This is a genomic window from Rhodococcus sp. 06-1474-1B, from assembly GCF_002258885.1.
GTDB lineage: Bacteria > Actinomycetota > Actinomycetes > Mycobacteriales > Mycobacteriaceae > Rhodococcoides > Rhodococcoides fascians.
Genome location: NZ_NOYR01000023.1, coordinates 288,357 through 345,268 on the forward strand (window position 1 = coordinate 288,357; position 56,912 = coordinate 345,268).

The 56,912-nt window shown below is 65.5% G+C and carries 57 protein-coding genes and 1 riboswitch (1 of these 58 only partly in view); of the genes, 37 read left to right on the forward strand and 20 right to left on the reverse strand.

Annotated features, from left to right (window positions below; genetic code table 11):
• The first annotated feature begins 5 nt into the window (after positions 1–5).
• From CH266_RS11600 to CH266_RS11640, 9 genes are all read left to right on the forward strand, one after another.
• Positions 6–482, forward strand: a complete 477-nt coding sequence (locus CH266_RS11600) for a GNAT family N-acetyltransferase (protein ID WP_027496727.1) — start codon at positions 6–8, stop codon at positions 480–482.
• An 85-nt stretch (positions 483–567) separates the two neighbouring features.
• Positions 568–660, forward strand: a riboswitch (adenosylcobalamin-variant (AdoCbl-variant) riboswitch).
• A gap of 54 nt (positions 661–714) precedes the next feature.
• The gene (locus CH266_RS11605) at positions 715–2,652 is read left to right on the forward strand and encodes a magnesium chelatase subunit D family protein (protein WP_441347049.1); all 1,938 of its coding nucleotides are present in this window, start codon (positions 715–717) and stop codon (positions 2,650–2,652) included.
• Between the two features lie 11 nt (positions 2,653–2,663).
• Entirely contained in the window at positions 2,664–3,284 is a 621-nt protein-coding gene (gene cobO, locus CH266_RS11610; protein ID WP_094715315.1) for a cob(I)yrinic acid a,c-diamide adenosyltransferase, read from the forward strand.
• The gene (locus CH266_RS11615; protein WP_176457071.1) at positions 3,278–4,672 is read left to right on the forward strand and encodes a cobyrinate a,c-diamide synthase; all 1,395 of its coding nucleotides are present in this window, start codon (positions 3,278–3,280) and stop codon (positions 4,670–4,672) included. The genes cobO and CH266_RS11615 overlap by 7 nt, the downstream gene beginning before the upstream one ends.
• Complete coding sequence (locus CH266_RS11620) at positions 4,663–5,052, forward strand: cobalamin biosynthesis protein (RefSeq protein ID WP_052068864.1); 390 nt, start codon at positions 4,663–4,665, stop codon at positions 5,050–5,052. Before CH266_RS11615 ends, CH266_RS11620 begins: the two co-directional genes overlap by 10 nt.
• A 37-nt stretch (positions 5,053–5,089) precedes the next feature.
• A complete protein-coding gene (locus CH266_RS11625) occupies positions 5,090–6,757 on the forward strand; it encodes a DUF7800 domain-containing protein (RefSeq protein ID WP_176457072.1) in 1,668 nt (555 codons plus the stop codon).
• Positions 6,758–6,829: 72 nt separating this feature from the next.
• Positions 6,830–8,512 carry an ATP-binding cassette domain-containing protein gene (locus tag CH266_RS11630; RefSeq protein ID WP_032366426.1) on the forward strand — a complete coding sequence of 561 codons (1,683 nt, stop codon included), beginning with the start codon at positions 6,830–6,832 and terminating at the stop codon, positions 8,510–8,512.
• Entirely contained in the window at positions 8,479–9,759 is a 1,281-nt protein-coding gene (cobA, locus tag CH266_RS11635) for a uroporphyrinogen-III C-methyltransferase (protein ID WP_094715317.1), read from the forward strand. Before CH266_RS11630 ends, cobA begins: the two co-directional genes overlap by 34 nt.
• Positions 9,760–9,766: 7 nt before the next feature.
• Positions 9,767–11,254, forward strand: coding sequence for an MFS transporter (locus CH266_RS11640; RefSeq protein WP_032383396.1), 1,488 nt, complete (start codon positions 9,767–9,769; stop codon positions 11,252–11,254).
• Between the two features lie 13 nt (positions 11,255–11,267).
• On the opposite strand, the gene mgtE is transcribed toward CH266_RS11640, so the two are convergent.
• The 4 genes from mgtE to yaaA form a co-directional block, all read right to left on the reverse strand.
• A complete protein-coding gene (gene mgtE, locus CH266_RS11645) occupies positions 11,268–12,614 on the reverse strand; it encodes a magnesium transporter (protein WP_052055003.1) in 1,347 nt (448 codons plus the stop codon).
• A 44-nt stretch (positions 12,615–12,658) separates the two neighbouring features.
• On the reverse strand, positions 12,659–13,558 hold the full coding sequence (locus tag CH266_RS11650; protein ID WP_032383395.1) for a nuclear transport factor 2 family protein: 900 nt from the start codon (positions 13,556–13,558) through the stop codon (positions 12,659–12,661).
• A gap of 64 nt (positions 13,559–13,622) precedes the next feature.
• Positions 13,623–14,834: a DUF2786 domain-containing protein gene (locus CH266_RS11655; RefSeq protein ID WP_032383394.1), complete on the reverse strand. Its 1,212-nt coding sequence runs from the start codon at positions 14,832–14,834 to the stop codon at positions 13,623–13,625.
• The gene (gene yaaA, locus CH266_RS11660) at positions 14,831–15,574 is read right to left on the reverse strand and encodes a peroxide stress protein YaaA (protein WP_032383393.1); all 744 of its coding nucleotides are present in this window, start codon (positions 15,572–15,574) and stop codon (positions 14,831–14,833) included. The genes CH266_RS11655 and yaaA overlap by 4 nt, the downstream gene beginning before the upstream one ends.
• 70 nt (positions 15,575–15,644) lie before the next feature.
• Between yaaA and CH266_RS11665 the strand changes: the two genes are divergently transcribed.
• On the forward strand, positions 15,645–17,396 hold the full coding sequence (locus CH266_RS11665; RefSeq protein ID WP_032391525.1) for a proline--tRNA ligase: 1,752 nt from the start codon (positions 15,645–15,647) through the stop codon (positions 17,394–17,396).
• A 91-nt stretch (positions 17,397–17,487) separates the two neighbouring features.
• Positions 17,488–19,209, forward strand: coding sequence for an acyl-CoA dehydrogenase family protein (locus tag CH266_RS11670; protein ID WP_094622442.1), 1,722 nt, complete (start codon positions 17,488–17,490; stop codon positions 19,207–19,209).
• 3 nt (positions 19,210–19,212) lie between these two features.
• Here the strand turns inward: CH266_RS11670 and CH266_RS11675 are convergent, their stop codons facing one another.
• A complete protein-coding gene (locus CH266_RS11675) occupies positions 19,213–19,827 on the reverse strand; it encodes a TetR/AcrR family transcriptional regulator (RefSeq protein ID WP_032366433.1) in 615 nt (204 codons plus the stop codon).
• Positions 19,828–19,910: 83 nt separating this feature from the next.
• Between CH266_RS11675 and CH266_RS11680 the strand changes: the two genes are divergently transcribed.
• Positions 19,911–21,368, forward strand: coding sequence for a DHA2 family efflux MFS transporter permease subunit (locus tag CH266_RS11680; RefSeq protein ID WP_094715318.1), 1,458 nt, complete (start codon positions 19,911–19,913; stop codon positions 21,366–21,368).
• On the opposite strand, the gene CH266_RS11685 is transcribed toward CH266_RS11680, so the two are convergent.
• Together CH266_RS11685 and CH266_RS11690 are read right to left on the reverse strand one after the other, a co-directional pair.
• The gene (locus CH266_RS11685) at positions 21,331–21,771 is read right to left on the reverse strand and encodes a ferritin-like domain-containing protein (protein WP_048318331.1); all 441 of its coding nucleotides are present in this window, start codon (positions 21,769–21,771) and stop codon (positions 21,331–21,333) included. The genes CH266_RS11680 and CH266_RS11685 overlap by 38 nt on opposite strands.
• Entirely contained in the window at positions 21,768–22,277 is a 510-nt protein-coding gene (locus CH266_RS11690) for a hypothetical protein (protein WP_217900999.1), read from the reverse strand. Before CH266_RS11690 ends, CH266_RS11685 begins: the two co-directional genes overlap by 4 nt.
• Positions 22,278–22,462: 185 nt before the next feature.
• Between CH266_RS11690 and rimP the strand changes: the two genes are divergently transcribed.
• From rimP to CH266_RS11730, 8 genes are all read left to right on the forward strand, one after another.
• Positions 22,463–23,038 carry a ribosome maturation factor RimP gene (rimP, locus tag CH266_RS11695; RefSeq protein WP_032370966.1) on the forward strand — a complete coding sequence of 192 codons (576 nt, stop codon included), beginning with the start codon at positions 22,463–22,465 and terminating at the stop codon, positions 23,036–23,038.
• Entirely contained in the window at positions 23,035–24,042 is a 1,008-nt protein-coding gene (gene nusA / locus CH266_RS11700; RefSeq protein WP_027496745.1) for a transcription termination factor NusA, read from the forward strand. Before rimP ends, nusA begins: the two co-directional genes overlap by 4 nt.
• 96 nt (positions 24,043–24,138) lie before the next feature.
• Positions 24,139–24,471, forward strand: a complete 333-nt coding sequence (locus CH266_RS11705; RefSeq protein ID WP_052053323.1) for a YlxR family protein — start codon at positions 24,139–24,141, stop codon at positions 24,469–24,471.
• A gap of 97 nt (positions 24,472–24,568) precedes the next feature.
• The gene (gene infB / locus CH266_RS11710) at positions 24,569–27,502 is read left to right on the forward strand and encodes a translation initiation factor IF-2 (RefSeq protein WP_094715319.1); all 2,934 of its coding nucleotides are present in this window, start codon (positions 24,569–24,571) and stop codon (positions 27,500–27,502) included.
• Positions 27,503–27,659: 157 nt separating this feature from the next.
• Positions 27,660–27,950: a DUF503 domain-containing protein gene (locus CH266_RS11715; RefSeq protein ID WP_027496748.1), complete on the forward strand. Its 291-nt coding sequence runs from the start codon at positions 27,660–27,662 to the stop codon at positions 27,948–27,950.
• A gap of 100 nt (positions 27,951–28,050) precedes the next feature.
• Complete coding sequence (gene rbfA, locus CH266_RS11720; protein ID WP_027496749.1) at positions 28,051–28,539, forward strand: 30S ribosome-binding factor RbfA; 489 nt, start codon at positions 28,051–28,053, stop codon at positions 28,537–28,539.
• Position 28,540: 1 nt separating this feature from the next.
• Positions 28,541–29,539: a DHH family phosphoesterase gene (locus tag CH266_RS11725; protein ID WP_032366435.1), complete on the forward strand. Its 999-nt coding sequence runs from the start codon at positions 28,541–28,543 to the stop codon at positions 29,537–29,539.
• Entirely contained in the window at positions 29,536–30,864 is a 1,329-nt protein-coding gene (locus CH266_RS11730) for an MATE family efflux transporter (protein ID WP_094715320.1), read from the forward strand. The genes CH266_RS11725 and CH266_RS11730 overlap by 4 nt, the downstream gene beginning before the upstream one ends.
• 15 nt (positions 30,865–30,879) lie before the next feature.
• Here the strand turns inward: CH266_RS11730 and CH266_RS11735 are convergent, their stop codons facing one another.
• From CH266_RS11735 to CH266_RS11750, 4 genes are read right to left on the reverse strand one after another with little or no spacing between them, the layout of a single operon-like run.
• Positions 30,880–31,974: a sulfate/molybdate ABC transporter ATP-binding protein gene (locus tag CH266_RS11735; RefSeq protein ID WP_094715321.1), complete on the reverse strand. Its 1,095-nt coding sequence runs from the start codon at positions 31,972–31,974 to the stop codon at positions 30,880–30,882.
• Positions 31,971–32,780, reverse strand: a complete 810-nt coding sequence (locus CH266_RS11740; protein ID WP_027496753.1) for an ABC transporter permease — start codon at positions 32,778–32,780, stop codon at positions 31,971–31,973. Before CH266_RS11740 ends, CH266_RS11735 begins: the two co-directional genes overlap by 4 nt.
• A complete protein-coding gene (gene modA / locus CH266_RS11745; protein WP_094715322.1) occupies positions 32,777–33,562 on the reverse strand; it encodes a molybdate ABC transporter substrate-binding protein in 786 nt (261 codons plus the stop codon). The genes CH266_RS11740 and modA overlap by 4 nt, the downstream gene beginning before the upstream one ends.
• Positions 33,563–33,574: 12 nt before the next feature.
• Positions 33,575–33,973, reverse strand: a complete 399-nt coding sequence (locus CH266_RS11750) for a TOBE domain-containing protein (RefSeq protein ID WP_027496755.1) — start codon at positions 33,971–33,973, stop codon at positions 33,575–33,577.
• Positions 33,974–34,205: 232 nt separating this feature from the next.
• Between CH266_RS11750 and CH266_RS11755 the strand changes: the two genes are divergently transcribed.
• Genes CH266_RS11755 through truB form a run of 3 tightly spaced genes read left to right on the forward strand, consistent with a single transcriptional unit; the run spans position 34,206 to position 36,759 of the window.
• Positions 34,206–35,129: a metallophosphoesterase family protein gene (locus CH266_RS11755; protein ID WP_027496756.1), complete on the forward strand. Its 924-nt coding sequence runs from the start codon at positions 34,206–34,208 to the stop codon at positions 35,127–35,129.
• On the forward strand, positions 35,126–35,791 hold the full coding sequence (gene npt / locus CH266_RS11760) for a 4'-phosphopantetheinyl transferase Npt (RefSeq protein WP_032366441.1): 666 nt from the start codon (positions 35,126–35,128) through the stop codon (positions 35,789–35,791). Before CH266_RS11755 ends, npt begins: the two co-directional genes overlap by 4 nt.
• Positions 35,792–35,826: 35 nt before the next feature.
• On the forward strand, positions 35,827–36,759 hold the full coding sequence (gene truB / locus CH266_RS11765) for a tRNA pseudouridine(55) synthase TruB (protein ID WP_027496758.1): 933 nt from the start codon (positions 35,827–35,829) through the stop codon (positions 36,757–36,759).
• Positions 36,760–36,802: 43 nt separating this feature from the next.
• Here the strand turns inward: truB and CH266_RS11770 are convergent, their stop codons facing one another.
• From CH266_RS11770 to CH266_RS11785, 4 genes are read right to left on the reverse strand one after another with little or no spacing between them, the layout of a single operon-like run.
• The gene (locus CH266_RS11770) at positions 36,803–37,555 is read right to left on the reverse strand and encodes a metal-dependent transcriptional regulator (RefSeq protein ID WP_441347050.1); all 753 of its coding nucleotides are present in this window, start codon (positions 37,553–37,555) and stop codon (positions 36,803–36,805) included.
• Between the two features lies 1 nt (position 37,556).
• The gene (locus CH266_RS11775; RefSeq protein ID WP_205912357.1) at positions 37,557–38,384 is read right to left on the reverse strand and encodes a metal ABC transporter permease; all 828 of its coding nucleotides are present in this window, start codon (positions 38,382–38,384) and stop codon (positions 37,557–37,559) included.
• Between the two features lie 48 nt (positions 38,385–38,432).
• Complete coding sequence (locus tag CH266_RS11780; RefSeq protein ID WP_094695416.1) at positions 38,433–39,230, reverse strand: metal ABC transporter ATP-binding protein; 798 nt, start codon at positions 39,228–39,230, stop codon at positions 38,433–38,435.
• Positions 39,227–40,189 (reverse strand): metal ABC transporter substrate-binding protein, encoded by a 963-nt coding sequence (locus CH266_RS11785; protein WP_441347051.1) that lies wholly within the window; start codon positions 40,187–40,189, stop codon positions 39,227–39,229. The genes CH266_RS11780 and CH266_RS11785 overlap by 4 nt, the downstream gene beginning before the upstream one ends.
• Before the next feature lie 103 nt (positions 40,190–40,292).
• Between CH266_RS11785 and CH266_RS11790 the strand changes: the two genes are divergently transcribed.
• From CH266_RS11790 to CH266_RS11805, 4 genes are all read left to right on the forward strand, one after another.
• Entirely contained in the window at positions 40,293–41,261 is a 969-nt protein-coding gene (locus tag CH266_RS11790) for a bifunctional riboflavin kinase/FAD synthetase (RefSeq protein WP_027496763.1), read from the forward strand.
• A gap of 136 nt (positions 41,262–41,397) precedes the next feature.
• The gene (gene rpsO, locus CH266_RS11795) at positions 41,398–41,667 is read left to right on the forward strand and encodes a 30S ribosomal protein S15 (protein ID WP_027496764.1); all 270 of its coding nucleotides are present in this window, start codon (positions 41,398–41,400) and stop codon (positions 41,665–41,667) included.
• Positions 41,668–42,060: 393 nt separating this feature from the next.
• Entirely contained in the window at positions 42,061–44,322 is a 2,262-nt protein-coding gene (locus CH266_RS11800; RefSeq protein WP_027496765.1) for a polyribonucleotide nucleotidyltransferase, read from the forward strand.
• Complete coding sequence (locus CH266_RS11805; RefSeq protein WP_179284663.1) at positions 44,267–45,676, forward strand: M16 family metallopeptidase; 1,410 nt, start codon at positions 44,267–44,269, stop codon at positions 45,674–45,676. The genes CH266_RS11800 and CH266_RS11805 overlap by 56 nt, the downstream gene beginning before the upstream one ends.
• Here the strand turns inward: CH266_RS11805 and CH266_RS11810 are convergent.
• Positions 45,657–46,229 carry a TetR/AcrR family transcriptional regulator gene (locus tag CH266_RS11810; protein ID WP_094715323.1) on the reverse strand — a complete coding sequence of 191 codons (573 nt, stop codon included), beginning with the start codon at positions 46,227–46,229 and terminating at the stop codon, positions 45,657–45,659. The genes CH266_RS11805 and CH266_RS11810 overlap by 20 nt on opposite strands.
• A 53-nt stretch (positions 46,230–46,282) precedes the next feature.
• Here CH266_RS11810 and CH266_RS11815 point away from each other — a divergent pair, with 53 nt between their 5' ends.
• Both CH266_RS11815 and CH266_RS11820 read left to right on the forward strand, forming a co-directional pair.
• Positions 46,283–46,957 carry a lysophospholipid acyltransferase family protein gene (locus CH266_RS11815; RefSeq protein WP_094715324.1) on the forward strand — a complete coding sequence of 225 codons (675 nt, stop codon included), beginning with the start codon at positions 46,283–46,285 and terminating at the stop codon, positions 46,955–46,957.
• On the forward strand, positions 46,954–47,751 hold the full coding sequence (locus CH266_RS11820) for an SDR family oxidoreductase (RefSeq protein ID WP_094715325.1): 798 nt from the start codon (positions 46,954–46,956) through the stop codon (positions 47,749–47,751). The genes CH266_RS11815 and CH266_RS11820 overlap by 4 nt, the downstream gene beginning before the upstream one ends.
• A gap of 19 nt (positions 47,752–47,770) precedes the next feature.
• Here CH266_RS11820 and CH266_RS11825 read toward each other — a convergent pair whose 3' ends face one another.
• Together CH266_RS11825 and CH266_RS11830 are read right to left on the reverse strand one after the other, a co-directional pair.
• On the reverse strand, positions 47,771–48,514 hold the full coding sequence (locus tag CH266_RS11825) for a polyprenol monophosphomannose synthase (RefSeq protein ID WP_094695480.1): 744 nt from the start codon (positions 48,512–48,514) through the stop codon (positions 47,771–47,773).
• Positions 48,515–48,600: 86 nt separating this feature from the next.
• Positions 48,601–49,368, reverse strand: a complete 768-nt coding sequence (locus tag CH266_RS11830; protein WP_094715326.1) for a 2-phosphosulfolactate phosphatase — start codon at positions 49,366–49,368, stop codon at positions 48,601–48,603.
• 71 nt (positions 49,369–49,439) lie between these two features.
• Here CH266_RS11830 and CH266_RS11835 point away from each other — a divergent pair, with 71 nt between their 5' ends.
• Together CH266_RS11835 and CH266_RS11840 are read left to right on the forward strand one after the other, a co-directional pair.
• Complete coding sequence (locus CH266_RS11835) at positions 49,440–49,874, forward strand: hypothetical protein (RefSeq protein ID WP_032366446.1); 435 nt, start codon at positions 49,440–49,442, stop codon at positions 49,872–49,874.
• Positions 49,875–49,999: 125 nt separating this feature from the next.
• Positions 50,000–51,457 carry an APC family permease gene (locus CH266_RS11840; protein WP_032372590.1) on the forward strand — a complete coding sequence of 486 codons (1,458 nt, stop codon included), beginning with the start codon at positions 50,000–50,002 and terminating at the stop codon, positions 51,455–51,457.
• 2 nt (positions 51,458–51,459) lie between these two features.
• On the opposite strand, the gene CH266_RS11845 is transcribed toward CH266_RS11840, so the two are convergent.
• Complete coding sequence (locus CH266_RS11845; protein WP_094715327.1) at positions 51,460–51,735, reverse strand: hypothetical protein; 276 nt, start codon at positions 51,733–51,735, stop codon at positions 51,460–51,462.
• Between the two features lie 100 nt (positions 51,736–51,835).
• On the opposite strand from CH266_RS11845, the gene CH266_RS11850 reads away from it, so the two are divergent.
• Positions 51,836–52,471 (forward strand): AMIN-like domain-containing (lipo)protein, encoded by a 636-nt coding sequence (locus tag CH266_RS11850; RefSeq protein WP_141214521.1) that lies wholly within the window; start codon positions 51,836–51,838, stop codon positions 52,469–52,471.
• An 89-nt stretch (positions 52,472–52,560) separates the two neighbouring features.
• Positions 52,561–53,010: a chemotaxis protein CheY gene (locus CH266_RS11855; protein WP_051365375.1), complete on the forward strand. Its 450-nt coding sequence runs from the start codon at positions 52,561–52,563 to the stop codon at positions 53,008–53,010.
• 1 nt (position 53,011) lies between these two features.
• Here the strand turns inward: CH266_RS11855 and CH266_RS11860 are convergent, their stop codons facing one another.
• Positions 53,012–53,725, reverse strand: coding sequence for an aquaporin (locus CH266_RS11860; RefSeq protein WP_094715329.1), 714 nt, complete (start codon positions 53,723–53,725; stop codon positions 53,012–53,014).
• A 290-nt stretch (positions 53,726–54,015) separates the two neighbouring features.
• On the opposite strand from CH266_RS11860, the gene CH266_RS11865 reads away from it, so the two are divergent.
• The 4 genes from CH266_RS11865 to nuoD all read left to right on the forward strand — a co-directional run.
• A complete protein-coding gene (locus CH266_RS11865; protein ID WP_027496775.1) occupies positions 54,016–54,375 on the forward strand; it encodes an NADH-quinone oxidoreductase subunit A in 360 nt (119 codons plus the stop codon).
• 71 nt (positions 54,376–54,446) lie between these two features.
• Positions 54,447–55,001, forward strand: a complete 555-nt coding sequence (locus CH266_RS11870; RefSeq protein WP_027496776.1) for a NuoB/complex I 20 kDa subunit family protein — start codon at positions 54,447–54,449, stop codon at positions 54,999–55,001.
• On the forward strand, positions 54,998–55,702 hold the full coding sequence (locus CH266_RS11875; RefSeq protein ID WP_174557255.1) for an NADH-quinone oxidoreductase subunit C: 705 nt from the start codon (positions 54,998–55,000) through the stop codon (positions 55,700–55,702). The genes CH266_RS11870 and CH266_RS11875 overlap by 4 nt, the downstream gene beginning before the upstream one ends.
• Positions 55,702–56,912, forward strand: partial view of an NADH dehydrogenase (quinone) subunit D gene (gene nuoD / locus CH266_RS11880; RefSeq protein WP_094715330.1) — the 5' portion only. 88 nt of this gene lie beyond the right edge of the window; only the first 1,211 of its 1,299 coding nucleotides appear in the window; the start codon lies at positions 55,702–55,704; its stop codon lies off the right edge, out of view. The genes CH266_RS11875 and nuoD overlap by 1 nt, the downstream gene beginning before the upstream one ends.

Sequence of the window (56,912 nt, forward strand, 5' to 3'; positions counted from 1 at the left end):
AAGGTATGAATACGCAAGCAGCAGCTCTCAAACGATCGTGGGCACTAGACCTGTCCAACAGCACGTTGTACGACCTGTTGAAGCTGCGTGTCGAGGTGTTCGTGGTCGAGCAGGCCTGCGCCTATCCGGAGTTGGACGGACGTGACCTGCTGACCGAGACGCGGCACTTCTGGCTCGAACGAGACGGCGAAGTGGTGTGCACTCTGCGTCTGCTCGAGGAGCACGACGACGGCGAGAAGGCGTTCCGTATCGGCCGCTTGTGCACCCAGCGTTCGGCCAGGGGACAGGGACACACCACGCGAATTCTGCGGGCCGCCCTGGCCGAGGTCGGTTCGGCACCGTGCCGGATCAACGCGCAGAGCTACCTCGTCGACATGTACGCCAAGCACGGCTTCCTGCCCGACGGCGAGGAAGTGCTCGAGGACGGTATTCCGCATACTCCGATGCGTCGCGGTGGCGGCACCGCCTGGAGCGAGGCGTAACAGCCCGTTCGGATCCGAGGCTACGAATGCCACACACGTCCAGGCGTGTGTGGCATTCGTTCGTTCGGCGGTAGTGTTCCGTTCGAAGTCGAGTGCGGAGAAGTCCTGTGAGAATCAGGCGCGGTCCCGCCACTGTGATCAGGAGTGTTCTCCTGTCAGCCAGATCGCCGCCCGGCTTCGTGTAGTCCACCGAACGCTCGGCGCGGAACTCCGAGCACGAAGGGAATTGGTTGTGCAGCGAGAGAGCAGTGTCCCCGAACCGGGGTATCCGTTCAGTGCGATCGTCGGTCAGGATCAGCTGCGGTTGTCGTTGATCCTGTGCGCGGTGCACCCCGGTATCGGCGGTGTGCTGGTGCGCGGCGAGAAGGGGACCGCGAAATCGACGGTGGTTCGCGCGCTCGCAACTCTGCTGCCGGCCGTCGAGGACGAGGACGGTGCCCGCCCGGCCAAGCTGGTCGAGCTTCCGGTGGGAGCGACCGAGGACCGCGTGGTGGGGTCCATCGATCTCGAGAAGGTACTGCGCGACGGGGAACGAGCATTCCAACCCGGCCTGCTCGCAGCAGCACACCGCGGCGTGCTCTACGTCGACGAAGTGAACCTGTTGCACGACCATCTTGTGGACGTCCTGCTCGACGCGGCGGCGATGGGTCGCGTACATGTCGAACGAGACGGCGTATCGCATTCTCACCCAGCACAATTCGTCCTCGTGGGCACGATGAATCCCGAGGAGGGAGAGCTCCGGCCACAGTTGCTCGACCGATTCGGTCTGGCGGTCGAGGTCACCGCGTCGCGTGATGTGGACGTGCGCATGAACGTCGTGCGCAGGCGTATGAACTACGAGCGTGATCCCCACGCGTTCGCGGCCGCGTACGTCGACGAGGACGCCGCCGTTGCAGCGCAGATCGTGGCCGCACGCACGATCCTCGACGATGTGGTGTTGAGCGACAAGGAACTTCGGCGCATCGCCGCGCTGTGCGCATCGTTCGACGTCGACGGTATGCGCGCAGACCTGGTGGTCGCGCGTACGGCCTCGGCCCACGCTGCGTGGCGAGGTGCGAGCGAGGTGACCGAGGAGGACGTGCGCGTCGCGGCCGAATTGGCGCTACCGCACAGGCGTCGACGCGACCCCTTCGACGAGCCGGGTATAGACGACAAGCAGCTCGACGACGCCATGCGCGACGCCGCCGAACAGGCCGAGCAGCAACCCGATCCCGAGCCGGAACCGGATCCCGACGGTGACGGCGGAGCACCGAAGCCCGACGCGGCGGAAAATTCCGACGCGCCGTCGAGTACGGAATCCGACGCGCCGCAGGAACCGGCCGACAGCCAGGACAAGGCCCCGACCGGTGCGGGCAGCGATCGGCAGGCGGGAACGCCGGGCGCGCAGTTCAAGGCGCGGCTCATCGAACTCCCGGGGGTCGGTGAAGGTGCTCCGGGTAGGCGCTCGCGGTCGAGGTCCTCGTACGGACGGTCGGTTCGTCCCACCGTCGAACCGGGCCGGGGTCTGCATCTGATCGGTACGTTGTTCGCGGCAGCCGAGCAGCAGGTGGTGCGTGGGCGCACGTCCGGGCGGCTGCGACTGGCACCCGAGGACCTGCGCGGAGCCGTCAAGGAGGGACGCGAGGGCAATCTCATCGTCTTCGTCGTCGACGCGTCGGGATCCATGGCTGCGCGAGATCGACTGTCGGCGGTGACGGGTGCGGTGCTCTCACTGCTCCGTGACGCCTATCAACGGCGCGACAAGGTCGCGGTCATCACCGTGCGCGGCACCGAGGCCGAGACAGTACTGCCGCCGACGTCCTCGGTCGATGTCGCCGTGACGCGGCTGCGAAAGATGAAGACCGGGGGCAAGTCTCCGTTGGCGCAGGGATTCCTGACCGCACGAGAGTTGGTGCTGCGCGAGAAGGTTCGAGACCCGCTGCGGCGCGCGTTGGTGGTCGCTCTGACGGATGGGCGTGCCACGGGCGGCACCGATCCCGTCGGTCGGGCGCGAATCGCCGCCGGCCGCATCGCGGCGGACAAGATCGCGTCGGTCGTCGTCGACTGCGAGTCGGGCATGGTGCGGCTGGGATTGGCCGCGGACTTCGCCGGCTGTCTCGGAGGCGGATACGTGGCGCTCGCGGACCTGTCGGCCGAGCAGGTCACCGCCGTCGTTCGCGCAGCGGCGTAGGGGGATACGCGATGCCACAGGGAGTACCTGCTCCGGGAACCGTTCCGGAGGACGGCCTCACGACACGTCAGCGCCGCAATCTGCCGGTGCTCGCCGTGCACACCGGTCCCGGCAAAGGGAAATCGACCGCTGCGTTCGGAATGGCCTTGCGGGCCTGGAACCAGGGTTTCGATGTCGGCGTCTTCCAGTTCGTCAAGAGCGCGAAGTGGAAGGTGGGCGAGGAAGCGGCATTTCGTGCTCTGGGCGACGCGCACGAGAGCACGGGAATCGGCGGCGCTGTCGAATGGCACAAGATGGGCGAGGGGTGGTCGTGGACTCGCAAGAAGGGCAGCGAGGTCGACCACGCCGACGCCGCGGCCGAAGGCTGGCGTGAGATCGCACGGCGCATCGAGCAGCAATCCCATCGCTTCTACGTGTTGGACGAATTCACCTATCCACTCAAGTGGGGCTGGGTCGACGTCGCGGAGGTGGTCGAGGTGCTGACACATCGGCCGGGCAATCAACACGTCGTCATCACCGGCCGCGACGCTCCGCCGGAGTTGATCGCGGCCGCCGACCTCGTCACCGAGATGACCAAGGCCAAGCACCCGATGGATGCGGGTCGAAAAGGGCAGCGGGGCATCGAATGGTGAACCGGTCGTGTCCGGCCGTGGTGATCGCGGCACCCGCGTCGGGCAGCGGAAAGACGACGGTCGCCACCGGACTTATGGGTGCCCTGCGCGGTGCCGGCCGTCGGGTCGCTCCGTTCAAGGTCGGCCCGGACTACATCGATCCCGGTTACCACTCGCTCGCCGCGGGCCTGCCCGGTCGAAATCTCGACGCGGTCATGGTCGGTGCCGACCGCATCGGCCCACTGTTTCTGCACGGCAGCAGCGGCTGCGACATCGCGGTGGTCGAAGGCGTCATGGGCCTGTTCGACGGCAAGATCGACATGACCGGTCCGGGGGAGGCGTCCGCCGAGGGCTCGACCGCGCGAGTGGCGGCCATGCTCGGCGCGCCGGTGGTGCTCGTGGTCGACGCACGCGGGCACAGTCAATCCCTCGCCGCCGTGCTGCACGGATTCTCCACCTACGACTCGAGTGTGCGGATCGGCGGTGTGATTCTCAACCGCGTCGGCAGTGATCGGCACGAACAGGTGCTCCGTCAGGCCTGCGAACGAGTGGGTGTTCCGGTTCTGGGCTCCCTGCCGAGGATGAGTGAATTGGTCGTTCCATCACGGCATCTGGGGCTGATCACCGCGGTGGAGCACGGCGGTGCCGCTACCGATGCGGTCGACGCGATGAGTGCATTGGTCGCACAGTTCGTGGACATCGAGGCGGTCGAGGCTCTGGCGCGTTCGTCGGTGACCGTCCCGGCCTGGAACCCTGCGCTCGAGGTCAGACCGTCCGGCGGCGCACCGGTGATCGCTGTCGCCGGCGGCCCGGCGTTCACCTTCGGCTACACCGAGCACGTCGAACTGCTCAGGGCTGCCGGCGCAGATGTTGCGGTCTTCGATCCGCTGCGCGACGGATTACCCTCGGGCACAGCAGGAGTGGTACTTCCCGGCGGGTTCCCGGAAGAACATGCCGCCGCCCTCGCGGCGAACGAAGTGCTACTCGCCGATATCAGGACAGCTGCAGCCCGCGGATTGCCCATACATGCCGAATGCGCCGGGTTGCTTTATCTCGCAAAGAGATTGGACGGCCACGCCATGGCCGGAGTAGTCGACGTCGACGCGGAATTCGGGAACACGCTCACCCTCGGATACCGCGATGCCGTCGCCCTCGAATCGTCGACGCAGTTCGACGCGGGTAGCCGCGTCACCGGCCACGAATTCCACCGAACGAAACTGGTGGACGTCCGAGAGAGCGCACCGGCGGCGTGGGGTTGGCACAAGCACGGGGTCGACGGCAGAACCGCCGCACGCGAGGGTTTCGTGCAGGGTGGTGTCCACGCGTCGTATCTGCACACACACGCGGCGGGAAACCCCGAGTCCATCACGCGATTCGTTTCTGCCGCACACGATTACGCGTGCGTGTGAGGCGCGGCGTCGTCATCGGAATCGGCACCAGAGCAGGGGTCGGACCCGACGAGGTACTGCAGGCGATCACCGAGGTGATGCACGAGAACTGGTCGGTGGTGAGCATCGCATCGATCGACCGAAAAGCAGAACTGGTGGCAGCGATCGCGTCGAGAATGGGTGTTCGAGGAGCGACGTTCTCGGCGTCGGACCTGTCTGCAGTCGTCACCGAATCCGGGTCGGACCGGGTGCGAGACGCAGTCGGTACTGCCAGCGTCGCGGAAGCGTCGGCTCTGTTGGCCGGCTCGGCGCGGCGCCTGCTGGTTCCGAAGGCAGTCGGGGCCACCGTGGTCGTCGCGGTGGCCGCGACGGACGAAGAACCGGCGGATCTGCCGCACTGACTGGCGAAAGCGAGCCGACGAGGGCACTGTGGGTCGAATGAGTTCCGACAGTCTGGTTCTACTCGGCCCGATCGTTCGTTATGTCGGCACCGAGACCGCGACCCTGTGGTTCGAGATGGCGCACCCGTGCACCGTCACCGTCGTCACCGATCCCGGCGTCCGAGCATCGGAACGAACGTGGGGAGTGCACGGTCACCACTTCGCTCTCGTTCCTCTCGAGGGCCTGCCCGCCAACGCGCCGGTGAGCTACGAGGTGTTCGTCGACGAGCACAGGGTGTGGCCGGAGGACGGCAAGCGAGCCAGCATCCACACCGTGGACGCAGCGGGGCCGGTCACGCTTGCGTTCGGGTCGTGTCGGCGCGGCGACGATTACAGCGCGAAGTCTCTGAAGACGATCGGTGCCGATGCACTCGCCGGGCTCGGATCTACCCTCATCGAGCAGGATCCGGGCCAGTGGCCCCAGGCCCTCTTGCTTCTGGGTGACCAGGTGTACGCCGACGACCCGTCGCCCGAGATAGTCGAACGACTGCAGGCGCGACGGGAGTCGGGAGAGGGACCGACCAGTGCCATCGGCACCGACGCGGAGAACGAGATCTGCGACTTCGAGGAGTACTCGTGGCTGTACCGGGAATCGTGGGGACTCGAGCCGGTGCGGACGCTGTTGGCGAGCATCCCGTCGTGCATGATTCTCGACGATCACGATCTGCGCGACGACTGGAATTCGTCGGCCTCCTGGCGTCGTGACATCGAGACCCGGCCGTGGTGGAACGACCGCGTGATCGGGGCGTACTCGTCGTACTGGGTGTATCAACATCTGGGCAATCTCTCGCCGAAAGAACTGGCGGGGGACGAGATGTACGCCGCCGTTCGCTCCGCCGAGACCGACGCGGATCGCGAGAAACTGTTGGCCGACTTCGCGTTACGTGTCGATCGAGCCCCCGAGACCGGCCGGTGGAGCTTCTATCGAGATTTCGGCGACACCCGTCTGATCATGATCGACTCACGCTGCTCAAGAAATCTTGACCCCGACAACCGCGAAATGGTCGACGAGAAGGAATGGGCGTGGGTCCGCGAGCGCGCACTCGAGACGACGCCCCGACACCTGCTGTTCGGATCGTCACTGCCGTACCTGATGCTGCCGGCACTGCATCATCTCGAACAGTGGAACGAGGCTGTGGCACAGGGGAGTTGGGGGCAGAGGTCGGCCAAGGTGGCCGAAAAGATGCGAATCGGACTCGACCTCGAGCACTGGGCCGCATTCACCAACTCGTTCAACGACATGGCAGCCCTGACGCGTGAGCTCTCGCGCGGTGACGACAAGCCCGCGTCGATCATGTGGCTCTCGGGAGACGTGCACTGCTCGTACGTCGCCAACGCCGACTTCGGCGTCGGCGGGCGCGACGTGCCTGCGACGTATCAGCTGACGATGTCTCCGTTCCGCAATCCGCTGAATCTGCCGATCCGCGCGGTCAACAAACTTGCCGTCAAACGCCCGGCGGCGAGGATCCTGTCGAAGCTCGCGCGGGCCGCCCATGTGGGCCCGTCGGGTGTCGAGTGGCAGGCAGAGGCGGGCCCGTGGTTCGACAACGGGGTCATGCTGCTGACCCTGCACGGCGACTCGGCGCGACTGCAGGTCCACCATGCCCACGTCGACGATGCCGGGAAGCAGGTCCTGACACGAACGTCCAGCCTGGCGCTCGCCTAGAGCAGGCATCCCCGCCATGCTCGGGTGAAAACGATTGGCCATCGAGGGGCTTATGGGGTTGGCTGGTTCGTTGTGGCCCATCTCGAACTCAACGACATCGTGTACTTCCTGCCCGACGGACGGCAGCTGCTCAACGGCGTCGGCTTCCGGGTGGGCGACGGTGCCAAGACCGCACTGATCGGGCCCAACGGAACCGGTAAGACGACGTTGACGCGCATCGTGGCGGGCGACGAGGCTCCCGACGAGGGCGCGGTGTCGAGCTCCGGTTCGCTCGGGGTGATGCGGCAGTTCGTCGGGCAATTGCGAGACGACTCGACGGTGCGTGACCTGTTGCTGTCGGTCGCGTCCCCAGCCGTGCGGTCCGCAGCTGCTGCGCTCGACGCCGCCGAGAACACGATGATCGAGGTCGACGACGAGAAGACCCAGATGAAGTACGCGCAGGCCCTGTCCGATTGGGGCGACGTGGGCGGCTACGACCTGGAACCGTTCTGGGACAAGGTGACCACGGCTGCACTCGGTATGCCGTTCGATCGCGCGAAGTGGCGCGCGGCTTCGACGCTCAGTGGCGGTGAGCAGAAGCGGCTCGTGCTCGAGTCGTTGTTCGCCGGCACCGACGATCTGCTGCTGCTCGACGAGCCGGACAACTACCTCGACGTGCCCGGCAAACGTTGGCTCGAAGCGACCATTCGCGACTCCGACAAATCCGTCCTGTTCATCAGCCACGACCGGGAGCTCATCGCCAACGCTGCCAACCGGATCGTGACCCTGGAGCCGGGGGTGAGCGGGGCCACCGCGTGGGTGCACGGCGGTGGGTTCGCGACGTATCACGCAGCGCGGGAAGACCGGAATGCGCGACTCGACGAACTGCGCAGGCGGTGGGACGAGGAATTGGTCAAACTGCGCGCGCTGGTGTTGCGTCTGCGCGAGAAGGCGAAGTTCAACGACGGCGTCGCCGCCCGCTACCACGCATCGCAGACGCGACTGGCCAAATTCGAGGAGGCCGGACCGCCCGAGGCCGTGCCGCTCAAGCAGCACGTCACCGTCCGGTTGCGCGGTGGTCGAACGGCCAAGCGTGCGCTCGTGTGCACGGCCCTGGAACTGACCGGCCTGATGAAACCGTTCGACACCGAGATCTGGTACGGCGATCGCGTGGCGGTATTGGGTTCCAACGGCTCGGGCAAATCGCACTTCCTGCGTCTGCTCGCCAACGGCGGCACCGATCCCGAGAAGGAGCACGAGCCGGTCCAGGAACTCGCACTCGCGCCCGTTCCGCACACCGGGACAGCGGTACTCGGGGCCCGGGTACGGCCCGGTCTGTTCGCGCAGACGCACACGCGTCCGGATCTTGCCGGCAACACGCTGCTCGAGATTCTTCACATGGGCAACGAGCACCGGGACGGCATGGGCCGTGAGGCTGCCGGCCGAGCGTTGGACCGATACGGTCTGGCCCGCGCGGCCGAACAGTCCTACGACAATCTGTCGGGCGGGCAGCAGGCACGTGTGCAGATTCTTCTGCTCGAGCTATCCGGCGCCACGCTGCTGCTGCTCGACGAGCCGACCGACAACCTCGACCTGATGTCGGCCGATGCGCTCGAAGACGCCATCGCGGCATTCGAGGGCACCGTGATCGCAGTGACACACGACCGGTGGTTCGCCCGCAGTTTCGATCGATTCCTGGTGTTCGGTGCCACCGGGCAGGTTTACGAAGCAGCCGAGCCCGTATGGGACGAGAAGCGAGTCCAGCGCGCGCGGTAGCGTTTCCTCTCGTGAACGCGACTGACTCTCCCTATCTGGTCGGCCTGAATCTCGAAGGGCGGCGCGTCGTCGTGGTCGGTGGCGGCACCGTCGCACAGCGTCGACTACCGCTGTTGATCTCGTCCGGAGCAGTGGTCCACGTGGTCACCCGCGAGGCCACTCCGGCCGTGGAGGCAATGGCGACAGCAGGGCAGGTGACGCTCGAACTGCGCGATTACCGCCACGGCGATCTGGCCGACGCCTGGTACGCCATCGCCTGCACCGACGAGGCCGAGACCAATATCGCCATTGTTGCGGAAGCGACCGCGTCCAAGATCTTCTGTGTCCGTGCCGACATCGCCAAGGACGGCACAGCCGTCACTCCGGCGTCGGCCGAATGGGACGGCCTCACGCTGGGAGTGCTGGCAGGCGGCGAACATCGCCGATCGGCCGCCGTGCGCAATGCCGTCGTCGAAGCGCTGCAGTCCGGCGTCGTGGCCGACTCGGTGCACGCGCCGCTGACCGGTGTCGCGCTCGTGGGCGGCGGGCCGGGCGACCCGGATCTGATCACCGTCCGGGGCCGCAGACTGCTGGCATACGCGGACGTCGTGGTGGCCGATCGGCTGGCTCCACCCGAGTTGCTCGCCGAACTCGGACCACACGTCGAGGTCATCGACGCCTCGAAGATTCCATACGGCCGGGCAATGGCGCAGGAAGCCATCAACCAGGCGCTGATCGACGGTGCCAAGGCCGGCAAGTTCGTGGTTCGGCTCAAGGGCGGTGACCCGTACGTCTTCGGTCGCGGTTACGAGGAGCTCGAAGCGCTGGCCGCCGAGGGCATTCCGGTCACGGTGGTACCGGGCATCACCAGCGCGATCTCGGTTCCGTCCTCGGCCGGAATCCCGGTGACGCATCGCGCCGTCACCCACGAATTCGTCGTCGTGAGCGGTCACGTGGCCCCCGATCATCCCGATTCTCTGGTCGACTGGGACGCGTTGGCCAAGCTCAAGGGCACAATCGTGTTGCTGATGGCCGTCGAGCGCATCGGGCTGTTCGCCGATGTACTCGTGGCGGGCGGCCGCCCGTCGGACACCCCCGTCATCGTCGTTCAGGAGGGCACCATGCGCACCCAACGTGAAGTTCGGGCCACGTTGAGCACCGTCGCCGACGCGGTCCGCGAGGCCGAAATCAGGCCGCCGGCGATCGTCGTCATCGGCACCGTGGCCGGGTTCTCTGTACACGCCGGTAACGTGAACGCTCGTGCCTGAGTCATCGATGTCCAACACCTCCGCCACCGAGATCAAGTACCCGGTGACGACTCGAGCGTTCGGGATGGCGATCATCGTCCTGAGCGGGCTGCAACTGATGGTGGTTCTCGATGGCACCGTCGCCAACCTGGCCTTGGCTCCGCTGCAGGCCGATCTGGGTCTGTCCGACGCCGGGCGCAACTGGGTGTTGACCTCCTACGCGTTGGCCTTCGGTGGGCTGATGTTGCTCGGCGGCAGGCTCGGCGACGCCTTCGGGCGAAAGAAGATGTTCCTCGCCGGCGTCGTCCTGTTCACGATCGCCTCGTTGCTGTGCGGACTGGCAGTCAACGAAGCCACGCTCGTTGCGGCGAGGGCACTGCAGGGGGTCGGTGCCGCGGTGGCGTCGCCCACGGCATTCGCGCTGGTGGCCACGACATTCGCTCCTGGCCCGGTGCGTAATCAGGCCATCGCCATCTACGCCGCCATGACCGGTGTCGGGTCCATTGCCGGGCTCATCATCGGCGGCGCTCTGACCGAGGTGTCGTGGCGTTGGATCTTCCTGATCAACGTACCGATCGGCATCGTCATCGTCGTGCTCGCCGTCGTGTCGCTGCAGGAGACCGTCGGGGCGAAGCTCGCCCTGGACGTGCCGGGTGCGATCCTGGCGACCCTGGGCTGCACGGGTGTGGTCCTCGCGCTGAGCGAGGGTACCGAGCTGGGCTGGTCTAGCCCGATCGTCATCGTGTCGTTGATCGCCGGACTGCTGTTCCTCGGATTGTTCCTGTTGGTCGAGCGACGGGCCGAGAACCCGCTGCTGCCGTTCTCGTTGTTCGTCAGTCGCGATCGAGTGGCGACCTTCGTCGCGATCTTCTTCGCCGGCGGGGTCATGTTCTGTCTCGCTGCATATGTGGCGTTGTTCGTGCAGGACATTCTGGGCTACAGCCCGCTGCATGCCGGCCTGGCTTTCGTGCCGTTCGCCTTCGGTCTCGGTGCCGCGGCGTTCCTCGCGTCGCAACTGGTGACTCGGATCGCTCCGCGCTGGCTCATTCTCTGTGGTGCGGTCATCATGGTCGGCTGGCTGCTGGTGTCCGTGACGACGATGGACGCGGATTCGGCGTACTTCCCAGGGTTGTTCTTCCCGGTGATCGGGATCGGCTTCGGCGTCGGTCTGACGGTCGTTCCGCTGCCTCTGTGCGCCATCGCGGGCGTGAGCCCCACCGAAATCGGTCCGCTGACGGCAATCTCGCTGGTCGCCCAGACCCTCGGCGGTCCTCTGGCGCTGGCCGTCATCGGGGCACTGGTCACGTCGCGAACACTGTCCCTCGGCGGCATATCCGGGCCGGCGACTCTGATGAACGACAGTCAGCTCGACGCACTGAGTTCCGGGTACATGTTCGCGCTGTTCTGTTGCGCGGTCTGCGCCGTGATCGCCGGCATCGCCGCACTGTTCATCCGATACACCCCGCAGCAGGTGGCCCAGGCGCAGGCCGCGCAGGAAGACGCCCAGAAGGGCTGACGAGCGGGGCCGATCAGACTCCCAGTACGGCCTTGGCGATGAGGAAGTAGACGATCAGGCCGGTCGCATCGCAGAAGGTCGAGATGAAGGGCGTCGAGAACACCGCGGGGTCGACGCCGATCTTCTTGGCGATCAGCGGCATCGCACCGCCGACCGTCGCGGCGAGCGTGCATATCGACAGCAGCGTCGTGCCGATGACCAGGCCCAGGTGCCAGTCGTAGACGAGTCCGGCAATGACGAACCCCAACGTTCCGAGCATCGCTCCCATCGTCGCGCCGACGCGGACCTCGCGAAACAGCACAGCGGCGATGTCGCGCGGGCGGACGTCACCCAGGGCGAGCGCGCGGGTCACCGTGGTCGCGGCCTGCGAACCGGTGTTCCCGCCCGTGCCGGTGAGCAGCGGAATGAACAGCGCGAGGGTCACCACCGCGGCCAGTGCATGCTCGAAGATCTCGAGCACCTGCACGGTGAGGATGGCCGACAACGCCAACACGAGCAGCCAGACCACGCGCGAACGAACGATGGACAGGACCGGCGTCGACAGGTACGGCCGACGCAGCGGTTCTGCACCGCCCGCCCTGGCGGCGTCCTCGTCCTCGGCCTCCTCGAGAATGCGAGAGGACTGCTCGAGGGTGAGGATGCCGATCAGGCGCTGTTCGGAATCGACCACCACCACCGCCGGACTGCGATGCTCGAAACACAGACGTGCCGCGACCTCCGCCGACGAGTCCGCCCGCACCACCGGATGCGACGAATGGAGCTCTCCGACCGGCGTTGTCGATTCCGCCGTCGCCAGATCGGCGAGCGTCACCACACCGAGCAACGTGCGATGGTCGTCGGTGATGGGCAGCAGGTACACCGATTCTGCGTCGGGACCGGTCCGTCGCACCGCGTCGAGAGCCTCGGCTGCCGTGGTGTCGCTGCGTAGGCGCACGTACTCCGGGCTCATTCGACGGCCTACCGAACCGCGGTCGTAGCCCAGCATCGGTGCGGTAAGCGCCCGTTGGGCGGGCGACAGGCCGAGCATCATGCGATGCGCGATGTTGGAGGGCAGCTCGTCGAGCAGTTCCACTCGGTCGTCGGGATCGAGGTTCTCGAACAGGGCGATGACGTCGTCGCTACGCAAACTCTCGAACAGCTCGCTGCGAATGGTCGCGTCGAAGCGCTCGAACACGACGACGGCCTCGTCCTTGGGCAACAGCCGAAACAGAACCGCCCGCTGCGCCGAGTCGACCCGTTCGAGCATTCTGACCGCGTTCGTCGTGGACAGACCCGCCATCAGGGTCGACAACGCGGCCACGTCGCGCTCGGCCAGTAGTTCCGATGTCCTGGTCACGATGTCGTCGAGAGTCTCGGGCACCGGTCCATTTTGCCCTGCCGGCGGTCATCGACCGACAGCGGTCGCTACTCCGGAACGACGTCCCAGTGCTCGACGATGGCACCGTCGAACCGGAAGATGTCTCCCGCGACGAAGGGGTCGGATTCTGCTGCGCCCGGCGCTTTCGCGAACGTCCACACCAGATCGCCGTCGGCCAGCGAGACGACCGATTCCGAGGCAGGGAACTGCGCGCCGCCGGCGAAGAACTGTTGCAGTGCCGCGGTGCCGTTGCCCGCAATCGGATTGTGTTGCAGGTAGGACGGGGCGAAGTCGGTCCCGAGCACGGACGCGTCGTGTTCGCGGAAGAGCGCGTCGTAGGTAGCCGTCACCGACATACGTCGGCGCTCTTCCTCGTCCTCGGTCGGCTCGGTGGGCGCGGTCGGGTAGCGGTAGAGGTCACTGAACATGGTGTTGCCGCTCATCGACGTGGCCGGCACGGATTGCGTCATGGCCCAGTGCTCGGTGACCTTGCCGCCGTCGAAGGCGAAGAGGTCGATGTTCGCTTCACCGGTGGTCTCGGATGCCGGATCAGCGGTGGCCTGCCAGTGCACTGCGACCCATCTGCCATCGGCCGCGACATGCTTGACGACGGCTCGTGCACCGGGAATCCGTGTCCGGGTGGCCTCGAATCGGGCGACGATCGCGTCGGGCCCCACCGCTGGTCCAGGTCGATCGACGGCGTTCTCCGCCACGACCGACGCGGCGGCGGCAGGTTCTTCGGCCGTGAATGCAGATTCGAAGAGCGTCAGCGCTGCTTCTTCGTTGCGTGATTCGGTGACGCTGTCGGAGCGGTCGTCGGGCGACTGCGCGGCTACGGAGACGTCGTTCGGCTCCGGGGTGGAGGGCGACGTACCGCACGCCGTGATGGCGGACAGTGCGACCAGAACGGGCACGGTGAGTCGAGCAGCTGCGCGTGTTCGGTTCATGTCTGCTCAACTGACTTGAAGCTACAACAGTTCCCGAATCGGTCGACGAACCTCGTGGAATGTTTCAGCGGGACAGATCGGCTCGGTCGGCCGCGGCTCGTCCCGAATCCCATCCTTCGGCATCGAGGCGCGGGCCGCGCATCGGCTTGGCGGTGGGAAAGAGGCGGTCGAACTCCGCTTCCACGGCAACGGTCTGTGCCGCGAGAATCGGCAGCAGGTCGCCCGATTCCTGTCTCGCCTCGTCGAGGGCATGCGCGTCGGCATCGGTGAGACGATCTCCGATTCGGATGGCGTAGGCGTAGAGGAACGCCTTGCCGAATGCGGCCGAGCCGGCCTTCTTTCGCTTCTTGGCTTCGGGCGAGTGGCCGAGAGCTCGGGTTGCCTGCACCAGCAACGAGGTGAAGACGAGCTCGGCCTGTTCCACGTCTACCGGCGCGCCCACCAGCGTCGCAACGGCGTACTCCGCGTCCCAGATCGTCTTGACCCGGTTGGCAGTACCGGCGACGTGCAAGAGCTGGGCTTTGGCGGGTGCGTGCGGACTGTCGATGTGCACCCGTCGACCGCGAACGTCGAGATGACCCTCGGCCAACAGCAGCGTGTCGATCGAGTATCGCGTCATCAACTCCTGCGCCTTGGCGGTCAGCGTCTCGGCCTCCTCCGCGAAATCGGTGGCATCGGCCTTGGCCAGCAGACCGCGAATCTTGGCCAGCATCTTGCTGTTCGGTGAATCCGAGCCGGTGGTCGTCGGCACCGACGAGCGTGTGCGGGGCCATTGCGAGGGCTTGGCACCCAGTTGCGGCCAACGGGGGAGGGTTTGCCACTGGCCGAGCAGAGTGAGCACGTCGAGCCACTGATCGCTGGCGGCGATGTAGTCGGACTTGCCGGACGCCACGAGGTACGCCGTGAGGAAGTCGGGAGTGGCGTCGACTCGGGCTGCGACCGTCGGGAACTGTTCGCAGATCGCCGACATCTGATCGACCCAATCGTGCGGGGCGCGGGAGTCCGCTTCGATGAGATCGGCATGGTGCAGCAGTGCCGCGGCAGCGAGATTCGTCACGGCCACCGTGTGCTGACGCCGGACCACATGCATCAGATCCAGTGGTTGCCAGCCGTTTTCGTACAGTGTGCCGATCATGTTGGTCAGTGCCAGCGTGCCGAGTTCGTTCGCTTGCATCGAGACCAGACGGTCGGCGATGTCGTCGGCGATGCGTTGACTCTTGTTCTTGCCGACCGACGCCTCGGCTCCCTGTCTGAGCAGTTCCGGAACGGCGCTCATTCGGTGAGCACGATCAGTTCGGTGTCCGACGCCACTTCGACTCGAAGACCCGCCTTCGACGCCACGCGCGCAACAGCTTTCACATCTTTGGGCTCGGCCGTGGTCAGGGTCAGCGCGCGGGCGAGCAATCCCTTGTGATGCTTGTTGAAGTGGCTCACCACCGACCGACTGCCGTCGGGCTTCTCGGTGAGCACCGTTGCCGTGATCGCCCCGGGGATGGGCCCGAGCTGTTGATAGGTGCCGGACCGGAGGTCGACGACGATTCCCTCGGCCTCGGTGAGAAGGGCCTCGGACAGTTCCGGCTTCCAATGTGATCGCAGTGTGCCGAAGCCGGGAATCGTCGATCCGCCGGAGAGGCGGTAGGCCGGAATCGGGTCGGACGCGCGAACGGCCCCGAACAGTGCCGACCCGATCCACAGCCTGGCATCCGCACGCGCGCGTCCGGCACGGGTGAAGGTCGACGCCCCGAGAGCGTCGTACAGCACTCCTGTGTACCGGCGCAGGGCCGGAGTGGTGGGCGAGGCGAACAGGCGAGCGTTCCGTTCGATCTCGTCCACCTGGGTCGGACCGAGACCGAGCGCGGTGATGGACGCGTCGACGTCGTCGGAGAGCCGGACCAGGGCGTCGGCAAGCGTTCGGCGGAGCGGAAGCAGGGACGGCAACGACAACCGGCCCAGATCGAGAGGTGCTCCGGAACCGCCGTCGGACTTCGTCTCGGAGGGAGGCAGCAGAATCAGCACGGGGGTCAAGGCTACTCACTTCGCGGCCGCCTATCCGCAGGCGCTGCACCACCGACTAGTCTGACAACCCGTGATCACCCGTCTTTCGCAGCTGTTCCTTCGTACCCTTCGCGACGACCCGGCCGACGCCGAGGTCGACAGTCACAAGCTGTTGGTTCGCGCAGGCTACGTTCGTCGTATCGCGCCGGGCGTCTATTCGTGGCTGCCGCTGGGTCTCCGGGTGCTGCGACAGGTCGAACGCGTCGTCCGCGAGGAAATGAACGCCATCGGGGCGCAGGAAATTTCGCTGCCCGCCCTGCTGCCGCGTGAGCCGTACGAGACGACGAACCGGTGGACCGAATACGGGGACGCACTGTTCCGGTTGCAGGATCGCAAGGGCAACGACATGCTTCTCGGTCCGACCCACGAAGAGCTGTTCGCGTTGACGGTCAAGGCCGAATACAACTCGTACAAGGACCTGCCGGTCACGCTGTACCAAATTCAGACCAAGTATCGCGACGAAGAGCGTCCTCGCGCCGGCATTCTGCGCGGACGCGAATTCGTCATGAAGGATTCCTACTCCTTCGACATGGACGAGGACGGACTGAAGCGGTCCTACGCCGCACACCGCGACGCCTACCAGCGCATCTTCGCCAGGCTCGGGGTCAGCTACGTCATCGTCGCCGCGACGTCCGGCGCGATGGGCGGAAGTGCGTCCGAGGAATTCCTGGCCGAGAGCGACATCGGCGAGGACACCTACGTTCGGTGCATCGAATCGGGATACGCGGCCAACGTCGAGGCCGTCACGACCCCGGCACCGGACCCCATCGCCATCGAGGGGCAGCCTGCCGCGGTCGACTACGAGACGGGCAACACTCCCACCATCGCGACGCTGGTCGAGTGGGCGAACGGCGCAGATCTGGGTCGTACCGTCACCGGTGCCGACACGCTCAAGAACATCCTGCTCAAGGTGCGGTCCGCCGGTGGCGAGTGGGAGCTGCTGGCCATCGGCCTGCCCGGTGACCGTGAGGTGGACGAGAAGCGCCTCGAAGCATCGCTAGAGCCTGCCGAATTCGCATTGCTGACCGACGCGGACTTTGCTGCTCACCCGTTTCTGATCAAGGGATACATCGGGCCACGTGCGCTGCAGGCCAACGGAGTTCGCTACCTCGTCGACCCCCGGGTGGTGAACGGAACATCGTGGATCACCGGTGCCGATGTGCAGGGCAAGCACGTGGTGAACCTCGTGGCCGGCCGCGACTTCGTTCCCGACGGCACCATCGAGGCCGCCGAGGTGCGTGACGGGGACATGTCACCCGACGGACAGGGGCCGCTGGTCAGCGCTCGCGGAATCGAGATCGGGCACATCTTCCAGTTGGGCTACAAGTACACCGATGCATTCTCGGTCGACGTACTCGGCGAGACCGGCAAGCCCGTGCGACTCGTACAGGGTTCCTACGGCGTCGGTGTCTCCCGTCTGGTGGCCGTCATCGCCGAGCAGATGCACGACGACAAGGGCCTTCGGTGGCCGTCGGAGGTAGCACCCGCCGACGTACATCTGGTGATCGCGAACAAGGACGAGGCCGCGCGCGCCGGCGCAGAATCCATTGCGACGCAACTCGATTCGCAGGGCATCGAGGTTCTCTTCGACGACCGCAAGGCCTCGCCCGGCGTGAAGTTCAAGGACTCCGAACTGATCGGTGTTCCGCTCGTCGTCGTCCTCGGCCGCGGTTGGGCCGATGGCAGGGTCGAAATCCGGGACCGCTTCTCGGGTGAGAGCCGTGAACTCGACATCGATTCCGCGGTCGACGAGATCGTCGCCGCGGTGCGCGCCACCACGTAACAGCCCGTCCCGATCTCTCCACGCTCGATCTCCCCACGCGCCGGTCTACTCGCTGGTAGCTTCGGGTCACACGACTAGGAGAGGTCACACCGTGGCTCAGTTTGCGCTGTTCGATCCGACAACTTTCGATCCCGCCGAGCTCGACGAGGAGTCTCGTCGTCAGCTCCGCGCACTGATCGATTGGTTCGAGGATCGCGGTAAGGCCAGGCTGCTCGCCGACGATCTCGAGGGAGTCTGGCCCGCCGACTTCCTCGAGTTCGTCGCAGCCCAGAAACTGTTCGCCACGTTCTCGACGCCGGCCGAGTATGCCAACGGGTTGCCCAACGCTCGTTGGGACGCTGCCCGCAACGCCGCTCTGAGCGAAATTCTCGGGTTCTACGGCTTGGCCTATTGGTACACCTGGCAGGTCACGGTGCTCGGCCTCGGCCCGATCTGGATGAGCGACAACGACGACGCCAAGCGCCGCGCAGCGCGAGAGCTCGACCGCGGCGGCGTCATGGCATTCGGATTGTCCGAGCGCGCACACGGTGCCGACGTCTACTCCACCGACATGCTGTTGACGTCCGCCGTCGACGACGACCTCGAGTTCACCGCGTCGGGGGAGAAGTACTACATCGGTAACGGCAACGTGGCGGGCATGGTGTCGGTGTTCGGTAGACGCACCGACATCGACGGGCCGGAGTCGTACGTCTTCTTCGTCGCCGACAGCTCGCATCCCGCGTATCGGTTGCGCGAGAGCGTCGTTCACGGCCAGATGTACGTCAGTACCTTCTCGCTCGAGAATTATCCCGTTCGCCGCGAGGACATTCTGCATACCGGACCCGACGCGTTCTCGGCTGCACTGAACACCGTCAACGTCGGCAAGTTCAACCTCTGCACCGGCTCGATCGGCATCTGCGAGCACGCGTTCTACGAGGCGATCACACACGCCAACAATCGGATTCTGTACGGCAACCGTGTCACCGAATTCCCCCACGTGCGCAGTGCGTTTGTCGATGCCTACTCGCGGCTGACCGCCATGAAGCTGTTCAGCGCGCGTGCTCTGGACTACTTCCGCGCTGCGGGTCCCGGCGACCGCCGCTACCTGTTGTTCAACCCCATGACCAAGGCCAAGGTGACGTCCGAGGGCGAGTCGGTGGTTCGCTTGCTGCACGACGTCATCGCCGCCAAGGGGTACGAGAAGAACACCTACTTCCGTGAAGCCGCGCAACTCATCGGAACATTGCCGAAACTCGAGGGAACGGTGCATGTCAACGTCGCCCTGATGCTCAAGTTCATGCCGGCATACATGTTCTCGCCCACCGATCAGGCGGAGGTGGCCACGTTCACCGACGCCGTCGACGACGGATTCTTCTTCGCCCAAGGCCCCGCTCGCGGCGCGAGTTCGGTTCGGTTCCACGATTGGAACCCGGTGTATCGCAAGCATTCCGGTGTTCCCAACGTGGGTCGTTTCTACGAGCAGGCCCAGGCGTTCGCGTCGTTCCTCGCCGAGTGCGCCCCCGACGAGTCGCAGCAACAGGACCTCGACTTCCTGCTCGTGGTGGGGCATCTGTTCTCACTCGTCGTCTACGGCCACCTGATCCTCGAACAGGCCGACGAGATCTCCACCGACATGCTGGACCAGATCTTCGACTTCCAGATCAGGGACTTCTCCGGCTACGCCGTCGCGCTGTACGGAAAGCCGTCGTCGACCGATGCACAGCAGAAATGGGCGCTGGACGCCGTACGCAAGCCGGTGGTGGACGCAGCACGATTCGAGACGGTCTGGAACGACGTCGTCACGTACGACGGTCGGTACGAGATGCGCCCCTAGGCGTCACAGCTGTCCGGAATCGGCTGGGACGAGCTTGGTTCCGAACGCGCACATCGTCATCTCGTGCAGTCCGTCGCTGTCCTCCGGATGCTCCGGTGCCTGCATCGACAACAAGACGTTGAGCAGCATTCCGTGCGCGATGAACTGCCGAGCCTGATCTTCTGAACACCCGGTACCGCTGCGGATCTGGTTGTAGATCGCGCCCATTCCTTCTCGTGCCTGGCGGCCGATCTCGGGTACCGACCCTGCACCGAACCCGTGCATCATGACCATCAAGAGGTCGCGATCGGCCACCAGATCGGCGTAGGCACCGCCCAGGTCGGCCCAGGTCTCGTCGTCCGCTGGGTCCAGAGGCCCCGAAGCGAGCACTGCGTCGAACGCCGTCATGATCCCGTCGATGGAGCGTTGGAAGACCAGCCGAAACAATTCGACTTTGGTTCCGAACATCCGAACCACGTACGGCTGCGAGACGCCCGCTTCCTTCGCCACCGCATCGGTGCTCGTTCCGGCAAAGCCCCCGCGTGCGAACGCTCGTGTCGCGGCGTCGAGGACGAGTTCTCGACGGTCGGCCGCGTCCATTCGGGTTGCTCGGGGCTTGGGCGTGGGAGTGTCGGACATGTTGACAGGTTATCAGTCGATAACTTACGGTCGCATCATAAGTAATCATTCGATGCTTACAAACTCGAGACGGGACGTTCGCCATGACCGCAACAGCCGCTCCGCCTGCAGTGCACCCCGCCGCTCGGTCGATTCCCGTGTGGCTGGGAATCGTCGCCGCATCCCTGCCCATGTTCATGGCGACCCTCGACAATCTGGTGATGACCAGCGCGCTGCCGGTGGTTCAGCAGGATCTGAATGCGTCGGTCGGACAGCTGCAGTGGTTTCTCAACGCCTACACGCTGAGCTTCGCGACATTCATGCTCACTGCAGCGACCTTGGGCGATCGCTGGGGCAGGCGCGCGGTGTTCCTCGGCGGGATAGCGCTGTTCACCGCGGCCTCCGTGGCCAGCGCGCTCGCCACGAGTCCGGCAATGCTCATCGCCGCGCGGGCGATACAGGGCCTCGGTGCCGCGGCGATCATGCCGCTGTCGCTGACTCTGCTCGCAGCTGTCGTCCCGATTGCCAAGCGCGCCATGGCAATCGGAATCTGGGGCGGTGTCTCGGGCCTCGGTGTCGCACTCGGGCCTGTCGTCGGTGGTGCGGTCGTCGACGGTATTTCCTGGCAAGCGATCTTCTGGATCAACGTCCCGGTGGCGCTCGTCGCGGTACCGCTGGCGTACATCGCCCTGACCGAGTCGACCGGACGCAGGCAACCTCTCGATCTGCTGGGTGTGGTGCTCGCGGGCGGCGGGGTGTTCTTGCTCGTGTGGGCGGTGGTCCACGGCAACGACGACGGATGGGCATCGACCACCGTGCTCGCGAGCTTCGTCGGCTCTGCGGTGCTTCTCCTCGCGTTCGTCTCCCGAGCATGGCGAACCCCGTTCTCGGTACTGCCGTTGACGCTCTTCCGATCACGCAGTTTCACGCTGGCGAACATCATCGGAATCACGTTCTCGCTCGGCATGTTCGGGGCCGTGTTCCTGCTTGCTCAGTACCTGCAGATAGTGATGCACTACAGCCCGTTGGAGGCGGGCCTGCGCACATTGCCCTGGACCGCCGCGCCTATGGTGGTCGCACCCATTGCGGGTCTCGTGGCCGATCGAGTCGGCTTGCGCGGCTTGTTGGTGTCCGGACTGGCGTTGCAGTCGCTGTCACTGGTGTGGATGGCACTGATCCTCGGACCCGACACCGCCTACCTGTCGATGGTGCCCGCGCTGTTGATGGCCGGAGTCGGCATGGGGTTGACCTTCGCGCCCTCGGCGACCGCAGTGTTGCGAGACATGGCCGACGACGATCACGCCACGGCGAGCAGTGCGAACTCCACTGTGCGGGAAGTGGGAATCGCGCTCGGAATCGCCGTCCTGACGGCGGTGTTCATCGGAAACGGAGGATCACTCACCCCCGCTGGATACACCGACGCGTTGGCACCCGCTCTACTCGTAGGCGCAGGGGCGGTGGCGATCGGATTGGTTGCGGCACTGTTCATGCCGGGTCGTTCCGCCGGTCGCGCGGACGACGTGGTCACGGCTGACCGGGAAAGGCCGTCGACGACGGGATGACACCCAGGATCTGCTGCCATGTGGCCAGTCTGATCGCGGCCTCGGTCAGTGCCTGGACGCCCATCTCGCGCGTGCCGCCGGATCGACTGCGCTCGACGGCCGAACGCCACGCCACACTCGTGTCGATCTCTGCCTGAACAGCGAGCTGCACAGCCGAGATCGCATCGGTCACCGGAAACGGCGACGCGTATGCCGGATCGGGCAGGGGCGCTGTGACGCTGGCCGCGCGGAGTGCGTCGATGGTCGAGTCTCGACGCGCTCGGTGTGCCGCGGTGCACGCGGCCACCATGTCTGCTCGGGTCGGGTTGGAGAACGCCGCGACGATCCCGTACGCGAAGACGGCTGCGTACTCGGCGACGAGTGCATCGACGAGCCCCTGTTGTTCGGGTCCGAGATCGCTCATGCGAGTACCACCTGAGCGAACACCGTGCACGAGGCACTGATCGACCCGAGAAGGCCGGCGCGATAACCGCTTTCGTCGCGGGCGGCGGTCGCCGCACTGCGTGCCGAGGCGGTCAGCGCATCGCGCACCGCGACGAGATCGGGTGGCGGCGCGGACTGGGCCGCGGTCGTGGTCGTCGTGGCAGTCGCCGACGAGGTGTCGGTGGTCGCTCCGGTAGCCCGGGCGATCTCGGTCTCGAGTGCATCCGCATGTTCGGCCCGCTGGGCCGCGACCACGCCGAGAGCTCCTGCGTAATCGGGAGCGACCGTTGCCGCCGAAGACGCAGCCGCGGCGTCGGAGCGAGCGGAGCGCAACTGTGCCGTCAGAGAATCGAGTGCGGGACCGGAGATTTCCTCCGCGCCGCAAGCCGTGACGGTCGACGCCGTGACCGCAGTGAGGACGGCGGCACCGGCGAGCCGGAACAACCCACGTCTGTTCAACGAGAGAGGGGCGGTCGGCGTGGGCACCCCGATATCGTGCCAGACCCTCGACCGTGTGGGACCCTCGAGGCGACACGCGCCGTGCCCGTGTGTCGCCTCGGCCGTGCGTGGTCGCGAGCACCACCTGCGGGGCGGTAGTCTGTTGGTTCACCAAACGCGGTCCGGCGCACCTGTGCCGCATTGCCGACAACTACACACGAGGAGTTCGCGACATGCCTGTTCCGTCCCAGGAAAGGGTTGTCGAACTGCTCGGCGACCTGGTTCGAGATCGGGGCTACGACCTCGAGGACGTGAACGTGGTCGCTGCCGGTAAGCACAGTGCCGTGCGCATCATGGTCGACCGTGAAGACGGCGTCGACCTCGACGCGTTACCGGAATTGAGCCGGGTGATCTCCGATGTGTTCGACGGCGTGACCGATTTCGGCGAAGCGCCGTACACCCTCGAGGTCACCACTCCCGGAATCGATCGCCCGTTGACACAACCACGGCATTGGCGTCGCGCGCGTGGTCGCAAGGTGCGGATCGAACTCGCCGACGGCAAGGTCGAGGGCCGCGTCGGACTTCTCGACGGTGACTCGGTTGCCCTCGTGATCAAGGACAAGGGAGTTCTCTCGACACGATCGATCGCGCTGGCCGATGTTGTGAAAGCTGTTGTGCAGGTAGAATTTTCGCGGCCGACCGCAGAAGAGATGGATCTTGCGGGCGGCGTGGTGGGCGGTAGGCCGTCACCCGCGAACACCGACGAAATCGTGAATGTGGAAGCACCGGAAGAAGGGTCGGACAAGTGAATATCGATATTGCAGCTCTGCGCGCCATCGAGGCGGACAAGGGCGTTCCGATCGAGATGGTGATCTCGACGATCCAGACCGCGTTGTTGACCGCCTACCGGCACACCGAGGGGCACCAGTCCAACGCGCGAATCGACGTCGATCGCAAGACCGGTTCCGTCCGCGTTATGGCCAAGGAGTTCGACGCCGAGGGCAATCTGATCTCCGAGTGGGACGACACGCCGGAAGGCTTCGGCCGGATCGCTGCCACCACCGCTCGTCAGGTGATTCTGCAGCGTTTGCGCGATGCGGAGCACGAGCGCTCCTTCGGGGAGTACTCGACCCACGAGGGTGAAATCGTCAACGGCGTCATTCAGCGCGATACGCGCGCCAACGCCAAGGGCACCGTCATCGTCCGGATCGGCAGCGAGGCGAACGGGGCCGACGGCCTGCTTCCGCCCGCCGAGCAGGTTCCGGGGGAGACGTACGAGCACGGTGAGCGCATCAAGTGCTACGTCGTCGGAGTCGCGCGGGGCAACCGCGGCCCGCAGATCACGCTCTCGCGCACACACCCCAATCTGGTGCGCAAGTTGTTCGCGCTCGAGGTGCCCGAGATCGCCGACGGTTCGGTCGACATCGTGGCGGTAGCGCGTGAATCAGGGCACCGCTCGAAGATCGCGGTCGCGTCGACGGTCTCGGGCCTGAACGCCAAGGGTGCATGTATCGGGCCGATGGGGCAGCGCGTGCGGAATGTGATGAGCGAACTGGCCGGCGAGAAGATCGACATCATCGACTTCGACGAGGACCCGGCGACGTTCGTCGGGAATGCACTGTCGCCGTCGAAGGTTGTGTCTGTGACCGTGGTGGACGCAGCCGCTCGCGCGGCGCGAGTGGTGGTCCCGGAGTACCAGTTGTCGCTGGCGATCGGCAAGGAAGGGCAGAACGCTCGACTTGCCGCTCGATTGACCGGTTGGCGTATCGACATCCGCAGTGACGCGGCGGCACCCGAGACGACCAGCGCCTAGGGCCGGAATGCGGAGATCGAGGCAATACAGCGGTAGAGTGGTCGATGGTTCGGTAACGACCTCTCCGCTCGGAGACGTGAACGCGAGAATCCGGTTGTGACAAGCCGGCCGATTCGTACATGTGTCGGGTGCAGGGAGCGAGTGCCGGCCGCCGATCTGTTGAGGATCGTGGTTCGAGAAGCTGGTTCGTACGAATTCGCTCTCGTCCCCGACATCCGGCATTCGATGTCCGGTCGTGGTGCTTGGTTGCACTACAACCGAGAATGCCTGCACAATGCGGAACGTCGCCGAGTCTTCGGCCGCGCGTTTCGGATATCGGGAAATGTGGAATCGTCCGCAGTATCGGACGTGCTCGACGAGCACGAACGGCTGCACGGCGAGAACACGACAAGAGCAACACCCGTCGACAAGAACAGGCAACAGCACTGATGAGCACACCGTGAAGCACCAACGATGAACGTCCATCGGAGATAACCCGAGGTCGTGCGGGCACCAAGCCTCGCTCGGCCTCTCAGTGAGGAGAGCAGTGGCAGGCAAGGCCCGCGTGCACGAGTTGGCAAAAGAACTCGGTGTCACCAGTAAGGAACTACTCGCACGGCTCAAAGAGCAAGGCGAGTTCGTCAAGTCCGCATCATCCACAGTCGAAGCCCCCGTGGCTCGTCGACTTCGTGAATCCTTCCCGTCCGCAAACGCGGACGCGCCGGCGTCCGGTGCAGCAGCACCCAACGGTCGCGCAGCAGCAGATCGTGCGTCGGATTCCGCCGCGAAGCCCGGCGCAGCAAAGCCGAGTGGACCTCGTCCCGGACCCAAGCCGGCATCCCGCCCGGCCGAGCCCGAGGCCCCCGCTGCACAGGCACCCGCAGCGCAGACTCCGGCAGCGCAGTCGCCCGCAGAGGTTGCTCCCGCTGCCCCGTCGGCACCGGCCGCTGCGCCCACGCCGGCACCGGCTGCGCCCACCCCTCGTCCGGCAGCACCCGCTGCTCCGGCCGAGCAGGCACCTGCCGCGTCGGCCGAGGCAACCGCGTCGGCTCCGGCCGCCCCCAAGCCCGCTGGTCCTGGCCCCAAGCCCGGCCCGAAGGCTCCGCGCGTCGGAAACAATCCGTACTCGTCGGCTCCGGTCGAACGACCGGCCCCGCGACCCGCTCCCGGTGCCGGTGCTCCGCGCCCCGGCGGCGGACGACCGGCTCCCGGACAGGGCGGACCCCGCCCGGCCGCACCGGCAGGCGGCGCTCGTCCGGCTCCCGGACAGGGCGGCCCCCGTCCCGCACCGGGTCAGGCCGGACCTCGGCCCAGCCCGGGCTCCATGCCTCCCCGCCCCAATCCGGGTGCGATGCCGACTCGTTCGGCACGTCCCGGCCCCGCAGCAGGACGTCCCGGTCGCCCCGGCGGCGCACCGGGTGGACGTCCGGGCGGCGGCGGTGGCGGTGGCTACCGCGGCGGTGGCGCTCCCGGCGCGCCCGGTGGTGCACCGGCAGGCGGCGCTCCCGCAGGTGGCTTCCGTGGCCGTCCCGGCGGCGGTGGCCGTCCCGGTCAGCGTGGCGCAGCCGCAGGTGCGTTCGGTCGGCCCGGCGGAGCAGTCCGCCGCGGTCGCAAGTCGAAGCGGGCGAAACGCGCCGAGTACGAGAGCATGCAGGCTCCCGCAGTCGGCGGCGTCAGGCTGCCCCGCGGCAACGGCGAGACCATTCGTCTCGCCCGCGGAGCATCGCTGTCGGACTTCGCAGACAAGATCGACGCCAACCCCGCTGCACTCGTGCAGGCACTGTTCAACCTCGGTGAGATGGTCACCGCGACGCAGTCGGTCAACGACGAGACGCTGGAGCTTCTCGGCGGCGAGATGAACTACGTCGTGCAGGTCGTCAGTCCCGAGGACGAGGATCGCGAACTGCTCGATTCGTTCGACCTCACCTACGGCGAAGATGCCGGCGGCGAGGAAGATCTCGAGCAGCGTCCCCCGGTGGTCACCGTCATGGGCCACGTCGATCACGGTAAGACTCGACTGCTCGACTCGATTCGTAACACCACGGTGCGCGAAGGCGAGGCCGGCGGCATCACGCAGCACATCGGTGCGTACCAGGTGTTGACCGAGCTCGAAGGCAACGAGCGTCTCGTGACCTTCATCGACACCCCCGGTCACGAGGCCTTCACGGCCATGCGTGCTCGTGGTGCCAAGGCCACCGACCTTGCGATCCTCGTGGTCGCGGCCGACGACGGTGTCATGCCGCAGACGGTCGAAGCCATCAACCACGCCCAGGCGGCCGACGTGCCGATCGTGGTCGCGGTCAACAAGATCGACAAGGAAGGCGCGAACCCGGACAAGATCCGGCAGCAGCTGACCGAATACGGTCTGGTCGCCGAGGAATACGGCGGCGAGACGATGTTCGTCGACATCTCCGCCAAGCAGGGCACCAACATCGATGCCCTCCTCGAAGCGGTGCTGCTGACGGCCGATGCGTCACTCGATCTGCGTGCCAACCCGGACATGGATGCCCAGGGTGTCGCCATCGAGGCACACCTCGACCGCGGTCGCGGTCCGGTGGCCACCGTGCTCATCGCCCGCGGAACGCTGCGCGTCGGTGACTCGATCGTCGCCGGCGATGCCTACGGCCGCGTGCGTCGCATGGTCGACGAGCACGGCGAGGACGTCACCGAAGCGATGCCGTCCCGGCCCGTTCAGGTCATCGGCTTCACGTCGGTGCCCGGTGCAGGCGACAACCTTCTGGTCGTCGACGAGGACCGGATCGCCCGTCAGATCGCCGATCGCCGTAATGCCCGTAAGCGCAATGCTCTGGCGGCCAAGAGTCGCAAGCGCATCAGCCTCGACGATCTCGATGCAGCTCTGAAGGAGACTTCGCAGCTCAACCTGATCCTCAAGGGTGACAACTCGGGAACCGTCGAGGCGCTCGAAGAGGCCTTGCTCGGTATCCAGATCGACGACGAAGTCGAGTTGCGCGTCATCGACCGCGGTGTCGGTGGCGTTACGGAAACCAACGTCAACCTGGCGTCGGCATCCAACGCGATCATCATCGGCTTCAACGTGCGGGCCGAGGGCAAGGCAACCGAACTCGCCAACCGCGAGGGCGTCGACATTCGGTACTACTCGGTGATCTACCAGGCCATCGACGAGATCGAGAAGGCCCTCAAGGGCATGCTCAAGCCGATCTACGAAGAGGTCGCTCTGGGCCAGGCCGAGATCCGCGCGCTGTTCCGTTCCTCGAAGGTCGGAAACATCGCCGGTTGCCTCGTCACCTCCGGTACGATCCGTCGCAACGCCAAGGCGCGCCTGCTCCGTGACAATGCGGTCGTGGCCGAGACCGTGACGATCTCCTCGCTTCGCCGCGAGAAGGACGACGCAGTCGAGGTTCGTGAGGGATACGAGTGTGGTTTGACGGTGACGTACTCCGACATCAAGGTGGGCGATGTCATCGAGGCGTACGAGCTCCGTGAAAAGCCGCGCGACTAGAACAGGTCCGGAGCTGAGCAGCTCCGTTCCCGGTCACGTCGGCTCGGTGGTGAAGCCAGGGGAGTGACACTGCACTCCGGGGACGAGCCGGTGGTGGTACGACATATGTACCGCCACCGGCTTTGTCGTCGGAGCTGATCGAAGGGGCGACGTCAGCGTGTATCTGGGTGCTTTGGAGTTGGACGTGTTGTTGGGGGACGTGCGTTCGCTCGCCGAGAAACGGTCGATGGTGGAACCGGTTCTCGGCGATCTGCAGAGGCTGGGAGTGTCTGCCGCCGAAACCGGTGAGCGAGAACGTATTCGGCGTTCGATGTTGGGCGTGGCAGCGGCGGGCACGAACGTCGACCTGTTGCACGACAAGCTCGACGAGTGCGAGCGGCACGTCGCCGAGCGTCAGGATCTGGAACTGTTGGCAGTACGCCGAAGAATTTTCGGCCCCGAGGATTAGATCGGGGAGTTCGTCGAACGTGTTCGGCGAATGTTGGAGCGTAATCGCCGAGACGTCGCACTGCAGTGACGTCCGGCCATGAAAGAGGAGTGTGATTGTCGTGGTGGATCAGGCCAGGGCTCGTAAGTTGTCCAAGCGAATCGCCGCTATCGTTGCGACGGCGATCGACCACGAGATCAAAGATCCACGGTTGGCGTTCGTGACCATCACCGACACGAAGGTGACGGCAGACCTGCACGACGCCACGGTGTACTACACGGTGATGGGCGAGGATCTCGATACCCCGCCCGATCTGCAGGGAGCTGCGGCGGGTCTGGAGAAGGCCAAGGGCGTTCTCCGCTCGAAGGTCGGAGCCGGTACCGGTGTGCGGTTCACTCCGACGCTGACGTTCGTGACGGATACCGTCCCCGACACCGCCCGGCACATGGAAGAGCTGCTCGAACGCGCTCGCGCAGCCGACGAGGAGCTGGCTCGCGCCCGGGCGAACGCGAAGCCTGCCGGAGACCCGGACCCGTACAAGGCTCCCCGCGAGGAGTCCCCCGCGGATCGCGGCGATGCAGAAGCCGTCGAGCCAGCCGAAGCCGACTGAGATGTCCGATGGTTCTGGTTCGGAGTTCGAGCTGGACGAGGATCTGGCGCGTGCGATCGAGATGCTCGAGCGCGCTTCCTCGGTGACCGTGCTCTGCCATGTCCAGCCGGATGCCGACACGATCGGCAGCGGATTGGCAATCGGTTCGGTACTCGAACGTCGCGGCGCGCAGGTGCAGGTGGCGTTCGCCGCGCCCGCGTTTCTGCCTCAATCGATGGAAGAGCTACCGAACCGGCATCTGCTGGTGGAGCCGGAGAAGGTGGCCGAATCGGTCGATCTGGTGGTCACAGTGGACGCCGGAAGCCGAGGTCGACTCGGTTCGCTCGGCGAGCGACTCGACTCCGCATCGGAGTCCCTGGTCATCGACCATCACCGGAGCAACACGCGGTTCGGAACACTGAACGTCGTCCACGCGTCCGCCGAGTCCACCACGGCCGTGATCGTCCGCTTGCTGGATCGGTGGGGTGTCGACATCGATGCGGACCTGGCGCATCTGCTGTTCGCGGGTCTGGTCACCGATACCGGGTCGTTCCGGTGGGTGCGGCCGGGTTCGCATCTGCTCGCGGAGAGATTGCTCGCGACCGGCATCGACGGTGCACGTATCGCCCGTCGCCTCCTCGATACGCACCCCTTCGACTGGCTGCCGATGCTCGGGGCGGTACTGGGTTCGGCCGAGTTGCTGCCCGACGCGGCGGGCGGACGGGGGCTCGTGTACGCCGTCATCCGGAGCGAGGATTCGGCCGGTCTGAGGTCGGAGGAGATCGAGAGTGTCATCGACATCGTGCGGACCACCTCCGAGGCGGAGGTGGCCGCGGTGTTGAAGCAGCAGGATTTCGGGTCGGTCTGGGTGGTGTCGCTCAGATCCAAGACGCAGGTGGACGTATCTGCAGTGGCGACCGGGCTCGGCGGCGGTGGACATCACAACGCCGCGGGCTACACCGCGACCGGAGAGCTCCCCGACGTGATCGATGCGCTCCGTGAGGCCTTGTCGGCGTCGTGAGTTCCACCCCTGTCACGGCTCGCAGAATTCTCGGGCTGTCGCTTCCATCGCTCGGAGTTCTGGCCGCCGAACCCCTCTACCTCCTGTTCGACGCGGCGGTCGTCGGCCGGCTCGGCGCGTTGGCTCTGGCCGGCCTGGCGATCGGGGGGCTCGTCCTCGCTCAGGTCAGCACGCAGCTGACCTTCCTGTCCTACGGAACCACTGCGCGTGCGGCGCGCATGCACGGTGCCGGTCGTGAGCGCGACGCCGTCGGGGAAGGGGTTCAGGCGACGTGGCTGGCGGTGGCGATCGGTCTCGCGATCGTCCTCGTGGTCCAGTTGTTCGCCGCCCCCGTCGTGTCGCTACTGGCCGGTGGCGGTGACATTGCCGCGGAGGCACTGCTGTGGCTGCGCGTGGCGCTGGTGGGGGTGCCGTTCATTCTGATATCGCTGGCCGGGAACGGCTGGATGCGCGGCGTGCAGAACACGACGACACCATTGCGGTTCGTCGTGCTCGGTTTCGGCGTGTCGGCGGTGCTGTGTCCACTCCTCGTCCACGGCCTGCTCGGATTTCCCCGGCTCGAATTGGTGGGCTCGGCCGTTGCGAACGTCATCGGCCAAGGTGTCGCAGGCGCTCTGTTCGTCGGTGCCCTCGGGCGGTCGGGTGCGCCGTTGCGCCCGCGCTGGTCGGTCATGCGGGCGCAGCTGGTACTCGGCCGCGATCTGATCGTGCGCAGTCTCGCGTTCCAGGCGTGCTTCCTGTCTGCCGCAGCGGTCGCGTCGCGATTCGGTGCCGCGTCGGTGGCGGCAAATCAGGTGGTGCTGCATCTGTGGAACCTGGTGTCGTTGATGCTCGACTCGTTGGCGATCGCTGCGCAGACACTCGTGGGAGCGGCCCTGGGTGCAGGCAGGACCGAGGATGCGCGTGCGCTCGCACGCCGGTTGACGGCATGGTCGACGGTCTTCGCGGTGATCCTGGCCGCGGCCTTCGCCGTCGGTCGGCCGGTCGTCCCGGGATTGTTCACCACCGACGTCTCGGTGATCGATCAGATGCAGGCGATCTGGTGGATCTTCGTGGCGATCATCCCAGTGGCCGGTGTGGTGTTCGCGTTGGACGGGGTGCTGTTGGGCAGCGGCGATGCCGCGTTCTTGCGTAACGCCACGATGGCGTGTGCGATCGTCGGGTTTCTGCCGTTCATCTGGTCGGCCCTGGTGTTCGACTGGGGTGTCGTGGGCATCTGGCTGGGTCTGGGTGTCTTCGTCTGCCTGCGCATGGTCGCGGTCGCCGGTCGAGTGCTGTCGGGTAAATGGCTCGTGACCGGTAGTGATCGGCAACTGCGAGACTGATCGCGTTCGCATGCATCACCGCCGTGACACCAGGGCCGGATGCAGCACCACCTCGCGGCTCTTGACGACGAAGAACACCCGTCGGCCGGGTTCCAGGCCCAGCTCCGATACCGCGGCGGTGGTGATGTCTGCCGCGATACCCGGTGTGCCGTCGGGGTGCGGACGAGCTCGGACGCGGATGCCCGAGCCCTGCACTTCCATCTCCTCGATGACTACTTCGAAGACGTTGCGCGGGCTGGCGTGCGGCGCGGTGAGGTGTACCGAAACGGCAGCGGGGGAGAAGACTGCGACCACCGGCGTCCCGGAACCGTGTTGCCCCGAGCCGTGTACGACGGTGTCCCACGGCGTGCGCAGCGCGGTGGTGTCGCCGACGGTGAGTGCGTGGCCCGAGATCAGATTGGCCCCGGCCATGCGAGCACCGAACTCGCTTCGCGGGGCGGTGAGAACGTCGGCGACCGAACCGCGTTCGACGACGCGTCCACCGTCGACGACGGCGACGGTATCGGCGAGTGCGACGACGTCGAGCAGATCGTGGGTGACGATCAGTGCCGTACGACCGTTCTCTCGGAGTACGGTGCGCAGCAGTCTTCGGATGGCCGGGGCCGTGTCGACGTCGAGCGCGGCGAGCGGTTCGTCGAGCAGGAGGAGTCGGGGATCGGCGGCGAGTGCGCGGGCGATGGCAACCCGCTGAGCTTGACCCCCGGACAGCTGTGCCGGGCGGCGCTCGGCCAGGTGAGAGGCTCCGACTGCGTCGAGCCATCGATCGGCCACTGCCCTGGCCGTCCTTCGGTCGGCGCCGGAACTACGTGGTGCGAATGCGACGTTCGTCCGTGCGGTCATGTGAGGAAACAGCAGTGTCTCCTGTGCCAGAGTCGCGATGCCGCGGGCGTGCACCGGAACGGCCGTCCTTGCGGCCGTGTCGGTCAGAACGTCCTCGCCCAGGCGGACGCTGCCGTCGTCGGGTGGCACCAGGCCCGCGACGAGCTGCAGCAGTGTGGATTTACCTGCGCCGTTCGGTCCCAGGATCGCCGTTGTTTCACCCTCGGCGACATCCAGCTCGAGATCGACGCCCCGGGCCGCGACGGTGGCGCGCAGGTGTAGCGAAGTCATGGTGTTCCCGTCGTTCGAGTACCGCGAGCGGCCAGGACCACCACTGCCGCGACGACGACGAGGACGAGCGACAGGGCTATCGCTGCGTCGGGGTCGGACTCGCGTTGCAGATAGATTTCGAGGGGCAGGGTTCTGGTCACTCCCTCGAGAGAACCGGCGAACGTCAGTGTCGCGCCGAACTCGCCCAGTGCGCGCGCGAACGCGAGAACGATTCCGGACGTCAACCCGGGCAGGATCAAGGGGAGAGTGACGCGGCGCAGGACCGTCGTAGGGGGTGCGCCCAAGGTTGCGGCCACCACGTCGTATCGGTCCCCGGCAGTGCGCAGCGCGCCCTCGACGCTGACCACCAGAAAGGGCAACGACACGAAGGCCTGGGCGAGCACCACGGCCGTCGAGGTGAACGCGATCCGGATTCCGAAGGCATCGAGATGTTCGCCCAACAGCCCCTGGCGACCGAACGTGTAGAGCAAGGCGATGCCGCCGACCACCGGGGGGAGCACCAGTGGGAGGACGACGAGGGAACGCAGCGTCGACAGCCCGCGAAACGAACTGCGGGCGAGGACCGTTGCCATCGGCACACCCAGGAGCACGCACAATACCGTGCTCGCCGAGGCCGTCTTCAGACTCAACAGCAGTGCGGCTACTGCGGACTCGGACGTGATGAGCCCGAAGAAGTTCGTCCAGTCGATTCGGGTGAACATCGCGGCCAACGGTGCGACGACGAGAAGCGCTCCGGCAGCGGCAGGGACGAATATCCATCCGGGTACGCCGACGGTCGGACCTGTGCCCGCGGCGTGCCCGGTCACGGTGCCGCGAAACCGGCCTGCGTCAGCACTTCACGGCCGATCGGTCCGGCGACGAAGTCGGTGAAGGCGCGGGCCGTGTCCACGTTGTCGGATCCGCTCAATGCTGCGATCGGATAGGTGTTGACCGCCCCGCTCGATTCCGGGAAAGGCACGGCGGTGACGGCGTCTGCGGCCCCCGTTGCATCGGTGACGTACACCAGTCCGGCGTCGGCCTGACCGGAGGTGACCTTGCCCAGAACGTCGGTGACGGACGACTCCTCGCTGACTGCCGGGATGTCGGTTCCGGTGGCGTTCTCGACGGCTGCCGTGGCCGCGCCGCACGGCACCTGCGGCGCGCAGATCACCGTCAGCACATCGGGTTTCGCCAGATCGACGAACGACCGGACGGCCTTGGGGTTACCCGGGGCAGTGACGATGGTGAGGGTGTTGGAGGCGAAATCGACCGGGTCGACGGCGACGAGGCCGGCATCGACGATCGTGCTCATGTTCTTGGTATCGGCAGAGGCGAACACGTCGGCAGGTGCACCGTTGACCAGTTGCGCGGCCAGATCGGAGGAGCCCGCAAAGCTGAAATCGACGGTAGTGCCGGGATGTTCCTGCTCGAAGCGGGTGCCGAGGGCGGTGAACGTCGAGCGCAGTGATGCCGCCGCGAACACGGTCAGCGTGCTCGAACCCCCGTCCTGCGGAGCGTCCTCGGCAGCGGGGTCGGCCGCGCACCCTGCAAGCATCAGGGCGACCGCGACCAGAGCACCGTGAACCGCTCGAATGTTCTTCACTGACATCGTCCTTCGGTTCTAGGGAGTTTCGACAATGACGGTCGTGGCCTTGACGACCGCGACGGTGATGGAGCCCGGTTCGAGCCCCAATTCCTGGACCGATCGGGTGCTCATCAGGGACACGATGGTGAACGGCCCACACTGCATGCGGACCTCGCTCATGACCGCGTCGGAGACCACCTCGGTGACCAGCCCCACGAGTCGGTTCCGGGCAGAGCTACCGCCCGATGCCACCTCGGGCGGGGGAGCGGCGTGCTCGCGGGCGTACTGCGCGAGAGCGCGCGCGTCGACGACCTTGCGGCCCGTCTCGTCGTCGCGGGAGGGCAGGGTCCCGCTGTCCATCCACCGGCGGACGGTGTCGTCGCTGACTCCGAGCAGTGCGGCGGCGTCGCGTACCCGTATCGGCGGTGCCGTCATCGCACGATGCCGTTTCCTGCACCTATCCGCAAAAGCGTCATGGATGGCACCATATACCCGAATCTGCGGTCGTTGGTGCGTGGACCCTCCTTTCGGAGCCGTCCGACGAACCGCAGCGGTTCACCCCGCGTGCACCGCTGCGGAATCTCCGGGGAGTATTGGAGGTTGGTACGTTCTCGGGCGGTTGTGGCGATTCGACGTCGGCGGCCGAGTGCATCGGAAGGGATCATCAGTGGCAGCCAAGTTATGGGCAGTGAGCGACATTCATGTCGGACATCGAGGCAATCGACCTGTCACCGAGGACATTCATCCCGAGTCACCCGAGGATTGGCTGATCGTCGCCGGGGACGTCTCGGAGAAGACCGACGACATCAAATGGGCGCTCGAGCTGCTGCGCAGCCGCTTCGCGAAAGTGATCTGGGTTCCGGGCAATCACGAGTTGTGGACGACGGTGAAGGACCCCGTTCAGATCCACGGAGCGGCTCGGTACGAGTACCTGGTCAATCTCTGCCGCGAGATCGACGTCGTCACTCCCGAGGATCCCTACCTGCTCTGGGAAGGCGAAGGTGGACCCGCGACGATAGTGCCGATGTTCCTGCTCTACGACTACACGTTTCTCCCGCAGGGTGCGCGGGACAAGGAGCACGGGCTGGCGATCGCGCGCGAGAAGAACGTCGTCGCCACCGACGAGTTCCTGCTGTCCTCTCAGCCGTATGCGACGCGCGATGCCTGGTGCCATGCCCGTATCGACGCCACCCGCGAGCGCCTCGACGCGCTGGACACCACGGTTCCCACCGTGCTGATCAACCACTTTCCGATGGTGCGTCAGCCGACCGAGGTGTTGTTCTACCCGGAGTTCGCCCTGTGGTGCGGGTCGACGCTGACGGCCGACTGGCACACCAGGTACAACGCGATCTGCTCGGTGTACGGTCACCTGCACATCCCGCGGACCACCTACTACGACGGCGTCCGCTTCGAGGAGGTCTCGGTGGGTTACCCTCGCGAATGGCAGCGCCGTGGACTGCCGAACAACGTTCTGCGCCAGATTCTTCCGGTTCCCGAGTATCCGCCGGGCACGTTGAACAAATGGGGCGGGCACTTCACCGTGACGCCCGAGATGGAGGCAGAGGTCGAGAAGATGAGGGCAGGCCAGTGATCGAATCGCTTCTCCCCAATGGTGTTGTCTCGGCCGAATTGTTCACCGATCCACCGGGTTTGATGCCGCACCCACTCGAAGCGCCGTTGGTCGCCAAGGCGGTGGACAAGCGCAAGCGTGAGTTCACCTCGGCTCGACACTGCGCGCGTGTGGCGATGCAGAAGCTCGGTGTGGAGCCCGCGCCGATCATGCGCGGCACCTCCGGCGCACCGCAGTGGCCGAAGGGAGTGGTGGGGTCGTTGACGCATTGCGACGGCTACCGCGGTGCCGTTCTGGGCTACGCCATGCAGGTTCGCTCGGTGGGAATCGATGCCGAGCCACACGGACCTCTTCCCGACGGTGTGCTCGACGCGGTCAGCCTCGAAGCCGAGCGCGAGTGGCTCTCGACAGCGGGCCGAGAAGACGTCCACTGGGATCGAGTGTTGTTCTGCGCCAAAGAAGCGACGTACAAGGCCTGGGAGCCGCTGACCGGTCGCTGGCTGGGGTTCGAGGACGCGCACATCACGTTCGAGCGCACCGGCACCGGTGACGACATCTCGGGAACGTTTCGATCCGAACTGCTGGTCCCGGGCGACACCGTGTCCGGACCTCCGCTGACGGCTTTCGACGGTCGATGGATGGTGTCCGACGGTTTGGTGATGACGGCGATCTCGGTGATGTGACGACCGGCTCGTCGCGCCTGGCACAATGCACTCTCGTGAGTGCTCGCGGAAAGATCTCGTCCGGTCTCGTCGGTGCCGGTGTGTTGGTGGTCGACAAGGGGCCGGGCGTCACCAGCCACGATGTCGTCGCGTCGTGCCGAAAGTTGTTGCAGACCAGAAAGGTCGGTCATGCGGGGACGTTGGACCCCATGGCGACCGGGGTGCTGGTTCTGGGCGTCGAGCGGGCGACCAAGATGCTCGGATTGCTGACGCTGACAACCAAGTCGTACACCGCCACCGTGCGACTGGGGCGCAGTACGACGACCGATGACGCCGAGGGTGAGGTGCTCGCCGACGTCCCGGCCACGAATGTCTCGGATTCGGACATCGCGGCCGGGGTTGCCGCACTCACCGGTGACATCGAGCAGGTTCCGGCCAGTGTCAGTGCCATCAAGGTCGACGGTCAGCGGGCACACAAGCTCTCGCGCGCCGGTGAGGAGTTCACCCTCGCCGCTCGCAAGGTCACTGTCACTCGCTTCGACGTGACGGCTCGCCGCGATGTCGTCGATTCCGATGGCCGGTTCGTCGACCTCGATGTCGAGGTGGACTGCACGTCGGGGACGTACGTGCGCGCGCTCGCACGGGATCTCGGCGCAGCACTGGGCGTCGGCGGCCACCTGACGGTTCTGCGCAGAACCAGGGTCGGGCCGTTCACGCTCGACCACGCCGTGACGCTCGAGGAATTGGCCGAGAATCCCGCTGTGGGCCTCGATATAGACGAGGCCGCGCGCACCGCATTTCCGCACCGACAGATCGATGCCGCCGAAGCGGAGTCGCTCAGCCAGGGACGCTGGCTCGATCCCGTCGGAATCGAGGGGGTCTACGCGGCTGTCGATCCCACCGGGCACACCATCGCGTTGCTGCAGGAAAAGGGCAAGCGGGCGAGCTCGGTGATGGTGGTGCGGCCGGCAACACTGCGCGGGTACTGATTTCTCGTTCGAGTCGGACCTGCGACCGAGGGGACTGCACCGCTCAGGTGGCCGGAACCATCCAGATCGCTTCGGCGGCGCGGTGACCGAGATCGATGGACTCCGTGCTGCCGCGTCGGGCGAGTTCGATCGCCACCGTGCCGGCGTAGTCGCGTCGTTCGACCACGGTGATCGGTAGATCGAGCTCGATGCCGACCGAATCGAAGTACCGGAGCATTGCGGGGTCCGAATCGGAGATACGAGCCACTCGTCCCGACTGACCGTCGAGGTACTCGCTCAGTCTGGTTGCGGACGGCGTGTCGATCGATCCGTTGGCCGACGGAATCGGGTCCCCGTGTGGATCTCGTTCGGGGTGGCCGAGTTTGGCGTCTATCCGATCCATCATCAGATCGGATACCGCATGTTCGAGGATTTCTGCCTCGTCGTGGACCTCGTCCCAGCCGTACCCGAGTTCGCGAACGAGGTACGTCTCGATGAGACGGTGTCGACGGACCATGCCGATGGCCGCCAGTCGGCCCTTCTCGGTGAGTGAGATGGCACCGTACCGGGCGTGGTCCACCATGCCCTGATCGGCGAGTTTGCGAATCGCCTCGGACACCGTGGATGCGGATACGCCGATTCGTTCGGAGAGCATCTTGGTGCTGACGGAGTCTTCACTCCATTCGCTGGCCGTCCAGATGACCTTGAGGTAGTCCTGCGCAACTGCGGACAGCTGTACGCCCTCGTCGGCCGGAGCTGGATCGTCTTTTCGTTGCGCCACGTCGCCGAGCTTAGGCAATCCAATGGAAAAACACATCTCACCCGGCCGGAGCCACCGTCACCTGTCCTCGGCGGCGCAGAGCGCGCGTGACGATGCCCTGCGCCGGGCTGAACAGGTAGGCCAGCACGAACACCAGGCCTTGGGCCAGCACCACACTGCCACCCGAGGAGACGTCGAGATAGAAACTGGCGTAGATACCGACCAGGGCGCAGCCCACCGAGATGGCGGGGGCAATCATCAGCATGCGGCCGAAGCTGTGGGTGAGTAGGTATGCGGTTGCGCCGGGTGTGATCAGCATGGCGACGACCAGGATGACGCCGACGGCCTGTAGCGCCACGACGGTCGTCAGCGCGAGCAGCGTCAACATCGCGGCCGAGATCACGCTCGGATTGATACCGACCGCGCGAGCCTGCGTGCGGTCGAAGGCGAACAGAGTGAAATCGCGACGCTTGATCACCATCACGGCCAACGCCAGCCCGCCGAGCACGAACACCTGGATCATGTCCGACTGCGACACCCCGAGCAGGTTTCCGAACAAGATGTGGTTGAGGTCGATCTGGCTCGGAAACTTGGAGATCAGGACGACGCCGAGGGCGAACAACGTGGTGAACACGACGCCGATCGCGGCGTCCTCCTTGACGATGGTGGTGTTGCGAACCACCCCGATGGCACCGACCGCGATGAGTGCGAACAGCAGCGCGCCGATGGCGAACGGCGCACCCAGCAGATAGGACAGGGCGACGCCGGGGAGTACCGCGTGCGATACGGCGTCCCCCATCAGTGACCAGCCGATGAGTACGAGCCAGCAGCTCAACACTGCGCAGACGATCGAGGCGGTGACGGTCACCAACAGCGCACGCTGCATGAAGGTGTATTCGAGAGGATTGACGACGAAGTCGATCAGGTACACGGTTCAGCTCACTTCCGAAGTTGGAGAGCTCGCGCCCAGTTCGTCGATCCTCGACGGGTCCATGCCGAAGGCCAGTGCCAGGTTCTCCGGGCGCAACACCTCGGCTGGACTGCCGTGCATCAGGACCCGCTGCTGCAGCAGGATCGCCTCGTCGCACAGTTCCGGAAGGGCGTGCAGATCGTGGGTGGACACGAGGACGGACGCACCCTGAGCGGCCAGTTCTCGGAGGAGTCGCGTGATCGTCGCCTCGGTCTTCTTGTCCACTCCTGCAAACGGCTCGTCGAGGAGCAGCAAGGACGCTTCCTGAGCGATGGCGCGGGCCACGAATGCCCGTTTGCGCTGTCCGCCGGAGAGTTGCCCGATCTGTCGATCGGCGAGCTCGGTGAGATCGACCCGTTGGAGCGCCGCGTCCACCGCAGCTCTGTCTGCCGCACGAGGGGTTCGGAGAAAGTTCTGTTTGCCGTAACGACCCATCATCACCACGTCCCGGACGCTGATGGGGAAGGTCCAGTCGACCGATTCGGCCTGGGGCACGTAGCTGACCGTCCCGGCTTTGCGGGCCCGGGCGGGGTCGCCGCCGAAGACCGTGATCGAACCGGCATCGGTCTTGACGACGCCCATGATGGCCTTGAACAGCGTCGACTTACCCGATCCGTTCATTCCGACCAGGCCGCAGACGCGTCCGGGTGCGAGGGTCAGGCTCGCGCCGACCAGCGCCACGACGTCTCGGTACCGAACGTCGACGGCGTCGACGGTCAGCGCGGCACCGTCCCGGTTCGCACCCGAGATGTGCCGGGTCATCGCGTGCCCACCAACGCGTCGGCGATCAGCCGCGCGTCGTAACGCAGCAGATCGAGGTAGGTGGGCACGGGTCCGTCGGCGGCGCTGAGGGAGTCGACGTACAGCTTTCCGCCGAAGCGGGCACCGGTGTCCTCGGCGACCTGGAGCTGAGCCTTGTCCGAGACGGTCGACTCGCAGAAGACGGCAGGCACGTCGTTGTCACGTACGAAATCGATGGTGCGGACCACTTGTTTGGGTGTCCCTTCCTGTTCGGCATTGACCGGCCACAGATACGCCTCTTGCAGGTCGAAGTCGCGGGCCAGATAGCCGAACGCGCCCTCACACGTCACCAGAGCACGTTGCTGCGCCGGAAGTTGGGCCAGATCGGATTCCAGTTCGTCGCCGACCGACCGCAGCTCGGTGATGTACGCGGCGGCGTTGGCGCGGTATTCCTCGGCATGGACAGCGTCGAGCGCCACGAACGCGTCGGCGATGTTGGTGATGTAGGTCTCCGCCACGACCGGCGACATCCAGGCATGTGGATTGGCCTTGCCCGCATACGCGTCGTCGCGGATGTAGACGGGTTCCACGTGTGCGCTGACGACCGCGTGCGGTGCGGGCACCCGCTCGACGAACTTTTCGAACCACGCCTCGAGTCCCAGACCGTTGTCCAGGATCAGATCGGCGCTTTCGGCAGTGCGTAGGTCGCCGGGTGTGGGCTCGTACCCGTGAATCTCGGCTCCGGCCTTGGTGATCGACTCCACACGGAGATGGTCGCCTGCAACGTTCGCGGCCATGTCGGCCAGCACCGTGAACGTCGTCAGCACCAACGGTCTGCCGTCGTCCATCGACGTCGGCTCGTCGTCGCCGACCGCGCCAGCGCATCCGCTCGACGTCGCTACCAGCAGTCCCGCCACGGCCCAGCTCGCAACGATTCGACCCACGCGAGATCCGCGAGATCGAAGAAATAAGTTAGGCACCCCGAAATATTTACCGTGGGGACACCCTTTTGTCCATACCTGCCGCACGCGACACGCCTGTCCGAGGATGACCGAGCGGCCGCCGGGCCGTAGGCTTCGCGGTGTGCAGAGATGGCGAGGTCTCGACGATGTACCTGCCGACTGGGGCCGATGTGTGCTCACGATCGGTGTGTTCGACGGCGTTCACCGCGGACATGCGCAGTTGATCGGTAGAGCAGTGGCCGCAGCTCGGGAACGCGGCGTACCCAGTGTGCTCATGACGTTCGACCCCCACCCGATGGAAGTGGTCCGTCCGGGTAGTCACCCCGCGCAGTTGACGACGTTGACCCGGCGTGCCGAACTGGCCGAGGAACTGGGCATCGACGTGTTCTGCGTCATGCCGTTCACGCCCGAACTGATGAAACTCACCCCCGAGCGATACGTGCACGAGATCCTCATCGAACGCCTGCACGTTGCAGAAGTGGTCGTCGGCGAGAACTTCACCTACGGGAAGAAGGCGCTCGGGACGGTCCCCATGCTGCGCAAGATCGGCGAACGGTCCGGCTTCGCGGTCGACGGAGTCAACCTGTTGGCCGAGCATGCCGTCACGTTCTCGTCCACCTACATCAGGTCGTGCGTGGACGCCGGGGACGTCGCGGCAGCAGCCGCAGCGCTCGGCCGCCCGCATCGCGTCGAGGGTGTCGTCGTGCACGGCGACGGACGCGGCCGTCAAATGGGCTATCCCACAGCCAATGTCGCTCCGCCGATGTACTCGGCCATACCGGCGGACGGGGTCTACGCCGCCTGGTTCACCGTGCTCGGTCCGGGTCCGATCATGGGGACGGTCACTCCGGGGGAGCGGCACCCGGCGGCGGTGTCGGTGGGCACGAATCCCACGTTCTCGGGACGCACCAGGACCGTCGAGGCGTTCGTGCTCGACGGCGAGGGAGACCTCTACGGGCAGCACGTGGCCGTCGACTTCGTCGAGCGACTGCGCGGAATGGAGAAGTTCGATTCCATGGAAGCTCTCGTGGAGGAGATGGGCCGGGACGCCGACCGGGCCCGCTCGATCCTGGCCGCCAGCGCAGCCTGATAGGCTGACTCCTCGGTGTTCGCTGCGGTCCGCGGCGGCTGCACCGGCTTCGATACCGCCCGGATGATCATGCATCGTCCACGGCGGGGCCCGTTGCTTCCTTTCACGCGGACGTCATTGATCAGGAGTAGTACCAGTGGCATTGACCACCGAACAGAAGAAGGCCGTTCTCGGCGAGTACGGCTTGCACCCCACCGACACGGGTTCGCCCGAGGCGCAGGTTGCAATGCTCACCAAGCGCATCGTCGACTTGACCGAGCACCTCAAGATGCACAAGCACGATCACCACTCCCGCCGCGGCCTGTTGCTGCTGGTCGGACGTCGTCGTCGTCTGCTCAAGTACATCGCGAAGGTAGACGTCACTCGCTACCGTTCGCTCATCGAGCGTCTGGGTCTGCGTCGATAATTTCGATCGACGCGAGGATGTTGCCGATGCATGGTTCGACGCGCCGGTGTACACCCGACTCGCAGCAATAGTGCAGTAGCCAACGAGGCAGTGCTTAGACTGTTCCTCGTTGGCTTTCTGTGTTTGTACCGCAACATCAGGATAGTCAGCACGACCAGCGGATACACGGTATCCGCACACCGCCGTGTATGCCTGTCACGCCGTGGTGTCGGTCTTCGGTAGTGGCTTTTCGGATACGAGATCCGGAGGGCTTCGATCGATGGCCGCCTCCGCGCAGCCGCGTCCCGAGACGAACTCTCGGAGATGGACGGCACAGGTATGCCGCCACAGCCAGGAGGGCTGGTGGTGTGTCCACGCGGGCACGGCAAAGACGAGAGGACGAGAACAGAACACATGTCGGACACCACAACATTGGACGCCGAAGAAGGCGTCTACGAAGCAACAGCGATCATCGACAACGGCTCTTTCGGTAAGCGGAGCATCCGCTTCGAGACGGGTCGCCTCGCACAGCAGGCCGCAGGCGCAGTCGCCGCGTACCTCGACGAGGACACCATGCTGCTGTCGGCAACGACGGCGGGCAAGCACCCCCGTGAGGGATTCGATTTCTTCCCGCTGACGGTCGACGTCGAAGAGCGCATGTACGCCGCGGGCCGTATCCCCGGATCGTTCTTCCGCCGCGAGGGCCGTCCGTCCACCGACGCCATCCTCACCTGCCGCCTGATCGACCGGCCGCTGCGTCCGACGTTCGTCGACGGACTGCGCAACGAGATCCAGGTCGTCATCACGGTCATGAGCCTCAACCCCGCCGATCTGTACGACGTCGTCGCGATCAACGCCGCGTCGGCATCGACCCAGATCGCCGGTCTGCCGTTCTCCGGTCCGATCGGCGGCGTTCGCGTCGCGCTGATCGACAAGCAGTGGGTTGCGTTCCCGACCAACGAGCAGCTCGAGAAGGCCGTGTTCAACATGGTCGTCGCCGGCCGCATCGTCTCCGGCTCCGGTGCCGACGCCGACGTTGCGATCATGATGGTCGAGGCCGAGGCCACCGAGAACGTCATCGAGCTCATCGAGGGCGGCGCTACCGCACCCAATGAGGCGGTTGTCGCCGAGGGCCTCGAGGCCTCGAAGCCCTTCATCGCAGCCCTGTGCACCGCGCAGCAGGAGCTCGCGTCCAAGGCCGCCAAGCCGACCGGCGACTACCCGGTCTTCCCGGCGTACCAGAGCGACGTCTTCGAAGCCGTCGAGAACGCGGCGAAGATCCCGCTCAACGAGGCACTGACCATTGCCGGCAAGGCCGAGCGCGAGAACAAGCTCGACGAGGTCAAGGCTCAGGTCCTCACCTCGGTCGGAGACAGCTTCGCCGGCCGCGAGAAGGAGATCGGTGCCGCGTTCCGCGCACTGACCAAGAAGTCGGTTCGCCAGCGCATCCTCACCGATCACTTCCGCATCGACGGCCGCGGCATCACCGACATCCGGTCGTTGTCCGCCGAGGTCGCGATCATCCCGCGTACCCACGGATCGGCTCTGTTCGAGCGCGGCGAGACCCAGATCCTGGGCGTCACCACCCTCGACATGGTCAAGATGGCGCAGCAGGTCGACTCGCTCGGGCCCGAGACGTCCAAGCGCTACATGCACCATTACAACTTCCCGCCGTACTCCACCGGTGAGACGGGCCGCGTCGGTTCGCCGAAGCGTCGCGAAATCGGCCACGGAGCGCTCGCCGAGCGTGCTCTGCTGCCGGTGCTGCCCAGCCAGGCCGAGTTCCCGTACGCCATCCGCCAGGTCTCCGAGGCATTGAGCTCCAACGGCTCGACCTCGATGGGCTCGGTCTGCGCATCGACTCTGTCGCTGCTCAATGCCGGTGTGCCGCTGCGTGCCCCGGTTGCCGGTATCGCGATGGGCCTCGTGTCCGACGAGGTCGACGGCGAGACTCGCTACGTCGCCCTCACCGACATCCTCGGTGCCGAGGACGCGTTCGGCGACATGGACTTCAAGGTCGCCGGAACCAAGGACTTCGTCACCGCCCTGCAGCTCGACACCAAGCTCGACGGAATCCCCTCGAAGGTGCTCGCGGGCGCGCTGTCGCAGGCGAAGGACGCTCGCACGACGATCCTCGAGGTCATGGCCGAGGCCATCGACACCCCGGACGAGATGAGCCCGTACGCACCTCGCGTCACCGCGATCAAGGTGCCGGTCGACAAGATCGGCGAGGTCATCGGGCCCAAGGGCAAGATGATCAACTCCATCACCGAGCAGACCGGTGCCAACATCTCGATCGAAGATGACGGCACTGTCTACGTCGGTGCAGCGGACGGCCCGTCCGCACAGGCCGCGATCGACATGATCAACGCCATCGCCAACCCGCAGCTGCCGAAGGTCGGCGAGCGATTCCTCGGAACCGTCGTCAAGACAACGGCTTTCGGTGCATTCGTCTCGCTGCTCCCGGGCCGCGACGGACTGGTGCACATCTCGAAGCTCGGTAACGGCAAGCGCATCAACAAGGTCGAGGACGTCGTGAGCGTCGGGTCGAAGTTGCGCGTCGAGATCGCCGATATCGACAACCGCGGCAAGATCAGCCTCGTTCCCGTCGAAGACGACAATGCAGCTGCTCCCGCCGACGCTCCCGAGGCACCCGCCGAGGTCAGCGCTGAGTAAGAAGCAAGCGAGCCGAACGGTACGTCCCCTCGGGACGTACCGTTCGGCCGTTCCAGAGACCAGCGGCACCGACACGGGCGTTCGACGCACGACTCTGCCCGGCGGCCTTCGGGTCGTCACCGAGTTCGTTCCCGGCGTTCGCTCGGCATCGGTCGGTGTGTGGGTCGGCGTCGGCTCGCGCGACGAGCAACCCAGCGTCGCCGGTGCCGCGCACTTCCTCGAACATCTGCTGTTCAAGTCGACGCCGACGCGTAGTGCGCTCGAGATCGCCCAGGTGATGGACGGTGTCGGGGGAGAGCTGAACGCATTCACTTCCAAGGAGAGCACGTGCTTCTACGCGCACGTGCTCGACGAGGACGTCGCGCTCGCGATCGATCTCGTCAGCGATGTGGTGCTTCGTGGTCGGTGTAGATCGGCAGATGTGGACGTCGAGCGTCAGGTGGTCCTCGAAGAGATCTCCATGCGCGACGACGATCCCGAGGATCTCCTGGGAGATGCTTTCCTGGAAGCGATGTTCGGTGATCACCCGATCGGGCGTCCGATCATCGGATCTGTCGAATCCATCGAATCGATGACCCGTTCCCAACTGCATTCGTTCCATGTTCGCCGCTATACGCCGCAACGGATGGTCGTCGCCGTCGCAGGCAACGTCGATCACAAGCAGATCGTGTCGTTGGTACGTCGCGCCTTCGCGGGTCATCTGGAAAAGGGCCTGCGGCCGGCCGAAAGGCGTAGCGGTACAGCGCGATTGCGTCAGAATCCGACGCTGAGCCTGACCACCCGGGACAGCGAACAGGCGCATCTGTGCCTGGGCGTGCGGGCGTTCGGACGACACGAAGGACACCGCTGGGCATTGTCGGTACTGAATTCTGCTGTCGGCGGTGGGCTCAGTTCTCGCCTGTTCCAGGAGATCAGGGAAGAGCGCGGACTGGCTTACTCGGTGTACTCCTCGGTGGATACGTTTGCCGACAGCGGGGCGTTCTCGGTGTACGCGGGATGCCAGCCGGAGAACCTGGGCGAGGTCACCACGGTGATTCGCGAGGTGCTCGCCAAGGTTGCGGCCGAGGGCATCACCGATGCCGAGTGCGCTCGCGCCAAGGGTTCGTTGCGCGGTGGATTGGTGCTGGGACTAGAAGATTCGGGTTCTCGAATGAACCGTATCGGTCGCAGCGAACTGAACTACGGCAATCACCGCGACATCACCGACACTCTGGCGCGGATCGACAGTGTCGGCAACGACGAGGTACGCGAGGTAGCGGCCGTGTTGCTCGATCGTCCTTTCGGTGCCGCCGTCGTGGGGCCGTACAAGTCGGTCCGGCAATTGCCCGCGTCGGTCAAGTCTCTGATTCGCTGACGTTCCTGATCGCGTCGCGCACTGCGCGGCGGATCAGGGATGTCACCATCGGGGTGCCGCCTATGGGGTCGAGCGCCCGCGTGGAGTGCAGCGCCGCGATCCCGTGTACGGAGGTCCACAGTCTCAGCGCTGTGAACTGTGGATTCTCCGGCACGACGGCATCGAGTGTCGAGGTGAGAGCCTCGAACAGGGGTTGCGACTGTGCGCGCAGATTCTCGCCGGAGCCCTCGAGCAGGTCGTGTCGAAAGATGAGCGCGAACATCGCGGGGCGCCGCGCCGCGAACTGCACGTACGCGTGCGCCATCGCATCCAGTGCATCTCGGGGCGAATCCGACTGCTGTGCAGCAGAATTCAGTGCGGTCGAGAGATCGACCAGACCGACTCGGGCCACGGCTGCGGCCAAAGCGCTCAGTGTCGGAAAATACCGTCTCGGTGCGCCGTGCGATACGCCGGCTTCACGCGTGACCGCTCTGATGGTGAGCCCGCCCTGTCCCTCGTTTTCGAGCAGGCGGACGCCTGCGTCCACCAGTCGAGTCCGAAGGTTGTCAGCCACGTAGACATTGTCTACTCTCAGCCGTGACGATGTCCAGCCGAGAGGATCGATCAATGTGGTATCTGCTTTTCAAATATGTGCTGATCGGCCCGATCCTCCGAGTTCTCGGCCGTCCTTCGGTGGTCGGCGCAGACAATATCCCGAAGACGGGACCGGTGATCATCGCCGGCAACCACCTCACCGTCGTCGACTCGTTCTTTCTCGTCCTCCTGGTTCGTCGCCGAGTCACGTTCATCGCCAAGAGCGAGTACTTCACCGGCCGGGGAATCAAGGGCGCGGCGCTGCGTTGGTTCTACAGCGCGACAGGTCAGGTTCCCGTCGACCGCCGCGGGGCAGGTGCTTCGGCTCCGGCGCTCGATGCCGCGAAAAATATTCTGCGACAACGGAAGGTGTGGGCGGTGTACCCGGAGGGGACGCGATCTCCCGACGGCCGGTTGTACAAGGGCAAGACCGGGCTGGCAAGAGTAGCGCTCGAGACGGGAGCGCCCGTCGTGCCGGTGGTGATGCACGGGACGCTCGGAGTCAACCCGGTGGGCTCGAGGATGTGGCGGCCGGGCAAGGTGCGCATGGTCGTCGGCGAACCATTGAATTTCACGAGATACGCAGGGGGAGAAAACAGTAAAGCCATTCTGCGGGCGACCACCGATGAGGTGATGGCAGCGCTGGCGAACCTGTCGGGGCAGGACTACGTCGACGTGTACGCCGCGACAGTGAAGGACGCGGCATGACCTCGGACGCGCAGGCACGCGGAAGAACAGTCCTCGTCACCGGCGTCGGTCGGAGGGAAGGAATCGGCTTCGCCATCACCCGCAGATTGCTGCAGGACGAGCGCGCCCGCGTCTTCGCGCAATCATGCGATGCCTACGACGTCAGTGAACCGTGGGGAGTGGGAACGCCGGGAGCGGTGCAGGTTCTCGCCGAGTTATCCACTGCGCCAAGCAGACTCGGGAATCTGGACATCGATCTCTCCGATGTCGAAGCGCCTGCCGCCCTGTTCGATTCTGTCGAATCCAGGTTCGGTGCCGTCGACTCGTTGGTGATCAACCATGCGCGATCACAGCTGGGCGAACTGGGTTCTCTGACGGCAGAGAACCTCGACCTGACGTGGGCGGTGAACGTGCGCGCGTCGTTGCTTCTGGTGCAGGAATTCGCGCAACGGTACGTCGATCATCCTGACGGCGGACGCGTCGTGCTGTTCACGTCCGGGCAGGGAGAGGGGCCGATGCCAACCGAGATTCCCTATGCGGTGACCAAGGGTGCCATCGCCGCGATAACACCGACCGTGGCCGATTCCCTGATCGAACGTGGCATCACCGTCAACACGATCAATCCTGGTCCGACCGATACCGGTTGGGCAAGTGCGGATCTGAACGAGTTCGTCTCGCGCCACATGCCGCGCGGGCGGTGGAACTCACCGGACGAGGCCGCAGCGGTCGTGGCGATGTTGCTCTCGCCCGATTCGGGCTCGATCACCGGTCAGGTCATCGGCGCCGAAGGTGACTTCCGACGCTTCACGCCGTGATCACGGCGCGGCGCCTCGGTCAGAGCTTCTTCTTGTTCCGCAACAACTTCCAGGGCACCAAGGCAGATTCGAGCTGGACCGACAGGCTCATCTTGGATTCGCCCTCGCTACGCTCCTCGAACGTGATCGGTACCTCGGCGAGAGTGAGCCCGTGTTTGACGGTGCGGTAGTTCATCTCGACCTGGAACGCGTACCCGTTGCTCTCCACCGACGCAACGTCGATCGTGCGGAGCGTGCGGGCATGCCATGCCTTGAAGCCGGCGGTCGCGTCCTTGACTCCGAGACGAAGAATCGTGTTCACGTAGAAGTTGGCCCACGCCGAGAGCGCCTTGCGGTGCCACGGCCAGTCCGCGGCGACCGAACCGCCGGGGACGTAGCGCGAACCGAGCACGACCGCGGCGTCGGTGCTCAGCAGCTTGTCGATCATCGCCGGAATCACCTCGGTGGGGTGCGACAGGTCGGCGTCCATCTGGATCACGATGTCGGCTCCCTCGTCGAGGGCCCGTGTCATGCCGGCCACGTATGCGCGGCCCAGACCGTTCTTCTCGGTGCGGTGCAGAACGGAGACCTCGAGGGGACCGTCGATGGCGAGTTTGTCGGCGATGTCACCGGTTCCGTCGGGGGAGTTGTCGTCGACCACGAGAACACCGAGCCCCTCGACCTTCAGCCCGGCCAGCAGTTCGACCAGCTTGGGGAGGTTCTCGCGTTCGTTGTACGTCGGTACAACGACGGTGGTCTTCGGGGCGACTCGTTCCGTACTCACCACCGTATGATCCGTGATTCCGTGTTCCGATCAAAATTTCGGACACGATCGGCCGCGTCGGTGCGGGTTTCGGAGGCCCGATGGGGCTATCGGCCTCGGTGCTCGACGAAGGTATCGCCGCGCAGTATCGGCACGCAGGAACTCGAGTCGACCTCGGCGGCGATGTCGACGTCCTCGGGGTGGCCCATCGCTATGAGCTCCCGCCCCGAGCCGCATCGCCGCAGCTCGGTAGCTATATCCGACGCGGCCGCGTGCCACGCGGTCGCAGCGACCACCGCCTCGGGGGATGGATCGAACAGGCCGGACTCCACGAGGGGTGCCAGCACGGCTCCGGCACCCCACAAGTCCTCCACTGCGGGCCGCAACGACGAATCCGGCCATCTCTCACCGGCGGCTATGACGGCAATCACGCTGTGGGGATGGTCGTCGACGACCCACTGCGCGATCGCGGCGGCGTTGCGGAGCGATGCGCCCACGCACGTGTCGACCCGGGCGGCGAGTGCGTGGGCGATCGTGGAACCGTTCGGCGACGGCAACACGAGTCGTCTCGGTGGCGGTGCGGCGGCGCGCACGGTGGCAGGACACAAGCTGACGTCGCCCGGCGTGGCAACCGAACGGCCGACTGCGAGAACGGCGTCGTGTTGCTCGGCCAGGTGGGTGGCACGGTCGTCGCGCCATCGGCTGGGTACGACCTCGATTCCGGCGTCCACCGCCACCGTCAGAGTGGTCGTGAACGACAGGACGTCCACGACGACGGCGATGTCGGCACCGGCGACCACAGCGTCGATCGCGGACAGGCCCCACTCTAAGCGCAATGCGCAGTCGTTCTGAGTGTGGGCGGAGTCGACCGGCATTGCGGAACCGTAACCAACATTGTGTCCGGTGCTACGTTCGGCCCGGACAGCGGAACCAAGGGGAGGCGCGGATGCAGCTGGAGATCGACACGAAAGTGATCGTGTTCGCGTCGGGTGTGTTGCTGATGTGGGCGTTGGCGCTCGGAGTGCTCAAGTACCACCAGATGTCCACGTCGAGCGACGGAACCGCGCACCGATACGTCGACATCGCGCATCGGGCAGCGTTGATGTACTCCTTCGCTGCTCTCGTTCTTGCGGCTCTCGCGCACTACAGCGCCTGGCCGACGGTGGTCGACCTGACCGCAGCGGTGGTGGTGCTGGTGTTCTTCGTCGCCGCGATCGCCGGCTACACCGTGCACGGGATCCGGCGAGACACCGAGAATCAGTTCGTCCATCCCGTTCCGGGGACGCACCTGTTCATGCTCGCTCTGATCGTCGGCGAGATCGGCGGGACCGCGGTACTGCTGGCCGGATTTTTCGCCGAACAATTCTTGGGACGGTCCTAGTGTCGCTCGGTCCCGAGGACGGTTGTGACGCAAGCATTTCCGATTTGTCCGGATAACCGACAATCGCGAGAACAAACACCACCTTTCCTCCGGCGCGGAAACAGTGGATGGCTTAGCGTCGGGAAATGGGAATGTTTCGCACGAAGTCCGTCGACGAGATCGAGAGCGACGTCGACGACGAGGGGTCCGGCAGTCTGCGCAAGCAGCTCGGGTTACGCGACTTGGTCGGTTTCGGGGTCGGCATCGTCATCGGAACCGGCATATTCACGCTCACCGGTGTACAGGCCAAAGAAAATGCCGGCCCGGCGGTCGTGATCTCCTTCGTCATCGCCGGTGTCGTGAGTTTGCTTGCCGCACTGTGTTATGCGGAGCTTGCATCGGCCGTGCCGACGGCGGGCAGTGCGTACACGTACGCGTACGCCACCCTGGGGGAGCTGTTCGCGTGGATCATCGGATGGGATTTGATCCTCGAATTCGCTTTGGGTGCTGCCGTTGTCGCTCGAAGCTGGTCCGGCTACCTCGCGGATCTCTTTTCTCTGCCACCCAGCTTGTTCACCGAGGAAGCGCCGGTGAACGTGGGGGCTGTTGCCATCGTCGCGGTGCTGGGCGTCATTGCCGCTGTGGGAGTCAAGGAGTCGGCGCGAGTGACCAACGTGCTGGTCCTGATCAAGGTTGCCATTTCGGTGTTCATCGTGATCGCCGGCCTGTTCTTCGTCCAGAAGTCGAACCTGGTTCCGTTCGTGCCCGAGTCCGTGCCCGCCGAGGCCGGTGGCTCGACGCTCGATCAGCCCCTGATGCAGGCCGTGGCCGGAATCGCACCCTCGGCGTTCGGATTTGCCGGCGTCGTCACCGCTGCAGCGGTCGTGTTCTTCGCCTACACAGGATTCGAGGCCGTTGCCAATCTCAGTGAGGAAGCCGAGCGGCCCGCCCATGATCTGCCTCGTGCACTGATCGGCACGCTCGTGGCATGCACCTTGCTGTACATGATGGTCGCGTTCGTCGTCACCGGCATGGTGAAATACACCGACCTCGACGACAGCGCTCCCATTGCCAAGGCGTTCGATTCTGTGGGTGCAGGCTGGGCGGGTGTTCTGGTCTCGATAGCGGCCGTCGCAGGTCTGACGTCGGTCATTCTGGTCGAGTTGGTGACCATCAGCCGAATCGGCTTCGCGATGGGCCGGGACGGTTTGCTACCCAAGTCGGTTGCGAAGGTGTCTCCCCGTTTCGGGACTCCGACCCGGTTGACCGTCGGCGTCGTGGTGTTCGTGGCGCTGCTGGGGGCCCTGGTACCGCTGAAGGAGCTGGCCGAGATGGTCAGCATCGGAGCCCTGTTCGCGTTTCTGCTGGTCTCGGCGGCAGTGCCGATCCTGCGTCGGACCAAGCCGGATCTCGAGCGGCCCTTTCGGGTTCCGCTCTCTCCCGTCGTGCCGATTCTGTCCGGGCTCTCGTGCGTCTACCTGATGGCCAACCTGGTGGTGGAGACGTGGATTCGGTTCCTGGTCTGGTTGGCCCTCGGTCTGTTGATCTACTTCGCCTACGGGCGCCGCAACGCGAGGTTGGCGACCGAGGTGGTCGACCGATAGACCTACCGTCGGTCGAGGTAGAGCTCCGCCGTCTCCGTTGCCACGGCCGCGACCGCCGAGGCGAGGCCGGGCTCGAGATCCAGAGCCGTCGCGAGTGGCTCGCCGCGAAGATTCGACGATCGAAGCAACTCCCAGGCCCGCTCGACCAGTCGCACCGAGGTCGGGTGGTCCAATTCCGGTCGGTTGGACCGCAGCGCGGTGGCCGCCCAGTCCGCGTCGAACGTCCCGTTGGGAGGTCCGAACACGCGTTCACCGGACGAATAGCTCGTGGACTCCATGCTCGACGACGCTAGCAGGATTTGCGGCAGGTGGGACCGTGACCGAACTGCGGCCGATCGACACTATCGAACCGATCGGTTTCATCTGTACGGTGAGTCGATGAGCGAGGGGTATCGCAGGCCTGTGGCGGCCGGGTCGGTCGTAGCACCACTGCTCGCTGCTGTGCTGCTCGTCGGTTGCTCCGCCGGTGAGGCACCTCGCCCGACGCCCGATGCGTCACCGCCACCGAACTTCGAGACCGCCACCGGCTCGCTCGTGGTCGGTGACCCGTTCACCGCGCCGACCGCCCCGACCGAAACGCTGCCGCCGGTCGTGCCGGGACTGTCGCTGGAGGGAATTCGTCACCCGTCGGGCTCACCCGTGGCGGTGACGGACGTAATGTTGGGAGCCTCCTCCGTCGAGTATCGACTGGGCGGCAACGGGCCGGTGTCCTACACGGTGCGCTACGTCGACGAGGCCGTCCGATACGGAACCAGTGAGCCGGTCGCGCTTCCCGGGCGAGCCGTACTCCAGGTCGACATCGCCGGTACCTCGACCGAGCCGGATGTCACCGTCGTTCCGTATGCCGGGCCGGATCGGATTCGCAACGAGCCGGACTCCGCCGTGGTGGCAGTCGACTTCCTGGCCGATGCCGATGGAATCTCACAGTCCTTCGTCGCCGTGGCGTCCGACCGTCCGGACTTCGCGGTGCACAGCACCGAGGAACCGGCCGCCGTGGTCGTCACCATCTCCTGAGCTGCCGCCACACGACGTCGACGACGCGAAAGTACCTCTGCGACGTGCGTTCGGGCCCGGTCCACCGGGGGCCGCGCTACCATCGCGGTGTGTCCGACGCCACAGCGAGAGCAAGTTCGGCAGGTCAGGTGCATGTGCTCGTGTACAGCAGTAACGCGGCCACGCGCGCTCAGGTGATGTCTGCGGTGGGCACCCGGCCCGATCCGGCGCTCGGCGTCGTCGACTTCGTCGAGGTTGCCACCGCGGCCGTGGTCATCGAGCACCTGGACGCGGGTGGAATCGATGTGGCGATCCTCGACGGTGAGTCTTCGCCCGTCGGCGGACTGGGTTTGGCCAAGCAACTCAAGGACGAGATCGACGACTGCCCGCCGGTGCTGGTGCTCATCGGACGCCCCGACGACCGGTGGTTGGCCGACTGGTCGCGCGCCGAGGCCGCAGTTCCCCATCCAGTGGATCCGATCCGACTCGGGCGCGCGGTGGTCGATCTGCTGAGGCAGCACTCGGGTCGCGTCGGTGCCAGGGTCTCTCGATCGCGGTAGATCAGACCGTTTTCTCCGATGCGGGCACCGTCAGCACGAACCGGTGGATCGAGCCGGCGACAGCAGCTCCGAGCACGGGGAACACCACGAACACCCACAGTTGTGACAGGGCAGGGCCGCCGGCGACGAGGGCGGGGCCGAGGGACCGAGCAGGGTTGACCGAGGTCGAGTCGATTCCTATGCCCAGCAGGTGAACCACGGTCAGGGTCAGGCCGATCGGGATGCCGGCCGCCACGACGGGGTGAACGGTGGGGGCCGTGGTGGCGAGTACGACGAGGACGAGCAGGCCGGTCGCGATCGTCTCGAACACCGCGACCGACGCCAAGCCGTACGCTCCGGGCGAGGAGCTGCCGAATCCGTTGGTGCCCAGACCGTCCGACGACATGTCGTACCCGGGACGGCCTGATGCGACCAACAGTACGACCAGCGCGCCGATCACTGCACCTGCGGCCTGGGCGGCGATGTAGAACGCAGCCTTGATCGGGGTGATGGCGCGAGCTATCAGGGCTCCGATCGTCACGGCCGGGTTGATGTGGCAGCCCGAGATCGGGCCGATCGCGTAGACGAGGGCAAGCAGTGTGAGTCCGAACGCCAGGGCGATGCCCGGGGTTCCGACGGTGTCGCCCGCGATGACGGCGGTGCCGACGCCGAATATCACGAGCAGGGCAGTTCCCAGTCCCTCGGCGGCGAGCGTCGAGACGGAAATCGACTTCATCGTCTCTCCTTAGTGATGGCGGCAGCCCGGGTCGGGTGGCCGGAAATGTTCGGTGATTGGTCGTCCCTCGCGGTGTGGACCGCATGTGAGGCGAGAGTGATGTGAATCACATAGATGAGTGGGTCCGAGGGTGGGTGGCCCATGCGCGTCAACGGTTTACGAAACTGGACTGCTCGAAATCCCGCGAGATCTGCACCGAACCCATACTGTGTGGTTCAGGTCACATTGGTACGGCCGTCGCATTTACTTTCGCGGCGGCGCGGTCGTCGATCGAGGGAGCGGATGCCCGAATGAACGCCTACGTTCCGATTCTCGTCCTGGGTGCCGTCGCAGTCGCGTTCGCGGTCTTCTCGGTGATGGTCGGCACGATGGTGGGACCCGCCCGATACAACCGAGCGAAGTTCGACGCGTACGAATGTGGAATCGAACCCACGATGCATGCGCCTACGGGACAACGATTTCCGGTGAAGTTCTATCTCACCGCGATGCTGTTCATCATCTTCGACATCGAGATCGTCTTCCTCTATCCCTGGGCCGTCCACCTCGACGTTCTCGGTGCGTTCGGGCTCGTCGCGATGGCGTTGTTCGTCGTGAACGTGTCGGTGGCCTACGTGTACGAGTGGCGGCGAGGCGGGCTCGGTTGGGACTGACCACACGATCTCGGATACGACGACGGAACGATGCACTGTTCTCATTCTGCGGAAGCGAAAGAGCGTGATCGATGGGACTCGAAGAGAAGCTACCCAGCGGATTCCTGCTGACCACCGTCGAGGGGTTGGCCGGGTACGCACGTAAGGGCTCGCTGTGGCCCGCCACCTTCGGGCTCGCATGTTGTGCCATCGAAATGATGGCCACCACGTCCGGCCGTTTCGATCTCGCGCGATTCGGAATGGAAGCGTTTCGCGCGTCCCCCCGGCAGGCGGATCTGATGATCGTGGCCGGCCGCGTCAGCCAGAAGATGGCTCCGGTGTTGAGGCAGGTCTACGACCAGATGGCAGAACCGAAATGGGTTCTCGCCATGGGTGTCTGTGCATCCTCGGGCGGAATGTTCAACAACTACGCGGTGGTCCAGGGAGTGGACCACATCGTGCCCGTCGACATCTATCTCCCCGGGTGCCCGCCTCGGCCCGAGATGCTGCTCAACGCAATCCTGGAGTTGCACAAAAAGATTCAGCAGATGCCGTTGGGTGTGAACCGGGAACAGGTGCGAGCGGCCGCCGAGGCGGCTGCACTCTCGTCCACCCCGACGATCGATCTGAAGGGTTTGCTCCGATGACGGCGCAGCCGCCGGGTGGGATGTCTCAGCCGCCAGGAAAAATGTCTCAGCGGCCACGCGGGATGTTCGGGGTTCGCGGTAGTGGCGACACGTCGGGCTACGGCCGATTGGTGCCGCCGGCGGCAGCGGAGGACACCGCGACGCGGCCCTACGGCGGCTACTTCGATGCCCTCGTCGATCGGTTGGCCACCGTCCTTCTTGCTGTGAACCCCGTCGCTACGTTCGACGCCGCCGTCGAACGGGTGGTGATTCATCGCGGCGAATTGACGCTGCATCTGGTGCGGGAGTACGTGCCTGCCGTCGCCCAGGCGCTACGGGACGACGAAGAATTGCGATTCGAATTGTGTACCGGCGCATCGGGTGTGCACTATCCGGACCTGATCGGCCGGGAGTTGCACGTTGTGTACCATCTGGTCTCCATCACGCACGGCCGTCGGCTCCGACTCGAAGTTGCCGTCCCCGACGACGATCCACACAGTCCGTCGCTGTGCGGGGTGTATCCCACCAACGACTGGCACGAGCGCGAGGTCTACGACTTCTTCGGCATCGTCTTCGACGGTCATCCTGCATTGACGCGGATCGAGATGCCCGACGACTGGGTCGGTCATCCACAACGCAAGGACTATCCGCTGGGCGGAATTCCCATCGAGTACAAGGGCGCTCGCGTCGCGCCTCCCAACGAGCGCAGGTCGTACAACTGATGAGTGCAACGGACGAAACCATCTACGCGGTCTCCGGACAGGACTGGGACGACGTCGTCGAGTTGGCCCGCGGATCGAGTACCGAGCGGATCGTGGTCAACATGGGCCCGCAGCACCCGTCAACACACGGCGTGCTGCGGTTGATTCTCGAAATCGAGGGCGAGACCGTCACCGAGGCTCGTTGCGGGATCGGGTATCTGCACACGGGAATCGAGAAGAATCTCGAGTACCGAAACTGGACCCAGGGCGTCACGTTCGTCACCCGCATGGACTACCTGTCGCCGTTCTTCAACGAAACCGCATACTGCCTCGGCGTGGAGAAGCTACTGGGTATAACCGACGACATTCCCGAGCGCGCCACGGTGATCCGGGTGATGCTGATGGAGCTGAATCGCATCTCGTCGCATCTCGTCGCATTGGCCACGGGCGGAATGGAATTGGGAGCGGTCACCGCGATGCTGTTCGGGTTCCGTGAGCGCGAGCTGATACTCGACGTCTTCGAGGCCATCACCGGCCTGCGCATGAACCACGCCTACATCCGGCCGGGCGGACTGTCGCAGGACCTACCCGAGGACGCGGTCGGCAGGGTACGCGAGCTCCTTCGCGTGCTGCCGGGACGCCTGCGCGACCTCGAACTCATGCTCAACGACAACCCGATCTGGAAAGCCAGAACCGAGAACGTAGGTTATCTGGATCTCACCGGATGTATGGCGCTGGGCGTCACCGGTCCGGTGCTGCGTTCGACCGGACTGCCCTACGACCTGCGACGGTCCGATCCGTACTGCGGGTACGAGAACTACGAGTTCGACGTGGTGACCGACACCGGATGCGACTGCTACGGGCGATATCTGATTCGCGTCGAAGAAATGAAGGAATCGCTCAAGATAGTCGAACAGGCCCTCGACCGCCTGCATCCCGGCCCGGTCGTCATCGACGACAAGAAGATCGCGTGGCCGGCCGAGCTGGTCTCGGGACCCGATGGCCTGGGCAACTCTCAGGAGCATGTGCGGACCATCATGGACACCTCGATGGAATCGCTGATTCACCACTTCAAACTGGTGACCGAGGGAATGCGGGTCCCGGCCGGCCAGGTGTTGTCCTCGGTGGAGTCGCCGCGAGGGGAGCTCGGGGTACACATCGTCAGCGACGGTGGAACCAGGCCGTACCGAGTGCATTTCAGAGATCCGTCCTTCACCAACCTGCAAGCGGT

Coding starts and splice junctions, on each gene's coding strand:
- CH266_RS11615 (WP_176457071.1), top strand. CDS start 3,278: ATGGTGAACCGGTCGTGTCCGGCCGTGGTGATCGCGGCACCCGCGTCG.
- rimP (WP_032370966.1), top strand. CDS start 22,463: ATGCCTGTTCCGTCCCAGGAAAGGGTTGTCGAACTGCTCGGCGACCTG.
- cobA (WP_094715317.1), top strand. CDS start 8,479: ATGGGACGAGAAGCGAGTCCAGCGCGCGCGGTAGCGTTTCCTCTCGTG.
- CH266_RS11655 (WP_032383394.1), bottom strand. CDS start 14,834: ATGAGCGCCGTTCCGGAACTGCTCAGACAGGGAGCCGAGGCGTCGGTC.
- CH266_RS11835 (WP_032366446.1), top strand. CDS start 49,440: ATGCAGCTGGAGATCGACACGAAAGTGATCGTGTTCGCGTCGGGTGTG.
- CH266_RS11640 (WP_032383396.1), top strand. CDS start 9,767: ATGTCCAACACCTCCGCCACCGAGATCAAGTACCCGGTGACGACTCGA.
- CH266_RS11775 (WP_205912357.1), bottom strand. CDS start 38,384: ATGCAGCGTGCGCTGTTGGTGACCGTCACCGCCTCGATCGTCTGCGCA.
- CH266_RS11650 (WP_032383395.1), bottom strand. CDS start 13,558: ATGAACCGAACACGCGCAGCTGCTCGACTCACCGTGCCCGTTCTGGTC.
- CH266_RS11680 (WP_094715318.1), top strand. CDS start 19,911: ATGACCGCAACAGCCGCTCCGCCTGCAGTGCACCCCGCCGCTCGGTCG.
- CH266_RS11875 (WP_174557255.1), top strand. CDS start 54,998: ATGACGGCGCAGCCGCCGGGTGGGATGTCTCAGCCGCCAGGAAAAATG.
- CH266_RS11820 (WP_094715325.1), top strand. CDS start 46,954: ATGACCTCGGACGCGCAGGCACGCGGAAGAACAGTCCTCGTCACCGGC.
- CH266_RS11725 (WP_032366435.1), top strand. CDS start 28,541: ATGTCCGATGGTTCTGGTTCGGAGTTCGAGCTGGACGAGGATCTGGCG.
- modA (WP_094715322.1), bottom strand. CDS start 33,562: ATGTCAGTGAAGAACATTCGAGCGGTTCACGGTGCTCTGGTCGCGGTC.
- CH266_RS11780 (WP_094695416.1), bottom strand. CDS start 39,230: ATGACCCGGCACATCTCGGGTGCGAACCGGGACGGTGCCGCGCTGACC.
- cobO (WP_094715315.1), top strand. CDS start 2,664: ATGCCACAGGGAGTACCTGCTCCGGGAACCGTTCCGGAGGACGGCCTC.
- CH266_RS11850 (WP_141214521.1), top strand. CDS start 51,836: ATGAGCGAGGGGTATCGCAGGCCTGTGGCGGCCGGGTCGGTCGTAGCA.
- CH266_RS11870 (WP_027496776.1), top strand. CDS start 54,447: ATGGGACTCGAAGAGAAGCTACCCAGCGGATTCCTGCTGACCACCGTC.
- CH266_RS11735 (WP_094715321.1), bottom strand. CDS start 31,974: ATGACTTCGCTACACCTGCGCGCCACCGTCGCGGCCCGGGGCGTCGAT.
- CH266_RS11625 (WP_176457072.1), top strand. CDS start 5,090: ATGAGTTCCGACAGTCTGGTTCTACTCGGCCCGATCGTTCGTTATGTC.
- CH266_RS11865 (WP_027496775.1), top strand. CDS start 54,016: ATGAACGCCTACGTTCCGATTCTCGTCCTGGGTGCCGTCGCAGTCGCG.
- CH266_RS11830 (WP_094715326.1), bottom strand. CDS start 49,368: ATGCCGGTCGACTCCGCCCACACTCAGAACGACTGCGCATTGCGCTTA.
- CH266_RS11600 (WP_027496727.1), top strand. CDS start 6: ATGAATACGCAAGCAGCAGCTCTCAAACGATCGTGGGCACTAGACCTG.
- CH266_RS11840 (WP_032372590.1), top strand. CDS start 50,000: ATGGGAATGTTTCGCACGAAGTCCGTCGACGAGATCGAGAGCGACGTC.
- CH266_RS11800 (WP_027496765.1), top strand. CDS start 42,061: ATGTCGGACACCACAACATTGGACGCCGAAGAAGGCGTCTACGAAGCA.
- CH266_RS11770 (WP_441347050.1), bottom strand. CDS start 37,555: ATGTGTTTTTCCATTGGATTGCCTAAGCTCGGCGACGTGGCGCAACGA.
- CH266_RS11805 (WP_179284663.1), top strand. CDS start 44,267: ATGCAGCTGCTCCCGCCGACGCTCCCGAGGCACCCGCCGAGGTCAGCG.
- CH266_RS11750 (WP_027496755.1), bottom strand. CDS start 33,973: ATGACGGCACCGCCGATACGGGTACGCGACGCCGCCGCACTGCTCGGA.
- CH266_RS11685 (WP_048318331.1), bottom strand. CDS start 21,771: ATGAGCGATCTCGGACCCGAACAACAGGGGCTCGTCGATGCACTCGTC.
- CH266_RS11815 (WP_094715324.1), top strand. CDS start 46,283: ATGTGGTATCTGCTTTTCAAATATGTGCTGATCGGCCCGATCCTCCGA.
- CH266_RS11860 (WP_094715329.1), bottom strand. CDS start 53,725: ATGAAGTCGATTTCCGTCTCGACGCTCGCCGCCGAGGGACTGGGAACT.
- CH266_RS11845 (WP_094715327.1), bottom strand. CDS start 51,735: ATGGAGTCCACGAGCTATTCGTCCGGTGAACGCGTGTTCGGACCTCCC.
- CH266_RS11675 (WP_032366433.1), bottom strand. CDS start 19,827: ATGTCCGACACTCCCACGCCCAAGCCCCGAGCAACCCGAATGGACGCG.